This window comes from Nocardiopsis flavescens (assembly GCF_900141985.1).
Taxonomy (GTDB): Bacteria; Actinomycetota; Actinomycetes; order Streptosporangiales; family Streptosporangiaceae; genus Nocardiopsis; species Nocardiopsis flavescens.
The window spans coordinates 1-57,243 of record NZ_FQZK01000009.1; the positions used below are offsets into that span (position 1 = coordinate 1).

The window sequence follows — 57,243 nt, forward strand, 5'->3', positions numbered from 1 at the left end:
TGGATGGGTCGTCATGCGGCGCGGTGGGGTGTGGAGTTCCGGGAGCGGATGACCCGCGGGTACTTCACCCTGGACTACCTGCCCGAGCCCCTGCGTCTACAGGACGCCCCCGGCGTCCGCTACGTCCCCTTGCGCTACATCCCCTACAACGGCCGCGCCGTCGTCCCCGACTGGCTCCTCACCCCGCCCGAGCGCCCCCGCGTCTGCCTCACCCTGGGCACCTCCGCCACCGAGCGCCAGGGCGGCTACTCCGTCCCGGTCAAGGACATCCTGGAATCACTCGCGGACCTGGACGCGGAGATCGTGGCCACCCTCCCCGACGCCGAGCGCGCACACCTGGGAACCCTGCCCCCCAACGTCCGCCCGATCGGCTTCACCCCCCTGGAGCCCCTCGCCCGAACCTGCTCCGCCGTCATCAACCACGGCGGCGCCGGCACGGTGCTGACCATGCTCGACCACGGTGTCCCGCAGGTCATCGTGCCCCGCATGCAGTTCGACGAGAAGTTCATGGCGGCCGGCGTGGAGCGCGCGGGCGCGGCCCTGGTCCTGGGCGCCCGCTCCGCGGTGGGTGGGCGGGAGGTCCGGGAGGCCGTGATCCGCGTGCTCTCGGACCCGGCCCTGCGGCGCGGGGCGGCGGGGGCCCGCGACCTCATGCACGCCCTCCCCGCGCCCTCCGCGTTCGTGGACACGCTCGTGGAGGAGGTGCGGGCCGCCCGCCGGACGAAGGACTCCCCGCACCTTTCCGGAACACCCGGGCACACGCCTTGACCAGGTTCGAGGCCTCTTGCCCTCCGTGTCCGTACTGGTACGGTTGCCGCGCGTTCCCATGAAAATGCACGGTTTTTCTTTCGGAGAGCGAAGGTCGATGGAAGACGTATTCGTTGTCGAGGGAGTGAAGAAATCCTACGGCGATTCGACCGTGGTCGACGGCGTGGGATTCAGAATCAGGAAAGGAGAGATCTACGGGCTTCTCGGCCCCAATGGCGCGGGAAAGACGACGACGATCTCCATCGTCATGGGAATTCTCCAGGCGGATTCCGGGAAAGTCGAGATCTCCGGCATGCCGCACGGCCCCCGCGAGATGCGCACCAAGGCGCTGCTGGGGTTCGTCCCCCAGCAGAACGCCCTCTACGAGGACCTGACCGCCCGGGAGAACCTGCGGTTCTTCGCCCGCCTGTACGGGCTCTCCGGCTCTGTGGCCCGCGAGCGGATCGAGGAGGTCCTCACCGCCGTCGGCCTCGCCGACCGGGCCGACGACCTCGTGTCCTCCTACTCGGGCGGCATGGCCCGCAGGACCGCCATCGCGGCCGGGCTGCTCAACCGGCCCCAGGGCCTGGTCCTGGACGAGCCCACGGCCGGCGTGGACCCCCAGAGCCGCAACGCGATCCTCGAACACGTCCGGGCGCTGGCCGACTCCGGCGTCGCGGTCCTGTACTCCACCCACTACATGGAGGAGGCCGAGCGCATCTGCGACCGGGTGGGCATCCTCGACGACGGCCGCATCAGGGCCGAGGGGACCCGGCGGGAGCTGGTGGACACGCTCGGCGAGCGCGACCGCGTCGTCCTCGAACTCGACGGCGCGGCGGCCGACGCGGCGCGCGCCCTGGAGGAGCTGCCCGGGGTGCACACCGCGGTCGCCACGGAGAACGGCGTGGAGCTGGACTGCGACCGGGGCGCGGAGCTGGCCCCGAGGATCGTGCGCGCCCTCGCCGACCGCGGCCTGGAACTGCGCTCCCTCACGATCCACGAACCCGACCTGGAAGCGGTCTTCCTGCACATCACGGGCAAGGCGCTGAGGGGCTGACACGGACATGTTCGGCATCATCGCGACCATCGCCGCCAAAGACCTCAGACGCAGGCTCAAGGACGGCTCCCTCCTCCTCTTCGGCCTCGCCCTCCCGGTGGGCCTGGCCCTGCTGTTCTCCTCCCTCCTGGGGGACGGGGCGCAGGACGGGCGGGACATCCGCTACCTCGTCGTCGACTCCGACGGCGGAGAGCTCGCCGCGGTCTTCGTCGACGAGGTCCTCGCCCCCCTCGACGAGGACGGCGTCATCACCCTGGGCGAGGAGTCCGACGCGGACGCGGCCCGGGCGGCCGTGGACGAGCGGGAGTACGACGCCGCCTTCGTCGTCCCCGAGGGCTTCACCGCGGCCGTCATGGCCGGGGAGGACGCCTCGATCGGGGTCGTCGGCTCCGCCGACGCCGCCGTCCAGGTCCAGATCGCCCGGGAGATCGCCGAGTCCTTCGCGACCGAGGCGGACGCGGCGCGCGCGGCCGTCGCCTCGGCCCTGGACGCGGGCGCGGCGGCGACCCCCGAGGAGCTGTCCGAGCGCGTCCAGGACGCACCGGTCCCGGTCGCGCTCGCCGAGGTGCCCACGGAGACGTGGCGCCAGCTCGACACCGCGACCTACCACGCCGCGGGGATGGCGTACTTCTTCCTCTTCTTCGTGGTCATGTCGAGCGTCACCGCGCTGCTCGACGAGCGCAAGGGCGGCACGCTCGCCCGGTACCTCGCGGCCCCGGTCCGCCGGTCCTCGCTCCTGGCGGGCAGGGCGCTGAGCGCCACGGTCGTGGGCGTCGCCTCGCTCCTGGTGCTGGCGCTCATCTCCAGCCTGGTGCTGGGGGCGCAGTGGGGCCCGCTGCCCGGGGTCCTGGCCCTGACGCTGTCGGGGGTGCTGGCCGCCGTGGGCATCACCTCCGCCGTGGCCGCCTTCTCGACCTCTTCGGAGCAGGCAGGCAACCGGATCTCCGTGCTGGCCTTCGGCCTGGGCCTGCTCGGCGGCGGGCTCTTCCCCGTCGCCCAGCTGGGGGCCTTCTCCGCCGTCAGCCTCGTCACCCCGCACCACTGGTTCCTCACCGGCCTGGCCGAGCTCTCCGGGGGCTCCGGCGGGGCCGTGCCGACCTCGGTCCTCGTGCTGACGGGGATGGCGGTCGCCGCCGGTGCCCTGGCCTTCTCCCGCGCCGGAAGGATGCTCACCCCATGAAGTTCACAGCGATCGCGCTCCTCAACCTGACCCGGGTCTTCCGGGTCCGGTCGAACATCTTCTACGTGCTGCTGGTGCCGTTCGTCATGGTGCTCATGCTCGGCCTCATGTTCGGCGGCGGGCAGCAGCAGAGGCTGGGCGTCGTGGACGAGGGGGCCGGGGACCTGGGGCAGCGCCTGGTCGCGGCCCTGGACTCCGCCGACCACGTGAACCTCGTCCCGGTCCAGAGCCGGGACGAGATGCTCGCGGAGGTCGAGCGCGGGGAGATCCACGCCGGCATCGTCCTGCCCGGGGACTACGCCGACGCGGTCACCGGGAGCGGGGCCGACGTCGACTTCGTCGCCCGCGAGGGGGACGTGGCCGCCGCGGAGCTGGGCTCCGTCGTACGGGCGGCGGTCCGGGACGAGGCGGCGGTGCTGCGGGCCGCCGCCTTCACGGCCCAGGAGACGGGGGTCCCGTTCGAGGAGGCCCTGGACGGCCTGGACGGCGAGGTCGGCTCCGGCATCGCGGTCGAGGTCGAGACGGCCGGCGAGGCGCTCTTCCCCCCGGGGATCGGCGCGTTCGACCTGTCGGCGCCTCCGCTGCTGCTGCTGTACACCTTCCTGACCGCCATGACGACGGCGTCGGCGCTGGTCGCCACCCGGGAACGGGGGATCGCGCAGCGCATGTACGCCTCCCCGACCCCGACGCGCACCCTGGTGTTCGGCGAGGTGGCCGGGCGGCTGCTCATCGCCCTCGTCCAGGCGCTCGTCATCATGCTCGGGAGCGCGCTGGCCTTCGGCGTCGACTGGGGGGACCCCCTGGGCGCCGCCGCCGTGCTCCTGCTCTTCGTGGCCGTGGGCGGCGGCGCGGCTCTGCTGGTCGGCGGACTGGCCCGCACCGAGGGAGGCGCGGGGTCGCTGGCCCTCCTGCTCGGCCTGGGCCTGGGGGTCCTGGGCGGGACGGCCATCCCGCTGGACGGCTTCGGCGAGACCATGCGCATGTGGGCCCACGTCACGCCGCACGCGTGGGGGTACGACGCCTTCGCCGCGCTCGTCCGCCACGACGCGGGGATCGTCGACATCGCCCCGCAGCTGGGCGTCCTGGCGGCCTTCGCCGCCGTGCTCCTCACCGCGGGGACCCTGGCCCTGCGCCGGTCGATGGTGCGCTGAGGCGGGCGGGGCCGGGGGAGTCCCCCGGCCCCGCCGCCTTTACGACAGGCGCCGGAAGCGGAGCACCGCGGTCCAGGTGAAGAACGCCGCGGCGGCGAGCACCAGGAGCACCTCCGCGGACGCGTCCAGCCGGTGCCCGGACCAGTGGATGCCGGGGTTGAACAGGGCGTGGACCTCGGGCGCGGCCGACACGCGGTCGAAGACCGCCTGGCGCATGGGGTCCACCGCGTACGCGATCGGGTTGTACAGCGCCAGGCGCTCCAGCCACCCGGGCAGCACCCCGACGGGGAACAGCGCGCCGGAGAGCATCACCAGGGGCATCACCAGCAGCTGGGAGACGCCGAAGTAGGTCTGGGTGTTGGTGCTGCCCGCGGCGACCGTCACCGCGAACGCCGCCACCGCCAGGGCGCACACGAAGGACAGCAGCACCAGCTGCGCCATGAGGAGCGGGTGGTAGGGGATCCCCGCGAAGCCCGCCAGGGCGATCACGAACACGGCCTGCGCCGTGGCCAGGAGCGCGGTGGAGAGGATCTTCCCGAAGGCCAGCGCCGCCCGGCTCACGGGGGCCACCAGCATCTCCCGCAGGAACCCCGAGTCCCGGTCGGCCGTCACCGACGAGGCCGAGTACATGACCGCGATGACGATGGTCATGGTCACCACCCCGGGGAACATGGCGGTGTCCAGCCCCACGCCGTCGGGGAGGTCGGGCAGCAGGGACCCGAACCCCCCGCTGACGACGAAGAGCCACAGCAGGGACTGGAGGAACAGCGAGAAGGGCCGCCCCCACTCGTAGAGCGTGCGGATCATCTCGCGCCGCACCATCACCATCACCGTGCGCGCCGCGTGCACCGGCCCGCCGGTCACCGCCACGGGCCCGGCCGCCGTGCTCACCGCGCCCCCCGCCCCTCGGCCAGGGCGTCGAGGAAGCCCGCGGCCCGCTCCCAGTCCTCCCGGTCCACGGTGAGCACGGTGACGTCGCGCAGCACCCCGCCGTCCACGACGAACTCCCGCAGGCACCCCTCGTTCTGGACCCGGACCGGCACGTGCGCCAGGGCGCGCGGCTCCGGGTCCACCGTCCACACGTAGACCTTGCGGACGCGGAACATGGCGAAGGCGTAGTTCAGGGTGAGCGCGCCCGCCGCCGCGGCGTGGTCCTCCCCGGCTCCGGCGGCGAGGTGCGGCTCCGCGCGGACGTGGCCGCCGTTGAGGTCCATGGAGTGCAGTCCGCTGACGCCCACCACCGTGCCGTCCCCGGCGTCCCGGACCGTGAACTGGGCGCTGTGCCGCCCCGGCGCCGCGGGCACCAGCTGGGACAGCACCTCGGCCGAGGGGAGGCCCTCGGAGCCCAGGAGTTCGTGCATCCGCTCCGGGGACAGGAGCCGGGACACCCGCAGCACGGTCCCCGGGGTCTCCAGGCGCGGGTGCAGGACGCCCTGCTGCTTGTGGTCGGCGGGCCCGCTCCCGGAGCGGGGGTAGGCCGTCACGGCCGGTCCCCGGGGGCCCCGCACAGGAGCGCGGCGATGCTGCGGACGTCCCTGAGGTCCTTGGCGGTGATCCTCTCCACCGCCACCGAGCCCTCGAACTCCCGGTGCAGGAAGTTGAGCAGGACCGCTGAGTTGAGCGAGGTGAGCAGCCCCCAGTCGATCAGGGGGGAGGTCGGTTCGAGCTCTCCGCCCGGGTCGCCGTCCAGGAAGCGCTCGCGGATGAAGGCCATCAGCACCTCTTCCGTCTTCTCGCGGTCGGGACCTGCGTTCACGGGGCTTCTCCGTTCGTCATCTGCTCGGCCGCGGCGGTGAGCCCGGCCCGGTCGATCTTTCCGTTGGCGTTGCGGGGCAGCTCGTCCACGAAGCGGATGAGGTCGGGCACCATCCCCGGCGGCAGCCGCTCGACGAGGTGGCGCCGGACCGACAGCGCCCCCGCGCCACCCGGCGCGGGGACCAGGAAGGCCGTCAGCGCGGCCTCCAGGCCCGAGCCCGCGCAGACCACCGCCGCCCGGGCGACGCCGGGGTGGCTCTCCAGGACGGCCTCCACCTCGTGGGGCTCGATGCGGTGGCCGCGGACCTTGAGCATCGAGTCGCGGCGGCCGACGTAGTCCAGCAGCCCGTCGGGCAGGACCCGGACGAGGTCGCCGGTCCGGTGCGGCCCGTCGAGCGGGGGGTGCCCCCAGTAGCCGAGCATGAGAGTGGGCCCCGCGACGACCAGCTCGCCCACCTCGCCGGGCCCCGCGGCGGCGCCGTCGTCGCGCAGGACCTCCAGGAGGTCCCCGCACGCGGCGCGGCCGATCGGCGCGGGCCGGTCGCGCTCCAGGTCGGCCGCGCGCACCTCGTGGAACGCGCACACGTTCGTCTCGGTGGGCCCGTACAGGTTGAGCAGGCGGGCGCCGGTCCACGCGGCCAGCTCGCGCACGTACCGGACGGGGAAGGGCTCCCCCGCGAAGAGCACCGCCCGCAGCCGTTCGGGCGCCGGGTGCTCCGTCAGGCCCCCGCGGCGCACCATCGCGGTGAGGACCGAGGGCACGGAGTACCAGACGCTGATCCGCTCCCGCCGCAGCAGGTCGACGAGCGCGTGGGGGTCGTGCGCCCGGTCCTCCGCCACCAGGAACACCGACGCCCCCGCGCGGAAGGCCGCGTACAGGTCCAGGACGGACAGGTCGAAGCCGAACGAGGCGTGGTTGGCGAAGACGTCGTCGGGGCGGGCCCCCACCTCGGCGGCGGCCCAGCCGACGAACGCGAGCGCCGCGCCGTGGGACACCGTCACGCCCTTGGGGCGGCCCGTGGACCCCGACGTGTAGAGGATGTAGGCCGGGTCCCCGTCGCCGGCGGGCGCCGGGAGCGCGGTGCCGCGCACCGGCCCCCGGGCCAGGCCCAGCGGCAGGACGCCGGCCGGCGCGGGGAGCCCGGCCAGGGCCGGGACGCGCCCGTCCGAGGCCACCACCGCCGCCGCGGAGCAGTCCTCGGCCAGCGCGCGGACCCGGGCGGCCGGCGCGTCCCCGTGCACGGGGACGTAGACCGCCCCCGCGCGCAGGACGGCCTGGGTGGCCGCCACCAGGTCCGCCGACTTGGGGGCCCACAGCACGACCCGGTCGCCGCGCCCGACGCCCCGCGCCGCCAGCTCCTCCGCCAGAGCCCGGGACCTGCGGTCCAGCTCCGCGTACGTCACCGGGCCGTCGGCGTCGCGCACCGCTACGGCGTCCGGGGTGCTCCGCGCGGCCTCGCGCACCGCCGCGTCCAGGCTCACAGCCCGAGTCCCCGGGCGATGATCTCCCGCTGGATGTCCGAGGTCCCGGAGAACACCGGGCCGTGCAGGGCGTCCAGGAGGTCGCGCAGGGGCCCGCCGCCCTCCAGGAGCCCGGCGGCGCCGTACAGCCGCAGCGCCTGCACCGAGTTCTCCAGGGCCGCCTCGGTCACCGCGAGCTTGGCCGAGGACGCCCGCCACACGGCGTCGTCCTCCCCGCGGTCCAGTGCCGCGCACGCCCGGTGGAGCATGAGGCGGGCCGCCTCCGCCCGCTGGTGGAGGTCGACGACGCGGTGGGAGACGGCCTGGAATTCGGCGAGGGGGCGGCCGAACCGGTGCCGACGCCGGGCGTGCTCCGCGGCGTCCCGCACCTGCGCGTCCATCATGCCCAGGAGGACCGCCGGCAGGCAGGCCCGCTCCCAGGCCATGGCGTGCTGGAAGAGCGCGGCCCCCTGCCCCTCGAAGCCGATGCGCAGCGAGGCGGGGACCCGGCACCCGCGCAGCCCCACCGCCGCGGAGGGGCAGCCCTTGAGCCCGCTCTTGGGGTGGGCGGGGCCGACGGTCAGCCCGGGGGTGTCCGCGGGCACCGCGAAGGCGCTGGTCCGGAAGGGGCCGCCGTCGGGGTCGGTGACCGCGTAGACCACCACCACGTGCGCGATGGGCGCGTTGCTGACGAAGGACTTGTCCCCGTCGATCACGTAGGAGTCGCCGTCGCGCACCGCCGTCGTGGTGATCGCCCCGATGTCGGATCCGGACGCCTCCTCCGTCATGGCGTTGGCGAGGATCACGTCCCCGGAGGCGACGCCGGGCAGGAGCGAGGCGAGCGGCCCGGCGGCGCCGCCGAAGTCGCGGAGCGGGACGGCGCCCGCCAGGAGGTGCGCGGCCACCGCGAAGGCCGTGCCGGTGTCGCCGTACCCCGCGCTCAAGGCCTCCAGGCCGCGCGCGGTGTCCACCGCCCCGGCGCCGCGTCCGCCGTGGCGCTCGGGCAGGCACAGGCCGGCGACCCCCAGTCCGGCCAGCTCCTTCCAGGCGGCGCGGTCCAGGGGGGCGCGCCCGCCGGCCCCGGACCGGCGCAGCGCCCCGGCCCCGGCCCGGACCTCCTCCGCCCAGTCGGGGCCCGCCGCAGCGGTCGTCTTGTCTTCCACGGGTCCTCCTCGCCGGTTCAGCCCTGGTCGTCGGGGTCGAGGACCCGCACCACGGCGCAGGAGACCGTGACGCCCGAGCCGAGGCCGCCCAGGATCACGTGGTCACCGGGGCCGACCTCCTTGTTGTCCATCAGGTGGCGCAGCCCCAGGAAGGGGTCGCCGGCGCCGATGTGGCCGACCCGGCGCCCGTAGTCCCAGGTGGACGCCGACAGCGGCAGGTCCAGCACCGCCAGCCACCGGTGCTCCAGGTCCTCGGGGCCCAGGCTGGTGAACGCCGCCCGGGCGAGGTCGGCGCGGGTGACCCCGGCCTCGGCCATGGTCCGGCTCACGACCTTCAGCATCTTTTTGTGGACGTCCATCCACAGGTCCGTGCCGGCGCCGGTCTCCTCCAGGTGGCGGGTGAAGGCGGCCTCCCGCGCGGCGAAGTCCACCACGCCGTGGTCCGTGGTCGCCTCCGGGGGGAAGGCGGGAGCGCCGAACCGGTGCGTCTCCTCCAGCTCCGGCACCACCATGGAGTTCACCGACAGCACCTCGACCGCGCCGTGGCCGGGGGCCAGGACCAGGGCGCAGGCGCCGTCCCCCATGAAGGAGCTGTTCGACGTCCACCGGTTCATGTGCGGCGTGCCGAAGTTGTCCGAGCTGACGACGAGGGCGCCCCCCGGGGCCGGGCGGACCGCCAGGTGCGCGGCGGCCAGCTCCAGGCCCGCGAACAGGGCGTTGCACCCCTGCCGGATCTCCAGGGCGAGGGCGTCGCCGGTGCCGAGGTGGTGCTGGAGGTGGGACTGCGGGAACCAGCCCTCCGGTCCCTGGTGCCAGGTGTCGGCGTACAGCACCAGGGACAGCTCGGCGGGGTCCATCGACGCCCGCGCGAGGGCCTCGCGCGAGGCGCGCAGCGCCATCTCCGGGGCGGAGAGCGCCCCGGCCACGGCGGCCCCCGTCATGTCGAGCCTGCCGGGCGCCTCGGGCGGGCACAGCCCCTCGGCGACGGCGGAGGCCGCGGGGACGGCGTCGGGGACGAACGCTCCGAGTCCCCGCAGGTAAAGGTCGGTGGTCCGCATGGGTCGGCCTTCCGGATCGGTGGGTGCGTGTCAGGGCGAGGAGGCGGTCCAGGTGCGCCGTGCGAGTTCGTAGGAGGCGACCAGGGGCTGCCAGGTCCGGGGGATCGGGCGCACCACGAAGGTCATGTAGCCGAGCGTCCCGCGGTAGCCGTTCAGCCAGGCGTGGCGGTACTCGCTGACGGCGAGCAGGACCCGGGGCGTCTCGGCGCCCGCGCCCGCCCCGTCGCCGTCCAGCGCCCAGCGGGTCAGGCCGTCCACGCAGGCCCAGACGAAGTCGTCCCACTCCTGCTCGGTGCTCTTGTGCCCGTACACGGGCGCCCACCCGGCGTGGGCGATCGAGTCGATCGTCTCCTCCAGGCTGCCGTGGTCCTCGCGGGAGGCGTCCAGGACGCGCAGGCACTCCTCGTCGGGCTCGCGCTCCCAGATGCCCTGGCCGATGATCATCCGGCCCTGCGGGGACAGCAGCGGCCGCAGCTTCTCCAGCATCGGCTCCAGGCCGCCGAAGGCCTCGGGCAGGCCCGCGCAGACGATGAGGTCGAACCGCTCGTCGGGCAGGTCGCGGACCGCGTCCCCCACGCGCAGGTCGACCCGGTCGGATAAGCCCCGCTGCTCGGCCTCCGCGCGGGCCCGCTCGATGAACGACGCCTCCATGTCGATGCCCACGCAGGTGGCGTCGGGGCGGAACTCCAGGATCTTGAAGATCCAGCCGCCCAGGCCGCAGCCGACGTCGAGGACCCGCGGCGCGTCGGCCACGGCGGCGCGCCCGAGGATGCGCCGGACCGATTCGTCGTACAGCGGGTTCAGGACCGGGTGGATGTCGTGGGCCCGGTTCCAGACGGACTCGTTGCTCGTGATCCGTTCCTGCCAGGTGGTGGTCTCCTGCGGCATGGTCTCTCCGGTGGTTCGGCCGCCGCCTCAGGCGTCGGCGGGGGTGCTGAAGGGGTGGGGGACGGCGTCGGCCAGCACGGCCCGGGCCGCGCGGACCTCGGGCGCCAGGGGGCGGTCCTGCTCCAGCGGGGGGCAGGCGCGGGCGAGGTCCTCCCACGGGCCGCCGCCGGGCACGGGCAGGTCCAGCAGCGCGGTGTACTGCGCGGTCCCGACCGCCAGGGAGGCCACCGCGAGCCAGCCCAGCTCCGCGGCGTCGGCGACGGAGTTGGCCCCGTTGAGGGCCATGGGCACGTGGTCCTGGTTGCCGTTGTTGGTGGGCAGCGCGGTCAGCGAGGACGGGTACACCAGCTGCCGGATCCGGGACACGAACGACGTGGCGCTGATCTGCACCCCGGCCAGGCCGCTCCCGGCCCCCGGCACGGGGGTGAGCATGGGGTTGGCGCCGCCGTTGGTGACCGGGGAGACCAGCAGTGCCAGCTGGCGCTCCGCGAGGAAGGCGACCTGCTGGAGGCACAGCCCGATCTGGTCCGAGGCCAGGCCCACCGGCATGGCGTGGAAGTTCCCGCCGTGCAGGATCTCGCCGTCCACACAGACCGGGTTGTCGGTGCAGCCCTGCGCCTCGCGGGCGAGGATCGTGCCGCACGCCTCCAGCTGGTCCAGGACCGCGCCCAGCACCTGCGGCGCGCACCGCAGGCTGTAGGGCTCCTGGAGCGGGCGCGAGGCGTCCCGCTCGAACCCCTCGGGGATCTCCCGCCGGATCCACTCCGCCGCGACGCGCTGGCCGTGCTGGCCGCGGGCCCGCCCGATCCCGTCGTGGAAGGCCTCGGGGTTCGCGCCCAGGACCACGGTGTTGCGCCCGGTGAGCATCGCCGTCGCCCGGACGAGCCGGGACACCTCGTGGTGGTTGGCCAGGCTCTGGGCGAGGCCGGCGCTGGTGCCGTTGACGAAGGCGAGCGCCTCCCGCCCCGACCACCGGACGGGGGAGGCCCCGAGGTCGGCCAGGACCTTCTCGGCCGGCCGCACCCGCCAGGCGCCCTCCTCCCGGGCCCACGCCTCGCCGCGGCCGGCGAAGGCCAGGGCCGCGTGGGCCAGGGGCTGGAGGTCGCCGCTGGCGCTCACCGTCCCCTCCCGGGGGATCACCGGGGTGAAGCCGCGGTTCCAGAGGTCGGCCAGGACCCGCCAGAAGTCCGGGTCGACCGAGGAGTGGCCCTGCCGCATGCCGGACAGGCGCAGCCACACGACCAGCCGCGACACCTCGGGGGACAGGGGCGCGCCCTGGCCCGACCCCAGGTGCGAGATCAGGCCCGCGCCCTGGTCGAAGCGGGAGTCCGACGCCCGGTAGGTCACCAGGGGGCCGAAGCCGTGGGTGACCCCGTAGACGGGCTCGCCGCGGTCGAGCTTGCCGTCCAGGATCTCCCGGCTCGCGCGCATCCTCTCGGCGTCGCCGGGGCCCAGGGACAGGGCGGCGTCCCAGGCCGCCTCCCGGAGGATCTCCTCGGGCAGGGGGGGCGCGCCGTCCGCGGTCGCGCCGGTCGGGTGGGTGGATCGGGTCACGTGGGCACTCCAAGGGCGAGGGGGTTCAGTGCAGGGTCCGGAGTTTGCCGGTATCCGAGCGGTCGATGTGCTCCGCCGAGCGCACGGCCCGCGGCTGCACGGGGAGGCGGGCCAGGGCCGCGCCCAGCTCCGCCCCAGCGGGGGGGCCGCCGGGACCCGGGACGATCACCAGTTCGAAGTGCTCGCCCACGAGGTCGTCGCGCACGGGAACGCAGGCCAGGTCCGCGCAGGCGATCCCCTCACGCAGGGTCTCCTCCAGGAAGTCGAGATTCCACCGGCGTCCGTTCACGTTCACCAGCCGCTCGCGGCGGCCGGAGAAACGGAAGCTCCGCGGTCCGGTGCGCCGCACGTGGTCGTCCATCCGGCACCGCGCGGGAGGGGCCTGCCCGTGGGGGAACGCCAGGCGCGGGCCGCGCACGCACAGCGGCTCCTCCGCGTCGGCCCCCGGTGCCCCGTCCGCGAACTCCACGTCCTCGAACAGGGTCCAGTCGGGTGTCCCGGAGGAGGCCCTGCGCACGGCCACACCGCCGGACTCCGTGGAGCCGAAGATCTCCGTGAGCGAGATCTTCGCGCCCGCGGGCCCGGTGAGGAGGGCCTGCGCCGACGAGGGGAGCATCGCCGTGCTGTGCAGCAGGGTGAGGCGCTCCGCCGCCTCCACCCAGGCGGCCCGCCGCGCCAGCATCCGGAAGGTCCAGGGGATGGCCATCACCGCCCACCGGCGGCGGGACCCGGCATCGGGCAGGGCGCCGTACCTGGGCAGGTACACGACGGGCAGGCCCAGGCGCGCGGGGACCAGGACCCCGGCGAGCATGCCGTACAGGTGCCGGGGCGGGGCGAAGGTCAGGACCGCCCCTGGCTCCTCGCCGCGGACGAGGTCGGCCAGCAGCCCGGCCTCCGCCCAGAGCTGTTCCCAGGTCCGGCACCAGGGACGGCCGACCCCGGTGGCCGACCCCGAGCTGTGGAACTCCGTCGTCGGCCCCAGGGCCTCGGCGAGCACCGGCCCGGGGTCCCCGACGGCGCTCCAGTCCAGGGACCAGGGCGCGTCGGTGAGCGCGTCGGAGCGCAGCAGCTCGGCCGAGAGCCGACGGGGGTCGATCTCCTCAGGGGCCACGGTGTCCTCCTCGTGCGTGTGGCGGCGGGTGCGCGGGTGGTCCGGATTGTCCCGCTGGCGAGACAGCCCGGGCGGCGGGTCACCGCTCCGCGGAGGTCCCCAGCAGGTCGCGGTGGGCGGGCGCGCGCAGCGGCTCCCACCAGGAGCGGTTCTCGGTGTACCAGCGGATCGTGCTCTCGATCCCCTCCTCGAAGGGCACCGAGGGGCGGTAGCCCAGCTCCCGGCGGATGCGGGAGTCGTCCAGGGAGTAGCGGCGGTCGTGCCCCTGGCGGTCCTCGACGAAGCGCACCAGCGACTCGTCCAGGCCGAGCTGGGAGACGAGGGTGCCCGCCATCCGCACGTTGCTGAGCTCGGTGTCCCCGCCGATGTTGTAGGTGGCGCCCGGGCTCCCGCGCTCGGCCACCAGGGCGATCCCGCGGCAGTGGTCGTCCACGTGGACCCACTCGCGGACGTGCCGGCCGTCCCCGTAGAGCGGCACGGTGAGGCCGTCCAGGAGGCGGGTGATGAACAGCGGCACCAGCTTCTCGGGGAACTGGTAGGGGCCGTAGTTGTTGGAGCACCGGGTGATGCACGTGTCCAGGCCGAAGGTGCGGTGGTACGCCCGGGCGAAGTGGTCGGAGGCCGCCTTGGAGGCGGCGTAGGGGGAGTTGGGCGCCAGCGGCCGGTCCTCCGCCGCCGACCCCTCCGAGAGGGAGCCGTAGACCTCGTCGGTGGACACCAGCACGACCTTGTCGACCCCGGCCTCCAGGGCCGCGTCGAGCACCGTGTGCGTGCCCAGGACGTTGCTCCTGACGAAGTCGCCGCCGTCCGCGATCGAGCGGTCCACGTGGGTCTCGGCGGCGAAGTGCACGATCAGCGAGACCCCGCGGACCATTTCCGCCACGGTCTCCCGGTCGCACACGTCGCCCTGCGCGAAACGCAGCCGCGGGTCGTCCAGAACGGGGGAGAGGCTCGACAGGTTTCCGGCGTAGGTCAGCTTGTCCAGGACCACGACTTCATCGCAGCCGAGACCGGGATAACCCCCCGACAGCGTTTGTCGGACGAAGTGGGACCCGATGAAACCCGCACCACCGGTTACTAGCATTCGCATGGGTTCGACCTTCGCTAGGAGTTGTCCCAGGCCTCTGAGACGTTCATGACGTACTGACCGTAAGAGGAATTCCTCATTTTCAGTCCGAGGTTGTAGCAGGCCTCGGGACCGATGAACCCCATGCGCAGCGCGACCTCTTCGAGGCATGCCACGCGGATGCACTCCTGGAGTTCCAGGTGGCGGACGTACTCAGAGGTCGCGAGAAGCGATTCCGGCGTCCCCGTGTCCGCCCACGCAATTCCCTGCGCGAGGGTGACGATGGACGCCCGCTTCTCTTCGAGGTAGGCGGCGTTCAGGTCCGTGATCTCCAGCTCGCCCCGCTCCGAGGCGGCCAGCTCCGCGGCCATCTCCGGGGCGTGCTCGTCGTAGAGGTACAGCCCGGTCACGGCCAGGTCCGAGGCCGGGGACGCGGGCTTCTCCTCCAGGGAGCGGAGCACGCCCGCGGCGTCCACCTCCGCGATCCCGTACCGCTGCGGGTCGGGGACCCGGCGTCCGAACAGGACGCAGCCGTCGAGCCGGTCGCGCGCCTGGGACAGGTGCTCCGGCAGGCCGGTGCCGTGGAAGACGTTGTCGCCCAGGATGAGCGCCGAGGGGCCGCCGGCGAGGTGCTCCCGGCCGATGATCAGCGCCTCGGCGATCCCGCGCGGGCGGTCCTGCGGGAGGTAGGCCAGTTCCAGGCCGAGGTCGGAGCCGTCGCCCAGGAGTTCGGCGAACAGCGGAAGGGAGGCCGGTGTGGAGATGACGAGGATCTCGCGGATGCCCGCCTGCATGAGGGTGGCGAGCGGATAGTAGATCATCGGCTTGTCGTAGACCGGGAGCAGCTGCTTCGAGATCGACCTCGTGATCGGCAGAAGACGGCTCCCCAGTCCTCCCGCCAGGATTATCCCTTTCAAGTTGCCCTCCCGGGGCGAACAGAAGCACCCGGTGCCCCGCGAACTCTTCCCATGAATCAGGACCGACCTTTCCATGGTTATGCGTCGCGGTACGCCGAATCCTTCTCCGGTTGTTTCCGGAGGAAGTTCTCCCCCGACTCGAAAACGGTTTCTCGTAGTGACGGGAGGAACTCATCCATATCGTGCGCCCCCCGCGTGCGGTCATCATGGCCTGGCGAGGTGAAGAGGTATCATCTACGATCCCTTTTCGTCACCGCACCCCTCCCGACTGCAGAGGAAAAACGGAGCCATGCGCGTTCTCATCACCACACATGCCGATTCGGTCGGCTTCTCGAGCATGGTGCCGCTGGCCTGGGCCCTGCGCAATGCCGGCCACGAGGTGAGGGTCGCCACCCAGCCCGCGCTCACCGAGGAGGTGGTCATGTCGGGTCTGACCGCGGTCCCCGTCGGCGAGGACCACCGGTTCCCCAAGCTGGAGGAGTGGTCCTCCGAGCACGAGGACGAGGACGACCCCCTGCTCGACCTCCTCACCTCCCGTCCGGAGGACGTGGAGTGGGAGCTGTTCTCGGAGGTCTACACGGACTCCGTGAACTGGTGGTGGAAGGTGGTGAATGATCCGTGGGTGGCGGAGCTGGTGGGTTTTTGCCGGTGGTGGGGTCCGGACCTGGTGTTGTGGGAGCCGGTGTCGTTCGCGGGGGGTGTGGCCGCGGAGGTGGTGGGCGCGGTGCACGGGCGGGTGTTGTGGGGGATGGACCTGTTGGGGCGGATGCGGTCGCGGTTCGTGGACGCTCTGGCGGCGCGGGGCGGGGGGCGGGACCCGCTGGCGGAGTGGTTGGGGGACCGGGCGGGGCGTGCGGGCGGGGTGTTCTCCGAGCGGATGGTGCGGGGGCATTTCACGGTGGATCCGCTGCCGGAGGTGTTGGGGCTGGGTGCGGTGGCGGGGGTGGAGCGGGTGCCGGTGCGGTACGTGCCCTACAACGGGCCGGCGGTGGTGCCGGAGTGGGTGCCCGGTGGCGGGGTGCGGGTGTGCGTGTCGTTGGGGACGTCGGTGGTGGAGCGCCTGGGGGGGTATTCCTCGGGTGTGGGGGGTGTGCTGGAGGGGGTGGCGGCTGCTGCGGGCGGGGGTGGTGTGGTGGCTGCTCTGCCGGGTTACGGGGGTGCGGTGCCGGCGGGGGTGCGGTCGGTGTCGTTCGTGCCGTTGCACGTGGTGGTGCCGGGGTGCGGGGTGTTGGTGGATCACGGGGGGCCGGGGACGTTGCTGACGGGGATGGCGCACGCCGTCCCCCAAGTCCTCCTCCCGCACCCGCACATGTTCGACGCCCCGCTGCTCGCCGCCCGGTACGAGGCGACCGGAGCCGGGCTGGCCGTGCCCGCCGACCGCGTCTCGGCGGGTTCGGTGCGGGAGGCGGTGGAGCGGGTGCTGTCGGAGGGGTCGTTCGCGGGCGGGGCGGCGTGGCTGCGGGACCGGATGGAGGAGATGCCCTCGCCGGCGGCGTTCGCCGCCGGGGTGGAGGACCTCGTCGACCGCCACCGGTCCGCGGGCGCGCCTCAGCCCGCGTGATCGGACACCAGGGACCCGATGTCCCGGGCGACCTCGCCCGGTGAGGGGGCGGCCTCCATCCCCTCCCGCAGGCGCAGCCCGGCCCCGGTGTAGGAGGGGTCGCGGAGCAGCAGGTCGACCGCGTCCCGCACCGCCTCGCCGGTGACCTCCCCCGGCGCCAGGTGCAGGCCCGCCCCCTGCGCGGCGAACCGCTCGGCGAGGGGCCCGGAGTCGTACATCCGCGCGTGCGGGACCACGAGCTGGGGCACCCCCGCCGTCAGGGCGGTGAGGAACGTGCCGCTGCCCCCCTGGTCGACGAAGGCGGAGCAGGTCCGGGCGAGGGGCTCCAGCGGGGTGAAGCCGACCGGGCGCACGTTGGGGGGCAGGGCCCCCAGCCGCCCGCGCTCGGCGGCGGGCAGGGTGGCCACGATCTCCGCGTCCAGGTCCCCCAGCGCGGTGAGCACCTCGCGCAGCGGCAGGGTGAACCCCCCGTACCGCTCGGTGGCGGAGGTGCCCAGGGTGAGGCAGACGCGGGGGCGTTCGGGCGGGGTGAGGAGCCAGTCGGGGACGACGGCGCGGCCGTTGTAGGGGATGTAGCGCAAGGGGACGTAGCGGACACCGGGGGCGTCCTGTAGACGCAGGGGCTCGGGCAGGTAGTCCAGGGTGAAGTACCCGCGGGTCATCCGCTCCCGGAACTCCACACCCCACCGCGCCGCGTGCCCGTCCAGCCACTCCGCCAGCGGATCGCGCCGCGCCGCGGGGGGCCACGCCGCCATGGCGCGCAGGTAGGCGTCCCGCGACCGGCCCAGGAAGTCCAGGCTCCACAGGATGCGCGCGTGCACGGCCCCCACCGCCTCGGCGGCGACCGGGGCCGCCAGCGCCGTGGGCTCCCAGAGGACGAGGTCGGGGCGCCACCGGCGGTACAGCGCCACCGAGGACGCGAACATCGGCTCGTTGACGACCCGCAGCCACCAGGTCACCAGCCGGGCGTACCCCCGGAGCGTCTCCCCCGGGTCGCCGCCGAAGTCGCACGCCGTGAGGTCCAGCTCCGCGCCGTCGCTGCCCCGGCGGTCCAGCATGCGGCCCAGGCGGAAGTCCGGGCCCACGACCGCGCCGGGGAGCCCCGAGGCGGCGACCGCCCCCATCAGGGCGGGCTGCCCCGCCACCAGGACCTCGTGGCCCGCCGCCCGCAGGGCCCACGCCAGCGGCACCATGCCCAGGAAGTGGGTGCGCTCGCCCTGGGCCGCTATGAGGATGCGCATCGTCGGGCCTTTCCGTGCGGTCCGGGCCTACCGGACGAGGGACGGCGGCCTGCCCTGCGCGGACTCCTCGGCGTCGCGCAGCGAGGCCCCCGTGTGGTGGATGAACACGTCGTCCAGGCTGGGCCGGGTCACGCTCACCGAGGTGATGACCGGTCCGGGCCCGGTGAACAGGCGGGGCACGAAGGCCGCGCCGTCGGCGACCGCGAAGACCACCTCCGCGCCGCGCAGCTCGGCCTTCACCGAGAACCGCTCCTCCAGCAGCCCGACCAGGGCCCCGGGGTCGTCGGTCCCCACGCGCACCATGTCGCGGCCCACCGCGGCCTTGAGCTCGCCGGGGGGCGCCAGGGCCACCACGGCCCCGGCGTCCATGATGGCGATCCGGTCGCAGTTCTCGGCCTCGTCGAGGTAGTGCGTGGTCATGAAGACGGTCAGCCCCTCCTCCTCGTGAAGGGTCCGCACGTGCTCCCAGACGGCCTGCCGCGTCTGCGGGTCCAGGCCGATCGTCGGCTCGTCCAGGAAGAGCACGCGGGGGGAGTGCAGCAGCCCCCGGGCGATCTCCAGGCGCCGACGCATGCCGCCGGAGTAGGTGAAGACCCGGGAGCCCCGGCGGTCCCAGAGCCCGACGACCTCCAGGACGCGGCGGATGCGCTCCCGGGCGTGGGTGCGCGCCAGCCCGTAGAGGTCGGCGTGGAACCGCAGGTTCTGCTCCGCCGTGAGGTAGAGGTCCAGGGTGGACTCCTGGAAGACCAGGCCGATGTTGCGGCGCACCAGGTGCGGCGAGCGCACCACGTCGTGGCCCGCCACCGCCGCCGTGCCCGTGCTGGGGGCCAGCATCGAGCACAGCATGGTGATCATGGTCGACTTCCCGGCCCCGTTGGGGCCCAGGAGCCCGAACACCTCGCCCGCCGCGATGTCGAGGTCCGTCGGCCGCACGGCCTCGAAGTCCCCGTAGCTGCGGCCCAGGCCCCGGGTGGAGACCACCGGGGCGCCGGCGCCCCCGTCGCTCACCGGGCGGCCTCCGGCTCGGTCCTGCGCCAGAACACCCCGGAGCGGTCGATCCGCGTGATCGGCTCCGTGATGCCGTGCCGCTTGCGGAAGTGCTGGACCGCCAGGCGGCAGGGGGCCAGGGCCCCGTAGTCGTCGATGATCACGAAGCCGCCCACCGAGAGCCGGGGGTAGAGGTGCGTCAGCGCGTCCATGGTCGACTCGTAGAGGTCGCCGTCCACCCGCAGCACGGCCAGCGACTCCACCGGGGCGGTCGGCAGGGTGTCGCGGAACCAGCCCTGGAGGAAGCGGACCCGGTCGTCGAGCAGCCCGTAGCGGCGGAAGTTCTCCTCCACCTGCTCCCGGGAGACGCCCAGCAGGTCGTTCCACAGGTGCACGGACCCGCCGCGGTCGGCGGGGTAGCGCTCGGGGTCGGCCTCGGGGAGACCCTCGAAGGAGTCCGCCACCCACACCGTGCGGTCCCGCACGCCGTGCGCCTCCAGCACGGCCCGCATGAGGATGGTCGCCCCGCCGCGCCAGACGCCCGCCTCCAGCAGGTCGCCGGGCACGCCGTCGGCGATCACCCGCTCCGTGCACTCCTGGAGGTTGTCCAGGCGCTGGCGGCCGATCATCGTGTGCGCCGCGGAGGGGATGTCCAGCCCCTCGGTGCGGCTGCCCTCGTCGAAGGGGCGCACCTCGCGGCGGTCGACCTCGATGGTCCCCGACCAGTCGCCGAACCACACGCGCGGGTCCTGGTAGATGGTGTTGGACAGACTGCGCTTCATGAGGTCCAGATAGAGCCGGACCGGCTCCGCCACGTCGTTCATCGGTGCGTGCCCTTCCCCGCGGAGGCGGCGGCGACCAGGCGGTTCACGAACGGAGCCACCTGCGTCTCCCACATCTCCCGCTGGATCGAGTAGTAGTAGAAGTCCCAGTACCGGCCGCGGAAGAACCCGTGGTCCCGCAGGGTCAGTTCGCGCGGCAGGGATACCAGTTCCGTGTCGAACCGGTCGGTGCTCGCGTCGGTCGTGATGAAGTAGACCTTGCGCACCGCGTCCCACCGGGCGAACGCGAAGTTGATGAGCAGGGTCATGGACTCGGCGCCGACACCGAACGCGAGATTCTCCCGCTCGGTGTAAATGGCGGCATTCATATGCCCCGCCGGCTCGGGGCCCCGCAGGGAACAGCAGCCCACGATCTCGCCGTCGGTCTTCTGCTGGACGAGGAAGGCCGTCACATTCGTTCCCAGCAGGGAGGAGATGCGTTCCTCCTGCGCCTCCACGGTGAAAACGAGCTCCAGGCCCGAGCGCAGGAGATGTCCGTGCAACTGGTCCGAGTTCGACTCGGTAACGGGTATGAGCCGGACGTTCCGGCTCTCCAAGTGTGTAATGAGCACCTGTGCACCTCGCTGGTGGTTCTCGGCCGCGGCCGGACGGTTCTGCCGGTCCTTTCCCGACGGGGGTTCCAGGCGGGCCGCGGGGCCCGTCCGCCGACGGCGTGACTGTTCTACCAGATCCGATCCCCTTCGCACTGTCTCGCTGGCGGGACAATGCGGCCGTTCCCGAGGAGGCCCGCCGGTCGTCGGAGCACGGACCGTTGACGGTGGCACATGCGTGATCTAGTGTGGCGCGCACCCTGGCCGAATAACTAATTCGCCAGGGTGCGACGATGTTAGGAGAGGAGGGGTGATGGCCGATTTCGAGGACGTTCTCGTCGAGACCGAGACGGGTGACGAGGGTGCGCAGCCCATCAATATCATCTGTTAGTGTGACGGAATTCCAAGGTTGCCGCCCCGTCCCGTTGTCAGGAGGAAAGATAATGGCCGATTTCGAGGATGTCCTCGTTGAGGCGGAAGCCGACGACGACGGCGCGCAGCTCATTGATATCTTTTGTTAGTGTGACGGAATTCGAGGGCTGCCGTTCCGGTCGTTTCGGCTGCTCTTGTCCGGGCGGCGGACGGTGGTAGAAAACGGGCCGCGGGCCCGTCCTTGCCGGACCCGTGGCCCGGTTTCGTGAACGCCTTGCGGAAGGGTGACGGAAAAGCTTTCGGGAACATCGACTGAATCGGGAGAGACCCATGTCCCACGCCGACCGCGGGGATGCTTACAAGCCGTCCAGGTTCAATGTCGTCACTCGGGCGGAGGCCGGCGGGCTCGTCATCTACAACTCGATGCGCGGCAGCATCTTCCGGATCACCCCTCCGACCGACGACCGCGTCCACGACCTCCTGCACAACCGCAACGCCGTCCTGCGGCGCGACGAGGACCAGGGGGAGCTGTTCGACGCCCTCCTGGACCGCGGCTTCCTGGTCGACGCCGACCACGACGAACTCGCGGCGGCGGAGGAGGTCAGCGCCCGGCGCAAGAACCGCACCGACGTCCTCGACCTCATCATCATGCCCACCGAGGCGTGCAACTTCCGCTGCCACTACTGCTACGAGGACTTCGCCCTGGGGCGGATGCTCACCAGCGTCCGCGAGGGCGTGCGCAACCTCGTCCGCGAGCGCCACGCCGCCACCCCGCTGCGCCGCCTCACCGTCTCCTGGTTCGGCGGCGAGCCCCTGGTCGCCTTCGAGGTCATCGAGGAGCTGAGCGCCTTCTTCCTCTCCTTCTGCGAGGAGAACGGCGTCGAGTACTCCGCCGCGGTCACCACCAACGGCTACCTCCTCACGGAGGACGTGGCCCGCCGCTGCCTGGACCTCGGTATCACCCGGTACCAGATCACACTCGACGGCCCCCGGGACGCGCACGACGCCAGCCGGTACCTCATCGGCGGCGGCCGGACCTACGACACCATCCTCGCGAACCTCGACGGGATGGCCGCCCTCTCCGACGACTTCCACGTCACGCTGCGGACCAACTTCACCTCGGAGAACGACGCGCGCGTCCCCGAGCTGATCGACGAGCTGGCCCGGCACTTCTCCGGCGACGCGCGGTTCGACGCGATCTACCGCCCGGTGGGGGAGTGGGGAGGCCCCCAGGACGCCGAGACGGGGGCCCACTCCGGCAAGGAGGCCGAGCTGCGCAAGCTGGAGCTGTGCTCCCACGCGGCCGACCACGGGCTGAGCCACGGGGACGACCGCATGCTCCGCCCCCACGGGTCGGTCTGCTACGCGGCCTCCCCCTGGTCCTTCGTCATCAGGCCCAACGGCGTGGTGAACAAGTGCACGGTGGCGCTGCGCGACGAGCGCAACGCGGTGGGCCTGCTGCGGGAGGACGGCGACCTCGGCCTCAACGCCGAGCGCATGGGCCTGTGGGTCGACACCGACGACACCAGCGACTCCGGGTGCCAGACGTGCTTCTTCCGCCCCGCCTGCCAGGGGGCCGCGTGCCCACTGGTCCGGCTGGAGGAGGAGCGGCGCCCCTGCCCACCGCACAAGGTGTGGATCGGGCCCACCATCGAGACCTACGCGGCCATGGCCCGCCGTACGGCCCGGTCCAAGGCGGCCGCAGGATGAACGGGTCGCTCGCCCGCGGCCCCGCCGTGGACATCGACGCCCTCTGGTTCGCCTGGGCCGGGGCCGACGGGATCCTGCGCACCGCGCGGTTCGACACCGCCGAACCGCTCATCCGCCGGACCGGGGCGGCGTGCGACGCCGTCGTCCCCGGCCACGGCCCCGGGCGCTTCCTCGTCGTGCGCGAGGGGACCGTGCGCCCCTGGACCGCCGCCACCGGCGACGAGTGGCCCCCGGTCGACCTCCCTGAAGGCGTCCACCGGCTCATGGAGGTGCCGGGCGGACCCGGCGCGGACACGCCCCACCTGCTCGCCGCGGTCCCCGGCGCCCTGCTGCGCCACGGCTCCGGGGGCTGGCACGTCCTGGAGGAACCGGACGCGCCGGTCATCGCCCTGGCCTGGCAGTTCCGCCGGCACCGGGCGCTGGCCTTCACCGCGTCGGGCGCCGTGCACGGGTACGACCCCGCCACGGGCCTGCTGGAGCCGTCCTCCCCTCCCTCGGCGGACCGCTACCGGCTCGCCCTCTACGACGAGATCCTGGGCGGGGTGTGGGCGCTGCCCGAGGAGCGGCCCGACCGCGCGCACTTCCTGCGGGTCGAGCCCGGTCCGCCCGAGCGCGTCTACGACGTCGCCCTCCCGGCCGCCGCCGTCGGCCTGGGCGTCTCCCACAGCGGTGAGTGGCTCATCGTGCGGGCGCGCGGCGAGGCGCCCTCCGCCTGGCTCTACAACGTCAACGGCGCCCGCTCCTTCCCGGCGCCTCCCGCCATGGCCGTCTCGGCGTGGCCGGGGGCCTTCACCTTCGACAACCACCTCGTGGCCGTGCGCGACGACGAGGTGCAGATCGTGGAGATCCCCGCACGGGCCGACGTCCGCGCGCCGGGAACGGCCCTGGACATCGAGGTCTTCTGGGAGGCGAGGCCCCGCATGCACCGCGCCAGCAGGGTGAGCGGTCCCTGAGGGACCGCTCGCGGCCCGGCGCGCCGGTTCCGGGGACAGCCCCGGACCCGCGCCGGAATCTCCAAGCGCGCCCTGCCCACCCGCGCTCCCCCGGGTTCCCGGGAGGAGTCGAACCGAGAAAGGAAGGAGGGAGAATGGACGCTTTCGAAGAGATCCTCATCGAGTCCGAGGCCTCCGGCGACAGCTACGACGCCGCGGACGTGAACTTCGGCTGCTGATGATCGGCGCCCGAAGGTCGGGGCCGTGGTCCTCTCGCGAGGGCCACGGCCCCCTCTCCTTCCCGGGTCAGAACCTGGGGGCCATCGCCGGGGCCCGCAGCGTCCCCAGGAACGGGTGCCACGGGTGGGACGGGTCGTTCTCCACCACGGCCAGGACGTCCCGCATCGCCTGGAGCACCCGCGGCTCCTCACCGTCGTAGACGTCGCCCTGGAGCATCTTCAGGACGTCGGTCCGGTACCGCGGGTCCTGCACGAACACCGTGAAGAGCACGTTGAGGCGGTAGTAGATGCTGATGAACTCGTACCAGTAGGAGACGGCGCGGCGCAGGGTGTCCTCGTACGCCTGGAAGGCCGCCGCGGGGAACCCGCCACCGGCCTTGTGCGCGGCCAGGATGTCCCGGCACGCCAGGCGCGCGCTGTTGAGGGCCACGCTCACGCCGCTGGAGAAGATCGGGTCGACGAAACGGGCCGCGTCGCCGATGAGGACGTACCTGTCGCCGCAGATCCTCTCCATGGCGTAGCTGTAGTCGGCCTCCGCGGTGAACGGCCGGACGCGCTCCGCCTTGCGCAGGGCGGCCTCCAGCTTCGGGTGGCTGGAGACGAAGTCCCAGAAGAAGTCCTCGCGTTCCGCCCCCGCCTCCCGGAAGCGGGCCTTCTGCGTCACCACCCCGATGCTGGTGACGGTCTCGGTGATGGGGATCTGCCACACCCACGTGTCCTTGATGGGCAGGAAGTGCACGAAGATGTGGTCCGCCCGCTCGGGGGAGCTGGTCAGCGACTCGCGGTCGAGCCCCTCGAACCACGTGTGCACGGCGTACTGGTCGAACACCGGGTCGAAGACCTTCATCTTGAGCTGCCGGCCCAGCACGCCCTGGCGGCCCGAGGCGTCCACGACCACGCGGCAGGTGAGGTCGACCTCCGACCTCCCCAGCCGTGCGGTGACGGTGACCAGCTCCGGGTCGTCCAGGTCCACGCGCAGCACCCTGACCCCGGAGAACACCTTGGCGCCCCGCGCCTCGGCGTTCTTCATGAGGATCAGGTCGAACCGCCCGCGGTCGACGTGGTACGTGTAGTCGCGCTCCACCCCGACCTGGTCGCGCTCGACGAACTGCACGTCCGCCGTCCACGCGTGGCTGAGCTCGGAGAACTCGCTCGGCGGGAGGTCGCGTGTCTCCGCCGTGGTCCAGGAGGCCCCGTACTTGCGGGGGAACCCGGCGGCGTCCACCTCCTCCAGGGCTCCGGTCTCGTGGAGCACCGGGGTGGTCGCGGGCACCAGGGACTCCCCCACGTGCGGGCGCGGGAACACGGCGCCCTCGATGAGGGCCACCGACATCCCGCCCATGGCGAGGTAGGCCGCGGCCGTCGATCCGGCCGGCCCGCCCCCGATGACGATCGCGTCGAAATCAGTGTTCATCCGTATCCTTCGGTGTCGTTGAAGCTCCAGCGGTCCGGAGCGGTCCGGTTCCGCGGGCCGGGGCCGGCGGTGCGCCGGCGGGGACGGGGCGGTCCGCGGCGGCGGGCGGCGGCTCCCCGCGGCGGCGGACGTGGCGGTCCAGGGCGTCCAGCAGCGGGCCGGTGAGGACGGTCGTCACGACCGCCATCACCGTCAGCGCCGCGAAGACGGGGGCCGTGATGATCCCGGCCGTGAACCCGATGTTGAGGACGATGAGCTCGGTCAGGCCGCGGGTGTTGAGCAGGATCCCCACCCGCAGGGAGGAGACCGGGGTGCGCCCGCCCAGGCGCGCGCCCAGGTAGCCGCCGCCGACCTTCCCCGCGACCGCGGCCAGGGTGGCCACGACGACGAGGTCCCAGGCCGTGGTGCCGGTCGCCGCCTCGGCCAGGGTGATCCCGGAGACCACGAAGAACAGCGGCACCCCGACGAGCCCCGCGCGCCCGACCGCGGCGACCGGCCGCAGCCACGGCCCCGCCGGGATCGCCAGGGCGACGAGCGCCGCCCCCAGCGGGAGGGTCAGCCCCCCGTGCTCGGCGCCCATGCCTGCGGCCGCCGCCGCTGCGGCCACCAGGACCGCGGCGGTCCGGGGGGAGCGGCGGCACAGCCCGGAGACGGCGTCCGCCGACAGCAGGCGCCGCAGGACGGAGGCCGCGACCGGGCCGAGCACGAGGACGGCCGCGGCGGCCCCGAACCCGACCGTGTCGGCGCCGTGCAGGACCAGCGCCACGGCCAGGAGGGTCCAGCCGACGGCGTCCACGATGATCGCCGCGGTCATCGACAGCCTCCCCTCGGGGGTGGCCGCCTCCCCGCGGTCGGTCAGGATGCGGGCCAGGACCGGGACCGCGGTGATGCTGAAGGCCACGACCAGGTAGAGGGCCAGGGCGGCCGTGGAGGCGTCGCCGCGGGCACCGCCCCCAGGGGAGGCGGACAGCCAGGCCAGGACGAGCAGGCCGGTGGCCGCCGGGGGGACCAGCGCGCCGGCCACGACCCAGCCGGCCGACCGCGCCCCCTGGCCGGTCCCGGCCGAGCGCAGTTCGTGCACCAGGCCGACCAGGAACAGAGCCAGCCCGACCTGGGCCAGGACGTGCAGCCGGTCGAGGGCGTCGTCCGGCACCACGCGGGCGAAGGCGTCACCGCCCAGCACCTGGAGCAGCAGGGGGGCCAGGAGGAGGCCGGCGGCCACCTCGCCGATGACCGCGGGTTGACGCAGTAAGGAGACGAGGCGGCCGCAGCCGCGGGCGATGGTGAAAGCGACGATGCCGAGCGCCAGTGCGTGGAGCACCGTCAGCGCTTCCTGGGGCACACTCATGTTGGATGCGACACCTTCCCGAAGAGAGCCGATGACACGGCCGGAGCGGGGAGGTGCGGTCGCCGGGCACCGCGGGCGTATCGGCGATCAGATTAGGGACGGGCGCCCGTTTTGGGGAGGTTCGGTGGCTTCCGTGCAGGTCAGAGGTGCGTTCCGGGCGGTCTCCGGGGGTGGTCGGCCCGCCCGGTCGCGGCCGGGGCGCCGGAGGGGGTCCCGGTGCCGTTCCTGATCGCCACCGCGCCCGGCCGGGCCGACCGCCCCAACGAGGACTTCGCCGCGGTGTCCGCACACTGCGCGGTGCTGCTGGACGGGGTGACGGGACCGCCCGACGGGGGCGGCGGCTGCTCCCACGGGGTCGCCCGGCACGTCCGGTGGCTGGGCGGCCTGCTGCTGGCGGGCCTGGACGCGGGGCGGCCCCCGCGCGCGGCGCTGGCCGAGGCGATCGCGGGGGCCGCGGCCCTGCACGCGGACACCTGCGACCTCGCCGACCGGCGCACCCCGTCCGCCACGGTCGTCGCGGTCCGCGCGACCCCCGGCCCGGGACGGGGAGCGCCCTCCGGCGCGGACGGCGGGGCCGGGCGGCTGGAGTACCTGGTGCTGTCGGACTCGGTGCTGCTGGTCGCCGACCCCGGACCCCTGCCGGACGCGGCGGACCCGCGGGGCTGTGCCCTGCGGGCCGCGGACGGCGTCGGCGTGGTGGCCGACACCCGGCTGGACGCCCTGCGGGCCGACCTGCTCCGCCGCGGTGCGCCGGCGGGGGCTCTGGAAGCGCTGCGCGGTGTTCCGGGCGGCTTCTGGACGGCGGGCTCCGACCCGCGGGCCGCCGAGGAGGCGCTCACCGGGACGGTCCGCCTCGACCGGTTCGCGCTCATGACCGACGGCGCGACCCGCGCGGTGGAGGTCTTCGGCGACCTGAATTGGGGACAGGCCCTCTCCCTGGTTTCGGACAAAGGGCCGGGGGCACTGATCGACCGGGTGCGCGCCCTGGAGGACGCCGACCCCCGGGGGAGCGGGTACCCCCGCGGCAAGGTCCGCGACGACGCGACGGTCGTGTCCTGGGCGCCGGAGAACCTTGTGCACTAGGAGATCGTGCGCCAGGCGGAGTCGGGGTCGGGCCGCCGCCCGGGTGCCGTGCGGCCTCTCCGGTGCCCCATTTTCGGACTGTCCTAATTTGGGTATTGGGATATCTTCCCGTGGGGCCCCGGGGGGTGGAGAGCGGTGCCACCAGGTGAGAAGTGCGTCATGTTCATTGGTCGCCGGTGACGTTTTCTCTGTGCAATCAGATGACATTCGACTGATTTGTCGAGGAAAATTCTCGGAACCCCGGGGCGGCTCCCGCGCGTCACACCACCGTGTGGCGCAGGACGCCGGGATGCCCGCGCCACAGGCGCTTTCGCCTGTCGTGTTCATCCGGTAGATTTCCTGGTAACCGAACAGTCGGGGTTACTCCACAACGTCCTCACGCGGCTTCGGTGTTCTCTCCGTACCCCCTGTTCACTTGTGCACCTTCACATGCCCAGTGCCTGGAAGAAGCGATTGACGATCCCCCTCGCAACGAGAAAAGGAGACGGTGTGACCCCCACGGGCGTCCTTGAACCGACCGGCCCGAACCGCGCTCTGGACGGCACCGTGTGGCTGGACCGCCTCCTCTCCACCCCGGTCGCCGCCCCCGTCGAGCGGTCCCGCCCCGTGCGGGACATCGACGGCTACGAGCACCGTCCCAACCCGGTGCACGCCCGCACCGCGGCCGAGTTCCTGCTGACCATGCGCCGCTACCTGGTGTGGGCGGGCGACTGGTCCTACCGGGAGCTGGAGTACCTGTGCGGCGGCGCCGTCAAGCACACCACCTTCCGCCAGGTCCTCGAAGGGGACCGGCTGCCCGGGTACGTGTTCCTGATGGCCTTCGTCACCGCGTGCGCGGGTGAGGACGCGGCCGAGCGCAGCCGCTGGTTCACCGCCTGGCACCGCATCCGGCGCTCCGCCGGGCGCTGACCCGCGCGCTGACCCGCGCCCCACCGCCGCGCCGACCCCGGGACGGGTCCCCGCTTCTGCTGCGCGGCGCCGCGCGTGCCGAGCCCCGTCCGGCCCCTGCCTTTCGCCCCACCGCCGTGCCGTCCCCGGGACGGGCCCCGCTTTCGCGGCGCGGTGCCGCGCACGGGCCCGAGGGGCGTGTGACCGGCCGCCTCCCCCGTGCCGGGCTTCCCCATCCGCGCCCCGGCGGGCGCCCTCCCCGCCCCACCGCCGTTCCGGCCCCTCCCGCTACCGTGGGCGTGTGCCCACCGCCGCGGATCCGCCCACCCTCCGTCCCTACCAGCGCGAGGCGCTGGAGGAGGTCGCCGCACGCTGGGACGCCGGGCACCGGCGCACCTGGATCGTCCTGCCGCCCGGCGCGGGCAAGACCCTCGTCGGCCTGGAGGCCGCCCGCCGGCTCGGCCGCCGCACCGTCGTCCTCGTGCCCAACACCGCCATCCAGGGCCAGTGGATCCGCGCCTGGGACTCCCTGCGCCCGGAGGGCGACGACCGCACCGCCGGGACCGACCGCGACCTCTCCCACCACACGACCGTCCTCACGTACCAGACCCTGGCGGTGTTCGACCCCGACGCCGAGACCGACGAGGAGGGCGGCGGCCGCGGCCCGGTCCGCGACCGGCTGCACCCCAACGGCCGCGCCCTCGTCGGGGCCCTGCACGACGCCGGCCCCCTCACCGTCCTGCTCGACGAGTGCCACCACCTGCTCCAGGTATGGGGGCGCCTGCTCGCCGAGGTCCTCGACGACCTCCCCGACGCCCGCGTCGTCGGGCTGACCGGAACCCCGGCCACCGACCTCACCGCCGCCGAGCGCGCCCTGGTGGACCGCCTCTTCGGCGCACCCGTCACCGGGGCCTCCATCCCCGCCCTGGTCCGCGACGGGTACCTCGCCCCGTTCGCCGAGCTGGCCTACCTCACCGAGCCCACGCCCACCGAACTCGCCTACCTCAAGGACCAGGGCGAGCGCTTCTCCCGGATGTGCGGCGAACTCCTCACCCCGGGCTTCGCCACCACCGACCTGCTGCCCTGGATCGACGCCCGGTTCGTCCACCGGGACACCGCCGAGGGCGGCCGCCTGCCCTGGTCGCGGGTCGCCGCGGCCGAGCCCGCCCTCTCCGACGCCGTGCTGCGCCTGCACCACGCCGGCCTGTGCGCCCTCCCCGAGGGGGCCCGCCCCTCCGAGGAGCACCGCCGCCCGCCCACCGCGGCCGACTGGATCGCCCTCGTCGACGACTACGCCAAGCGCTGCCTGCCCCCGGACACCGGCTCCGAGCGCGACCGCGAGGCCCGCGAGCGCCTGCGCGCCGCCCTGCCCGCCATCGGGCACCACCTCACCCGCAACGGCGTCCGGCGCGGCGTCTCCCCGGTCGACCGGGTGCTGGCCCGCAGCGACTCCAAGGCACACGCCACCGCGGAGATCCTCGCCGCCGAGCACACGGCCCTGGGGGAGCGGCTGCGCGCCCTCGTCCTGTGCGACCACGAGCGCGCCTCCTCCCGGCCGCCCGCCGCCCTGCGCGGCATCCTCGACGCCGACGCCGGGTCGGCCCGCCTCCAGCTCGCCACCCTGGCCGGGGACCCCCGCACCGGCCCCCTCGACCCGGTGCTGCTCACCGGCCGCACCGTGGCCATGGCGCCGGGCACCGCCGTGCTCTTCCTGGAGCACGTCCGCGCCGAGCTCCCCGGGACCGACCTCGCCGCCGTCGACCGCCCGGACGGGCTGTGCGACATCGAGGGCCCGTGGTCGCCGCGCGTCCGGGTGGCCGCGGTCACCCGGTTCTTCGAGGCCGGCGGATCGCGCGCGCTGGTCGGCACCCGCGCCCTGCTGGGCGAGGGCTGGGACGCGCGCGGCGTGAACACCGTCGTCGACCTCACCACCGCCACCACCCCCACCGCCGTCGTGCAGAGCCGCGGCCGGGCGCTGCGCCTGGACCCGGCCTGGCCGGACAAGACCGCGCATACCTGGACGGTCGTGTGCGTCTCCGGGGACCACCCGCGCGGGGACGCCGACTGGGACCGGTTCGTCCGCAAGCACCAGGGCTACCTGGGGGCGGACGCCGACGGCGAGGTGATGAGCGGCGTCGCCCACATCGACCCCTCCCTCTCCCCGTACGCGCCGCCCGACGACCCCGACGGCCTCAACCGGCGCATGCTCGCCCGCGTCGGGCGCCGCGACCTCACCCGCGGGCGCTGGCGCGTCGGCGAACCCTACGAGGACTCCCTGCTGCCCACCCTGCGGGTCCGCCGCCCGCACACCGCCGGGCCCCGGGGAGAGGACCTCGCCCTGCCCCACCCGCCCCGGCTGCTGCCCGCCCCGCGGGGCGTGTCCGGCCACGGGCCGCCGCCGCGCCGGATCCCGGCCGCCGCCGTCGTCGCGGCGGTCCTCGCCGTCCTCCTCGCCGCCGCGGCGCTCCTGTCCCCGTGGACCCTGCCCGCCGCCGTGGCCGCCGCGGCCCTGGTGCCGGTCGCGGTCCGCGTCCGCGGCGCCGCCCGCCTGCGCCACGCCCGGTCCGTCCTCGCCGGGGCGGACGCGCCGGACGACGTCCTGCGCCACGCCTGCGCGGTCGCCGACGCCCTGCGCGGGATCGGGCGCTCCGAGACCGGGGCCCGCGGGGTGCGGGTCCACGTCGACACCGACGGCGTCTACCGGTTCACGCTCCCCGACGCCGCCGACGACTTCGCCGCCGCCCTGGAGGAACTGGTCGGCCCCGTCGTCGGCGAGCCCTCCCACCTCGTGCCCCGGCCGCTGCCGCCCGCGGTCACGGACGAGAACGCCTGCGCACTCCTCGCCGGGGCGCCCCCCGAGAACCCCGTCGTGTACCACGTGGTCCCGTCCCTGTTCGGCCGCGGCCGGGCCCGCCTCAGGGCGTTCACCCGGGCCTGGGGCCGCTGGATCGCCCCGACCGAACCGGTCCCCACCGCCACCGGCACCGGTCCCGCCCTGCTGGCCGCCCACTACGGGGCCCACCCCCTGGAGGACACCTCCACCGCGCGCCGTCTCACCTGGTCCTGACCCCGGTGCTTCACCCGGGCGACACCGGCGGTTCGGGCGCGCCTGGTTGGCTTCCGCGGGGCGCGTCCGCGCCCGTCCCCCGGAAGGAACCACCATGCGCAAGACCACGGCGGTGGCGGCGGCCCTGGCCGTCGCCCTCACCGGTGCGGCGGCCCACGCCGACGAACGCGCCGACGGCCCCGCCCTCGCCCCGCTCGGCACCTACTCCACCGGCGCCTTCGACCAGGCGGCGGCCGAGATCGTCGCCCACGACCCGCGCCACCAGCGCCTGTTCGTGGTCAACGCCCAGGCCGCCGCCGTCGAGGTCCTCGACGTCTCCGACCCCGCCGCCCCGGCCAAGCTCTTCGACCTGGTCGTCCCCGGCACCCCGGCGGCCGACGGGTCGGTCGTCGAGGCGGGCGCGGTCGCCAACTCCGTCGCGGTCCACGGCGACACGGTCGCCGTCGCCGTGGAGGCCGCCGACCGCACCGACCCGGGCTGGGTGGTCTTCTTCGACACCCGCGGCAACGCCCTCAACGCGGTGCGCGTGGGCTCCCTGCCCGACATGGCGACCTTCACCCCGGACGGGCGCCTCCTCCTGGTCGCCAACGAGGGCGAGCCCGACGACGACCACACGGTCGACCCCGAGGGCTCCGTCAGCGTCATCAAGGTGAACCGCCGGCCCGCCGCGCTCACCCAGCGGGACGTGCGCACCGCCGACTTCCGCGCCTGGGACGGCGACCGCGAGCTGCCCGGGGGCGTCCGGGTCTTCGGCCCGGACCTGTCCACCGGCGAGCCGGGCACCCCGGGGCGGGTCGCCCGCAACCTGGAGCCCGAGTACATCGTCGCCGACACGGCCCACAGCGCCCACGTGGTCCTCCAGGAGGCCAACGCGTTCGCCGTCCTGGACCTGCGCACCGCCGAGGTCACCGACATCGTCCCGTTCGGGGTCAAGGACCACCTGGAGCCGGGCAACGAGCTGGACCCCTCCGACCGCGACGGGGGCATCGACCTGCGCAACGTCCCGGTGTACGGGATGTACCAGCCCGACGGCTTCGACACCTACCGCCACCGGGGCCGCACCCTGCTGGTCACCGCCAACGAGGGCGACGTCCGGGACTGGGACGGCTACTCGGAGGACGCCCGGGTCAAGGACCTGGAACTCTGCGAGGACTCCCCGCGGCTGCGACCCTACCTGGACACCCACGGCCTCACCGCCGCCGACCTCCAGCGCGACGAGAACCTCGGGCGCCTGACGGTCTCCTCGGCCACCGGCCTCACCGGCGACGGCTGCCACGACGAGCTGTACTCCTTCGGCGGGCGCTCCTTCTCGATCTTCACCGCCGACGGCGACCTGGTCTTCGACTCCGGCTCCGAGTTCGAGCGCGTCATCGCCGAGGAGAACCCGGAGTTCTTCAACTCCAATCACACCGAGAACGGCTTCGAGAACCGCAGCGACGACAAGGGCCCCGAGCCGGAGGGCGTCACCCTGGGCGAGGTCGACGGCCGCGTCTACGCCTTCATCGGCCTGGAGCGGGTCGGCGGGGTCATGGTCTACGACGTCACCGACCCCGAGGACGCCGCGTTCGTCGACTACGTGAACCACCGCGACTTCTCGTCGGAGCCGGGCACCCCCGGGGCCCTCGACCTGGGCCCGGAGGGCCTGACGTTCATCGCGGCCGAGGACTCCCCGGTGCCGGGCACGCCGGTCCTCGTCGTCGCCAACGAGGTCTCCGGCACCACCACCCTGTTCCGCGTCGACCTCTGACCGCGCCGGGTGCGGGCCGACCGGTCCGCACCCGGCGCGGCACCCTGCCGTCCCAGGTCGGCGGGGGTGCGGGGCCGGGCGCGGCCCGGCCCGCGGGACACGCCCCGGACCGGTCGGGAATCGAGAAGCGCGCCGGGCGCCCGCGGCCTATCGTGAACGCCATGGACCTGACGATTCACACCAGCTTCCTCCCGCACGACGACCCCGACGCGTCGCTGGCCTTCTACCGCGACGTGCTCGGCTTCGAGGTCCGCAGCGACGTCGGACAGGGCAGGATGCGCTGGATCACCGTCGGCCCCGCCGGGCAGCCCGACACGTCGATCCTCCTGGCGCCTCCGGCGGCCGACCCGGGGATCGGGGAGGAGGAGCGCCGCACCATCGCCGGGATGATGGCCAAGGGGACCTACGGCTGGATCCTGCTGGCCACCCGGGACCTCGACGGCGTCTTCGACGCGGTGCAGGCCCGGGACGCCGAGGTCGTCCAGGAGCCGACCGAGCAGCCGTACGGCATCCGCGACTGCGCCTTCCGCGACCCCGCGGGCAACCTGGTGCGCGTCCAGGAGATCGCCTGAGCCGGACGGCCGGCGGAGAGGAGACCCCCGTGTGCCGACCCTCCTGGGCGGACGCCCGCGCCGAGGCCCGGCGCTTGGAGGACCTCGCGCTGATGCGCAGGGTCCGCGACCGGATCGACCGGGAGTACGCCCTTCCACTGAACGTCGAGGCGCTCGCCCGCGGCGTGCACATGTCGGCGGGGCACCTCGGCCGCTGCTTCCGGCAGGCCTACGGAGAGTCCCCGTACTCGTACCTGATGACGCGCCGCATCGAGCGGGCCGCGGCGCTGCTGCGCCGCGGCGACCTCAGCGTCACCGAGGTCTGCTTCACCGTCGGCTGTTCTTCCCTGGGCACCTTCAGCACCCGGTTCGCCGAGCTGTTCGGGATGCCTCCCAGCGCCTACCGCGGTGCCGCCGCAGATGACGCGCGGGGCCTGCCGCAGTGCGTGGCCAAGCAGGTCACACGGCCGGTCCGCCGCCGGACGGCGCCCGCCGGTCCGCCGGCCGGCTGAGGCCCGGTGCCCGTCGCCGCCGGGGGAGGGCGCCCCGGCGGGCCGCGGTGCCCACCGCCGCCGGCGGGCGCGGAGACCCGGAACGGCCGCCCGAGCCGCCTCCCGCCCGAGCCGCCGCCGGCGTCCCACCGCGTGGTGTGGCTTCTCCGCCCCTGCCCTGGTGGATACGCGTCGGCGGCGCCCTCCGGGGCGGCGCGCCGCCGCATGCGGCGACCCTTGCGCCCCGGTCGACGGCCCACCGGCGCGCGGCGGCCACCCGGCTCCAGCCGACCACCGCGACGACCCGCACGAACACGGGCGCGGGAAAGTCCCACCGCTCCAGGGGAGGCGACCCCGCCGCACGGCGGGTGCGGCGCCCCGGGCCCGCCCCGGAGCGCCCGCCGCCTCCCGGGGGCCGGCGGGCGCTCGCCGGGCGCGGTCAGTCCCGGGTGAACACCTCGGTCCCGCCCTGCCACACCTGGCGCACCGTCGACGGCAGCGCGGCCAGTCCTGCCGCGTCCGTCAGCTCGCCGTCGAGCACGACCGCGTCGGCGGCGTGGCCCGGTGCGAGCCGGCCGACCCGCACCCCGCGGATCAGCTCGCCGGCCACCGACGTGCTCGCCCGCAGCACGTCTTCCAGGCCCATCCCCAGGTCGGCCAGCAGCGCCAGCTCCGCGAGGTTGGATCCGTGGGGGCCCACTCCCGAGTCGGTGCCCATGGCGACCTTCACCCCGGCGGCGATCGCCTCGGCCACCGACTCCTGGTGCGTGTCCACCACCCGGCGGGCCTTGTCGACCACGGCCGCGGGGAGCCCCGAACCCGGCTCCTGGGCCCGCTCGATGACCGCTCTCGGCGCGGCCAGGGTGGGCACGAGGTAGGCGTCCCGGTCCAGGAACAGCCCGATCGCCTCCTCGTCCAGGTAGATCCCGTGCTCGATCGAGCGCACCCCGGCCCGCAGCGCCCGCTTGATCCCCTCGCCGCCCTGGGCGTGCGCCATGACGTAGGCGCCCTGGGCCTCGGCCTCCTCGACGATCACGCGGATCTCGTCCGCCGTGAACTGGGAGTGCCGCGGGTCGTCGGCGGGGGAGAGCACGCCCCCGGTGGAGCAGATCTTGATCTGGTCGGCGCCCGCGCTCAGGGTCGTGCGCACGGTCTTGCGCACCTCCTCGACGCCGTCGGCGACCCCGGAGGGGCGCCCGGGGTGCGGGGCCAGCATCGGGCTGGTCACCCCGGACGCCAGCCGCATGTCGCCGTGCCCGCCCGTCTGGCTCATGATCGCGACCGCGATCCGCAGCCGCGGCCCCGGGACGACCCCGGTCTCGACGGCCACCTTGGCGCCCAGGTCGGTGCCGCCCGCGTCGCGCACCGTCGTCACCCCCGCTTCGAGGGTGCGCCGCAGGTACGCCGCCGAGTTGTAGAACTGGAGCGAGAACGGCTCGGTGAAGGTGTTGAGCGACCCCGCGTTCTGCATCGTCATGTGCACGTGGAGGTCGATGAAGCCGGGGACGAGGGTCTTCCCGGAGGCGTCGACCGTGCGCGCGCCCGGGTGCCCGGCGGCCAGGTCGTGGCCGACCTCCAGCACGGTGTCCCCGGCGAATGCGACGTCCGCCCGGGGGAGGAAGGCCTCGCCGTCGAAGACGCGGGCTCCGGAGATGATGACGGTGGCTGGTGTGGACATGTCTCTCCCTGCGCTCCCGTCGCGTCCGAGGGGTACGCGCGCCCGCGTGCGACGGGGGTCACACGGGCGGCGGTGTCCCACGTTCTCGCACCGCCCCGTCCGGGCGGCGGGCAGGGGTGCTCCAAGGGGCCGGGGCGCGGCCCGCGGGGGGCGTGAAACGCCGTCCGGTGGCCGCCGGCCGTTCTCGCGCTGCTTCTCCGGTCCGGGTGGGGCCTGTCCGGGGGCCGGGGGTGCCGTCCGGTGGCCGTTTCCGCTCTGCCGGTACGGCTGGCGCGGGGGCCGCCGGCCGTTCTCGCGCCGATCCTCCGCCCGGGGGTACGGCCGCCGGGCGCGGGCCCGGCGGCCGCTCGCGTCAGGGCCGGACCGCGGCCGCGACGATCTCCTCCACCTGGCCGACGATCGCGGCCCGCTCCTCCTCGAACGCCGGGTCCGTGACCTCCCCGTCCTGGCCCAGGGACAGCACCGGCGTGTGGATGTGGCCGGCGGGGACGTCCCGTCCGGTGGCGTCCCGCAGCAGGGTGTTGCGGTAGGCGATCTCGTTGGACAGGTAGTCGCCCCCGCCGCCCGCCCGCGCCTGCGACCCCGGGGTGGGACCGTCGGGCCGCACGACCTCCTCGGTCCCGCCCTCGGGGATCTCCGTGACGGCGGTGTTGTCGAACACCGGGAACGGCGCCCCGTCGGTCTCCCCGACGATCGCGGCATGGTCCATCGAGGAGTCGGACCACTGCGGCTGCGGGGTGACCGTGGGCACGCCCTCGGGAACGGGGACCGTCTCCTCCTCGCCGACCCCCTCGTTGTCCGGAGCGCCGCCGCGCCACGCCCCGTTGTGCGCCTCCAGGTCGAACCGTTCCGGCCTGCCCTGGCTGACGGTGATGACCGCGTCGGCGGGCCGCTCACCCGTGTAGTGCGGCACCAGCGCCTCCTCCACCATCCCGTCGCCGAAGTCGCGCCAGCGCACGGGGAAGAGCATCGCCTCCACCACCGCGACGCCGTCGGCCGTCTCGATCACCGCCCCGTCCAGGGCGAGCGCCGCCGCCCCGGAGGGGTTGGCCTGGCGGATGTCCGCGTCCAGGCCGAACGGGTCGAAACCGGTCACGACGATACGGAGCGCGCCCTCCTCGGCGTCGGAGAAGTCCGCGTCGTGGTGCCCGCGCGAGCGGCGGTCCAGGTCGGCCACGAGCGCGGCGCGCTCCTCCCCGTCCAGCGCGAAGTCCGGCTCCCACCGGTGCAGCGCCGACGCCATGCCGAGCCGCGCCCAGTAGAGCGGCCGGTCGTCCCCGGCGCTCAGGCCGCCCTCCGCCGCACCCTCTCCGCGGACCCGGTCCACCGCCGCCCGCCAGAGCGCGCTCCCGTGGCGCTCGACGACGGCGGCGGCCCGGTCGGCGTCTCCGGCGCCGCACAGGTCGCGGGTGAAGCGGTCCACGGACGCGGCGAACCCGGACCGGTCGAGGATCTCCCGGGGGACCTCCCCGGTGACGCGCGCCTCTTCGACGGTGGCGCCGTCCTGCCCCAGGCAGCCGCCGCCCCCGGCGGGCTCGGCCTGGGCGGGGTTCGCCGGGGCGAGGAGGACGGGCAGCAGCAGGATGGCCGCCGCCGCGGCCCGGGGGGTCTTGCGCGGGGCGTGCGCGCCCGCTCCGGCTCTGGGGGCTGGTCGATTCAAGGAAGTGTTCCTTTCTCCGCACGGAGGAAAACGGGTGAGGCGGCCGGTCGGCCCCGCGGGTGCCCCGCCTCCGGCGGAGCGCCGCGCGCGGGTGGGCGCGGCGGTTCCGGCGATGGGGCGGTGGGCGGGGTCCGGTGACGCCGCGTGGGCCGCCGATGACGGCCACGGTCCGCACTCTTCCCGTGACACACGAGGGCAAACCGGGCTGCCGTCCCCCATGTCCCACCGGTGAAAGCCGGACACACCGTTCACGCGACCCCGCGGCCCTCCCGCGGTGTCGCCGCCGTTGTGCGGCGGATATCGGTAAACGTTGTTTAAATCGGTTGTGGGGGAGCAACACACAGGAAGACCGAAGCCGCCGCGCCGGTGCCCGCGCTCCGCCCGGCGGCCGGGGTCCGACCAAGGAACACGGGATGAGGGGGATACTCGCCATGACGAGTGCATTTCGAGCGGGGACGGTGCGGGTCGCGGCCCTGGGAGCGGTGACGCTTCCCGCGCTGCTGCTCGCGTCCGGACCCGCGGTCGCCGAGGACGCCGGCTCCGGTGCGGGGGCGATGAGCGTCCGCGACTGCACGGCGGTGGACTTCGAGGTGGCCGAGACCGCGCGCGAGGGGGCCGCCGGGACGGTCCACATCGAGTTCGAGCTGGTCAAGCAGCCGCCGCTCGACCCGCAGGACGATGTGGCGTGCACCATGTACCCCTCCCTCGCGAACATGTACTGGGGGGACTCCGAGGGGAACCCCATCGGGGCCGAGGCCGCGATCGAGGGGGAGGGCGGCAGCGTTTTCGCCCTGTACCCGGGCGACGCGGCCACGCTGACGGTGTCCCGCCCCAACCCGGAGGTCTTCGACCCCGAGGAGTGCGAGCCCACCGAGGTCGCCGGGGCCCACCTGTTCTTCCAGAACGACGAGGGCGCCGAGTACGTGCCCACGGACGGCCGGGACCGCGTCTGCGCGAACCCGGACCTGGGCGCGTCCACGGTCTCCGAGATCACCCCCGCCTGACGGCACGGGGCCGCCCGGACCGGGCGGCCCCGCCCGCGTCGGCGCCCTCCCCGTCGTCTTCGGATCGGGCCGAAAGGCCCCCGCCCGCCCGCGTCGGCGTCCGGAGGCCGGGCGGTACGGCTCGGTGCGGCTCCGGCCGGGAACCGCTCATCCGCTTCCCCGGGCCCGCCGCCGAGGGTGCCGACCTCGCGGCTCGCCGGTCGGCGTCCGGCGTCAGGCCAGGTCACGGGCCTACTCTGGCGGGGTGACCGACCTGCCGAAGAGCTGTGACGCCGTCGTGGTGGGAGCGGGGGCGGCCGGCCTGGTCGCCGCCGCCGACCTCGCCGCCGCGGGCCTGGACGTGACCCTGGTGGAGGCGGAGGAGAGCGTGGGAGGGCGCGTCCGCAGCACCGTCCGCGACGGCTACGTGCTCGACCGCGGCTTCCAGGTCCTCAACACCGCCTATCCGGCCGTCCGCCGCCGCCTGGACCTCGACGCCCTGCGGCTGCGGGCCTTCCCCAAGGGCATGGCCGTGCGCACCGACCGCGGCCTGCTCCGGCTCCGGGCGTCGCCGGCCGGGGCGCTCTCGGCCCTCTCCCTGCTCTCCGGGACCCTGGTGCGGCCCTCGGACCTCTTCCGCCTGCTCGGCATCGCGGCCGGGAACGCGCTCGAACCCGCCTCCCGGCTCAAGGCGCGCCCCGAGACGGACACCCTCACCGCGCTGCGCCGGCGCGGCTTGGGCAGAAGGGCGGTGGACACCCTGGTCCGGCCCTTCCTGAGCGGTGTCTTCCTCGACCCCTCCCTGGGGACGTCCAGCCGGGCCGACGACCTCGTCTGGCGCAGCTTCGCGCGGGGGCGGCTGACCGTCCCCGGGGCGGGGATCCAGGCCGTCCCGGACCAGCTGGCCGCACGCGCGGCGGGCGCCCGGATCCTGACCGGCGTCCCCGTGCGGAGCGTGGCCCCCGGGGAGGTGCGCACGGAGGCCGGAACCGTGCGGTGCCGCGCCGTCGTCGTCGCTGTCGGACCGGGCGCCGTCCACCGGCTGCTGCCGGCGCTGCCCGCGCCGGTGCTCAATCCGGCCACCACCTACTACCACTCGCGTCCCGCCGCACCCGGCGACGACGCGCTCCTGCACGTGGACGGGCGCTCCTCGCCGGGCCCGCTCTCCAGCGTCATGGTGCTCACCGCCACCGCGCCGTCCTACGCCCCGCCCGGCCGCGCGCTGATCGCCTCCTCCGCCGTCGGCGACCGGCGGCCCTCCGCGGCCGACGCGGGCGCCGAGGCCGCGCGGATCCTGGGCACCCGCTCCGGGGACTGGGAGCACCTGGAGACGGTCCACATCCCGGACGCCCTGCCCGCGGCCCCGCCGCCGCTGGGCGACCTGCGCAGACCGGTCGCCCTGGGCGACGGCCTCTACGTGGCCGGCGACCACCGGGACACGCCCTCGCTCCAGGGGGCGCTGGTCAGCGGCGAGCGGGCCGCCGCGGCGGTCCTGGCCGACCTGGCCGGGGCCTGAGCGGGGCCCGCGGGGGAAGTGCCACCAGCGCACCCGGAGCGACGGGGCGCGAAACGAAGGGAGCCGACCATGCCGGTGTCCGAACCGGGACGATCCCTGGTCGTGCGCGTGGGCCGGGAGGAGCTGGTCGTCCGGCGCCGCTACGAGGCGCTGAGCATCGCGAACGACACGCTCATCGCGCTGTGGTTCATCGCGGGCAGCATCATGTTCTTCTCGTCGGCCTGGACGACCGCGGGCACGTGGTGCTTCCTGGCCGGCAGCGTCGAACTGCTGGTCCGGCCGCTCATCCGGCTCACGCGGCTGGTCCACGTGCGGCGCATCCGCTCGGCCGGCGGCTCCGCGACGGCCGCGCAGGAGTCCTCCATGGACTTCTGACCCCGGCCGGCCGGGGTCCGCGGCCGGAACGGGACACCGCCGGGGCGTCCCGGCCCGGCCGCCGACCGCGAGCCCTCGCGCCCGCGCCGGACCCCTACCGAAGAGTGCCCGGCGGCGGGGCGCCGTCCGTCGGCGCCCCGCCCCTTCCACACCTGCGCGCCGACGAGGGCGGCGCGGGCGGCCGGGAGCCCCTCCGGGGCCCGCGTCCGCCGGGTGACCCCCTTCGCCCCCTCCTCCGCCACCCCCTCCGGGACGGCGGGGGAGCGCGGCCGGACACCGCCCCCGGGGGCGGCGGTACCCGCGTGGCCCGTCGATACCGGCTCCGCGCGGGGTGAGAACGAGGACGACGCGAATCTCCCGCGCCGGTTCGCAGCAAATCGCCCGCGCGGCCTTGCGGATTTACATAAATAAGGCCGGAGGAGGAGTTTTCCCGTACCATGACCGACCTTTCCCGGACGGGTGGTCCGGGGAGTCAACTCCGGCCGATCCGGTGCGCGTTGCTGGCGCCGACACCCGGACCCCGGTGTTATCTTCGGTGCGCAGAGTGGTCGCCCGCCATGTCCTGGAATTCTGGAATTCCAGGAAACCTGCTCGGGATCGCCTTTTCGGGGATCGCGAAGGAAACGATTGGCCTGCCATGTCGCCAGTGGGTTATGTCTCCCGGATCGTCCGTGGTCTGGAGTCCATCGGTACCAAGGAAGCGGTGGTCCTCGACGGCCACCGCGTTTCGGGGGAACAGGTGCTCCGGCGTTGCTCGGCGCTGGCCGGAGCGCTGGCCGACCAGGGGCTGGGGCGGGGGTCCTCGGTCGCCTACCTGCACGGGAACAGCATCGAGTCGGTGGCCGTCCGCCTCGCGGTGCAGGCGCTCGGCGCCTGCTACGTCGGACTCCGGCCTTTCTTCGCCACCGGAGAGAAACTGAAGTTCCTGGTGGAGGGGCGCCCGACGCTTTTCCTGTTCGATCCGGACCAGAGCGACGAAGCCGCACTCCTGTGCTCCCGGTCCGGGATATCACGGGCGTTCTCCGTCGGTGCCTCCGACTTCGGCGAGAACCTGCTGGCGCTGGCGGACGGGCGGCCGGACGCGCCACTCGATTGCGCCGACCGGGGCGACGACGTCTCCATGGTGACCTTCACCAGCGGAAGCACGGGAGAGCCGAAGGGGATCACGCATACCTTCGCCTCTTCGTCCGGATTCTTCGATAACGCGCTTCATATGTACGGACCCGGCCCCTGGCGCTTCCTCGTCGCCATCCCCCTTTCGGACCTGGGCGGGGAGATCGTGCAGTGGACCCTGGCCGGCGGCGGCACCGCCGTCCTGATGGACGACTTCCGCGCCGACGAGGCGGTACGGATCCTCGGGCGGGAGCGCATCACCCACTTCTTCGGATCGCCCTCCATGGTGCACGCGCTCGTCCACGAGCCCGGCCTGCGGAACACGCGGCTGCCGGATCTTCGACTGGTCGCCTACGGAGGCGCCGTCTCCTCCCCGTCCCGGACGGCGGACGCGGTGGCCGGGCTCGGCCCTGTCCTGATGCACAACTACGGCATGCAGGAGGCCGGGTTCATCAGTTTCCTCAGCCGGTCCGACCACATCCGGGCAGGACGCTACCTGCTGAACTCCGTGGGCCGTCCGCTACCGGGTGTCGAGATCGCCGTGCGCGACGCCGAGGGCGGCGAACTGCCGGCGGGGGAGATCGGGGAGGTGTGCGTGCGCTCGGCCACGATCATGGCCGGTTACCGGCACCGCCCCGACCTGACCGCCCAGGTGCTCCGGGAGGGCTGGTTCCGCACCGGGGACCTGGGACGTATCGACGACGAGGGCTACCTCTACCTCGTCGGCCGCATCAAGGACATCATCATCGTGGACGCCTACAACGTCTATCCGCAACAGGTGGAGCAGGTGCTCTCCGCCCACCCCGGCGTCGCCCAGGCCGCCGTCGTGGGGGTGCCCGACCCCGACACGGGGGAGAGCGTCTACGCGGCGGTCGTCCCCTCCTCCGAGATCCCGGCGGGGCGGACCGCGGAGTTCACGGCCGGGCTCGCGGCCGCCGTGCGCGACACCCTCGGCTCCGTCCACGAGCCGGCCCGCATCGACCTCCTCGCGAGCCTGCCCCTCACCCCCCGCGGAAAACCCGACAGGGAAGCGCTGCGGGGCCGGGCGGCCGAAACCGCCGCGTCCCCCCGCACCTGAGAAGTACGGCGTCCGAACGACCACAGGGGAGTACCAGCATGCGCCAGCTAGAGATCGAATGGGTCCAGCCGCGGATCACCGTCACCGCCGACCTCACCGACGACAACCCGGACCTGGTCGACATGGTCTGGAACAGGCTGGTCCCCTACAACAGCCTGCAGAACCACGCGCTGGTCTCCGGCGACCACCTCTACCACCTCCTGCCCGACCCGGAACCGATCCACAGGGCCGCCGAGTACAAGATGCGGGACCGCACCGAGGCGCCGGACGGCACCGTCTTCCTCTCCCAGCTGCAGCACATCGGCATCAAGTACGGACCGCTCACCGAGTACCTGCCCGCCGCGCCGATCGGCCACGTCGTTCCCGACGACGTCGACGCCCTGCGCAGCGCCGGCCGCTACTGCTGGGACGCGGCCTACCGGACCAAGGAGGTCGTCGAGGTCCGGGTACGGCGCAAGGGCGACCGGGTGGACGACTACCCGCTCCCCCGGCCTCCCCGCGTCGGCGACCCCGACGTGCAGCGCCTCATCGACGAGATGCACGACGCCACCCGGCGCTCGTGGACGGACCCGCCCGAGGAGCTCGTCGACATGCACGCGGGCCGGATCGGCAGCCGGGCCGGGAGCAGGGACCAGTACTTCTCCACGCTGGTCTTCCTCAACGGCGAGGTGCGGCCGCTGGGGTACAACGCGCTCAACGGACTCGTCCGCCTCGTGCGGACCACCGACCTCCCGCTGGAGACCCTCCGGGAGATCACGCCCGGCTTCATCCGCACACCGGCGGAGTTCCTGGGCTACACCGGACTGCACGCCCTGGAGGACTTCACCGGGCGAAGCGTCAAGGCACTCGGCGCGCTGGAGGACCGGGAGGAGTACTTCGCGCTGATCAGCACCCTGGCCCTGTACACGAACATGCTCAACACCTGGAACCTCCACCTGTTCCCGTGGGACCACGGAAAGGAGTACCCCTACCCCCGGGGGTGACCCGTCGATCCGCGGGCCGCCGGAGCGGCCCGGCCGCGCATGGCACAGGAAAGGGGAGGGCGTGTCCCGCCGAGTGTTCGAGGCCGTCCGCGAGGAGCTGCGGCGGAGGATGCCCTCCCCGTCCGGGACGGGCGGGGAGGAGCTGGCCCGCCGGATCGGGGTCGCCTTCGACGCGTTCCCGCCGCGCACCGATCCCGACGACCCCTGGCTGGGCGGCCCCCCGGGGGATTACGCGTGGCTGGCCGAATACGAGGACCTGCCCGACGGGCCCCGGGACGCCGACCGGGTGCTCGGAGCCGCGGCGCGCGCCCTGCACGGCCAGCTGCGCTGGCACTCCCCGTCGACCCTGTTCAACATGACCCCGCAGCCGCTGCTGGACACCGCGGCGGTCACCGCGGTCACCGGCCTCTACAGCCCCAACGCGCTGTGGGACTTCTGCAGCGCCGGGGTGATCGAGGTCGAGCGGCAGCTCGTCCGGCAGTTCGCCCGCCGCGCGGGCTGGCCGGACACGGCGGGCGGCGTGTTCTCCTTCGGCGGCAAGGCCGGGCTGCTCTACGCCGTCAGGATGGGGTTGAACCGGTGCCTCCCGGGCTCCTCCCGCACCGGACTGCCCCCGGGGCCCGCGCCGGCGGTCGTCACCACCGCCCACAACCACGACAGCCTCGAATCCGTCTGCGCGCTGCTCGGCCTCGGTACCGACGCCTGCGTGCGCGTACCCGTCCCTCCCGGGACGAGGGCCGAGCCCGACGCGATCGCCGGCGCGGTCGACGCCCTGCTGGCCCAGGGCCGGCCCGTCGCCTGCGTCGTGCTCTCCGGCGGCAACATCCTGCACAACGACATCGACCCGGTCCGGCCCGTCACCGCCGCGCTCGACCGGGTCCGCGCGAGGCACGCACTGCCCTACCGGCCCCTGGTGCACTTCGACACGGTGGTCACCTGGCCCTGGCTCTTCTTCACCGACTACGACTTCGCGGGCGACCCCCTCGGCCTCGGGGCGGAGCTGGCCGGCCGCGTCCGGGCCACGACCGACCTGGTCTCCCAGGTGCGGGAGGCCGACTCGATGACCATCGACTTCCACAAGACCGGGCTGGCCCCCTACTCCTCCAGCCTCTTCCTCACCCGCGACGCCGCCGAACTGCACCACTGGGTGGAGGGCGGGCGGGGCGAGACCGTCCACCGGCCGCACGGCGAGAACGCGCTGCTGCACACCATCGAGCACTCGCGCGGCGCCGCACCCGTCCTGGCGGCGTGGGTGGCGGTGCAGAGCGTGGGGGTGGACGGCTTCCGCGTCTACCTGGCGAACCTGCTCATGGCCAACCGGGCGTTCATGGACCTGTTGCCGAGCCGCGGCTTCGAGCTGCTCACACCCTTCTCCGACGGAGTCGCCTCGGTGTACCGGCCGGTGCCGCCCGACGGCCCGGCGGACTTCGCCGGCCTCCTGGACGCCGAACCCCCCGTGCTCGAAGCGGCCAACAACTACACACACGCCCTGTTCAGGCTGCTCGCCGGCTACGAGGGCAACCCCTACTCCAGGGTCGTCCTCGGCCACCTTCCGGCCTACGGCAGGGGCAGGGGAGGTGAACCGGTCGCCGCACTGCGGCTGGTCCCCGGCTCGGTCTTCCTCGACGAGGCGGCCTGTTCGCGGATCGCCGAGCGCATGGAACAGGTGAAGAAGGCGCTCGACGTCGCGGTCCTGTTCGGCCCCGAGGAGCTGAACGGGACACCCGTGTACCACGTTCCCGAGTGACGGGCCCGGAGCCCGCCAGGCCGGACGGGACGCCGACCTGCTCGGACGCTCTGCGGTGTGCCCTCCCGTCGTTCGGCCGGGCCGTCGGTCCCACCGCCGCGGACGACCGGGGAGGCTCCGGCCTCCGCGACAAGAGCTCCGGACGGGCCGCGTAGACCTGGTCAAAGGTCCGCGCCCGCTGCTCGCGGAGCTGGTGGGCGGTGCCGAAGCGCACCGACGCCGGGGCGCGGCAGCCGATCCCCGAACGACGGTGCCCGTGGTTGCAGTAGGCCGTGGGACCCTCCGGGCACCCGCGGGCGTGGGCCGGTGGCCCGGCCCCGACACGGCGTGACGTGGATACCGTGTCGGATCGGCAGGGCTCCGCCGTCTGCACCCTGCCCGGGGGAAGGCGTTTCCGGCTGCTCGGACCGTGGCGCCGTGCTGGGCGTACACCTATACTTGAATCAGATACAAGGTAGATGATTCAGAGCGGCGGGGTGGTGTGCATGGCAGTGGCGGACATCGGAGCGCGGATCGAGCGCGCCCGGCAGGCGGCGAGCATGAGTCAGCGGGCTCTCGCTGACGCCACGGGCATCTCTCAGTCCACTCTGTCTCGGATCATCTCCGGGGACCGGGTGGCGAAGATGCCCGAGATCGTGGCGATCGCTTGGGAGACCGGACACACGGTCGCCCAGCTCACCGGGATCGGGGTGGTGTCCGAGCGTGTGCAGTGCGCGGCCCGCGCCACCAACGACTCCGACATGGCCGGCATGCGCCAGGCGCTGTTGGACTTCCTGGAACTGGACGCCTACCTGGACGACCAGGCCATTCCCGCCACGATCTGAAACCGGACAGACCAAACGTGAGTGCAGAAGCCGAAGGCCGTGCCACCGCCGAACGGTTCCGGGAGGAGCAGAACCTCGGTGTGCAGCCCCTGGGTGACCTCGTGGCGATCATCGAGCAGGCCACAGGCATCGACGTGGCCGTACTCGAAGCGGACCAGGACCAGCACGGCCTGATGATGCGGGATCCCCGGCGCGACGCCGTGTTCATCGGTGTCGCGCGCACCCGTAATCCGATGCGGCAACGCAGCACACTCGCCCATGAACTCGGCCATGTCCTGTTCACCGACGTCACGGGTGGCTCGGCGGGCGCTTGGAGCCACCGTTCCCCCGAAGAGATCCGAGCCGACGCGTTCGCCCGACACCTGCTCGTTCCGGTCGAGGGCCTGCGTGAATTCCTCGGTGGCCGGGGACCACTCACCCAGTCCGACCTCTCCGAGGTCGTCCAGCGGTTCCTGGTCTCACCCAAGATCGCCGTGATCGCACTGTGCCGGGCGGGGCACATCGATGAAGCCACCAAGCAGGAGTGGCTTCCCCTCACGACGCCGCGATTGGCCACGCGGTTCGGCTGGAGTGACCAGTACCGCGCTCTCCAGGACGAATCGGCTCGGCGCAGGGCACCGCAACGGCTGCTCGCGAGAGCGATCAGTGCCTATGCCGAAGGCGTGCTGTCGGTGCAGGCCATCGCCACGCTTCGCGGTATCACCCGGCAGGAAGCCGAAGCGGAACTGCGGGAAGCGGGGGTGGTGCCGCGCGAGCGACCGGTCGCGTGGGCCGACCCCGACGAGCTGCCCGACGTCGATGTCGACCTCGCGGCTTTGGACGAGGCCCTCGCCGAGCCCGGTCACGGCTCCCGGCCCGTGGATGTGACAGCGAGAGAGAACGGATGAGTCACCGGCCGATCATCGACGCCGGCCCCGGTCTGAACTTTCTCTCGATCAACCAGGAGCGCCTTCTCATCGGGGTTCTGGGCAAGCTCAGTGCTCCGGAGACCGTGCAGCGCGAGGTCTTCGACAAAGCACGGCAGGATGAGCGTTTCCGTGCGGCCGCGGGCATCTGGCGGAAGCTGGCCCCCAACTGGATGCAGATCCTGTCCGACGACCAGACCCCCGAACTCGCGGCGGTGGTCCAACGCATCACCCGTCAGCCCATGGCCGAACGACTGAAGCGCCCCAAGGACCTGGGTGAGGTCATGGTCATCGCGCACGCGGTCGTCATCGCCGAGGCCGGCGGTCGGGTGACCGTGCTGATCGATGACGGGGAAGGCGCGCGAACAGCCACCTCGGAGATCAACCGCCTCGAACGGCTCCGCCGCAGCGGACGCCCGGTGGGGACGTTCACCCTGGTGGGCACGCTGTCCGTTCTGGAGCGCGCGGTGCAGAAGAAACAAGTCTCAGACAAGGCGGACATGCGTCATCTCTACCGGCGGTTGCGTGAATTGGATGACGGACTGCCACCGATCGAGACGACCCGGTTGCTGTCACCCGACCTCTGGCGCTGACTTCCCGCACATCCGCTGCCTCCCGGGATCAGGGCCCGGCCGGAGGGCGCCGAGTCGAACGAGGTGTCGACCTGGTCGGAGTCATCGACGGCGACGAAGAACGGGGCGAGCGTTGCGGGGCGAAGGGTTTCGAGGGTTTCCGACCATCACGCGCCCCGCACATCAGGACACCGAGAACCGTTAGCGACCGGGCGCACCCTGGTCTGGGGGCGCCCCTGGGGAACCCGGGCGGCTGAAAACCTCACCGCGTATCCGCCACAGCCGTCCGTAGGAGGTCGGAACCGCCCGGCGGCCGGGCGCCCTGCCCCGACACAAAAGAGAAAGCCGGTCCCGTGTGGTGTCCGGGTCCGGCTTTCTCTCCACTGTCTCATGGTGGCGCACTCGGGAGGATTCGAACCCCCAACCTTCTGATCCGTAGTCAGATGCTCTATCCATTGAGCTACGAGTGCAGGTTGTTCAGTTGTCGTCGCCCGGCGGATCTCGTCCTCCCTGGCGACGTCTCCGACTCTATCACGGTGCAGAAGTGGCTTCGCGCCATTTATGCGTGTGACCCCCGTCATCGGGACGCGGTGCCGAACCGGGTCCGCGGCCGGACGCGATAGGTCGTGTATGGACACCGAGACCGCCTCCGGACAGGACGGCTCCCCCGAGCAGGCGGTTCCCCTGTGGGCACTGTTCGTCCTGTCCGCGACGGGCGGCCTGATCGTCGGTATCGCCGCCATGGTCGCCCGGGGGCTGCTGCCCGGCTCCGTGGCGTGGATCGGCGACTCCGGGGCGGCCTGGGCGGTCGCCGCGTTCGTCGCCGGGGCGGCTGCGGCCGGTGCGCGTCCGTGGGCGTGCGCCGTGGCCGGGCTGCTCGCCCCGTGGGGCGCGGTCCTGGGCTACCACGGGTTCACCCCGCTGCTGTGGCTCGACGGGCAGGACCTGCGGGCCCTGCTGGTGTGGACGGTGTGCGCAGCGGTGGCCGGGCCGCTGCTCGGGCTGGCCGGGCACGTGTGGCGCGCCCGGCGGGGGCGGTGGCGGACGGGCGCCGCGGCGCTGCTCGGGGCGGTCCTGGCCGCCGGGGGCGCCTTCGAACTCATCGGCTGAGAGCCGAGTCCCGCACATGCCGGGTACGGCCCGGCCCCGGGTACCGCGGGGTCGGGCCGCCCCGCCCCGCGCCGCCCGGGGCCGTGGCCGGGTCGCCGGGTCAGGCCGAGGCCTCGGCCACCGACGCCTCCCACGCGGTGAGCGCGGCGTCCACCTGGTCGCCGTCGACGACGAGCGGCGGGATCATCCGCACCACGTTCCCCGCCGGGCCGCAGGTCAGCAGGAGCAGTCCGTGGCGGACCGCCGCCTGCTGGGCGCGCAGCGCCGCGGCGGCGTCGGGACGGCCGCCGGAGGTGAACTCGCTGGCGAGCATCAGCCCGCGGCCGCGCACGTCCCCGATCAGCGGCGAGGCCTGGGCCACCTTCTCCAGTCCCTGGCGCAGCCGCTCGCCCATGCGGGCGGCGTTGTCCACCAGGCCCTCCTCCTCGATGACGTCCAGGGTGGCCAGCGCCGCCGCGCACGAGACGGCGTTGCCGCCGTAGGTCCCGCCCTGGGAGCCGGGCCACGCCTTGGCCATGAGCGCCTCGGGGGCGGCGATGGCGGACAGCGGGAACCCGCTGGCCAGGCCCTTGGCCGTGATGACGATGTCGGGGACGATCCCGGACGGCTCGTGCCCCCAGAACGTCCCGGTGCGCCCGAACCCCGTCTGCACCTCGTCGGCCACCAGCAGGAAACCGTGCGCGTCGGCGCGCTCGCGCAGCCCCTGGAGGAAGGCGTCGGGGGCGGGCACGTACCCGCCCTCGCCCAGGACCGGCTCGATGAACACCGCGGCGGTGTCCAGCGGGGAGGTCACCGTGATGAGCAGCTCGTCGAACTCGCGCAGCGCGTACGCGACCGCGTCCTCCTCCGACATCCCCAGCCGGTAGGCGTACGGGAAGGGGGCGACGACCACCCCGGGGACCAGCGGACCGATGCCCGCCCTGATCTTGGTCCCGGACGTGGTGAGGGACGCCGCGCCCATGGTCCGGCCGTGGAACGAACCCTGGAACACGATCGCGTTCTGCCGGCCGGTGGCCTGCCGGGCCAGCCGCAGCGCGGCCTCCACCGCCTCGCTGCCGGAGTTGACGTAGAACAGCCGGTCGAGCCCGGCGGGCAGCACCCCGCCCAGGCGCTCGGTGAGCCGCAGCAGCGGCCGGTGCATCACCGTGGTGTACTGCCCGTGGATGAGCGTGGCCACCTGCTCCTGCGCGGCGGCCACCACCCGGGGGTGGCAGTGGCCGGTGCTGGTGACGCCGATGCCGGCGGTGAAGTCGAGATAGCGGCGGCCGTCCTCGTCGTAGATGTGAGCGCCCTCGCCTCGCGCCGCGACCACGGGGGTGGCCTGCTTGAGGACCGGGGAGAGCTCCGCCATGCGATGCCTCGATTCGTTGTCGCGCATGTCCGTAGGATTGTTGACAATCGACACGGCTATGGAAACATCCGGTCCGTGGCGGTGTCCAGGGGGCGCACGCCGGGCAGGTCTGACCCAACGGTTCCGGGCCCGCACACGACCGCGGGACCCGGACGACGTACGACCGGGAGCGTTGAACATGTCGGATCGGGAAGCACGGGTCGTCGACCAGGTGGAGAAGCGCCTGTTCGTCGGCGGCGAGTGGCGCGACGCGGCCTCGGGCGCGGTGTTCGAGGTGGAGGACCCCTCCACCGGCGGGGTGCTCTGCACCGTCGCCGACGCGGGCGGGGAGGACGCGCTGGCCGCCCTGGAGGCCGCCCACCGGGCCCAGCCGTCGTGGGCGCGCACCGCGCCCCGCGAGCGCGGGGAGATCCTGCGCCGCGCCTACGAGCTGCTCATGGAGCGCCAGGAGGACCTGGCCGTCCTCATGACCCTGGAGATGGGCAAGCCGCTGGCGGAGGCGCGCGGCGAGATCGCCTACGGCGCGGAGTTCCTGCGCTGGTTCTCCGAGGAGGCGGTGCGCATCGAGGGCGGGTTCGCCACCTCGCCCGACGGCAAGTCCAGGTTCCTGATCATGCGCCAGGCGGTGGGGCCGTGCATGCTCATCACGCCGTGGAACTTCCCCATGGCCATGGGCACCCGCAAGATCGGCCCGGCCATCGCCGCGGGCTGCACGATGGTCCTCAAGCCCGCCCACCAGACGCCGCTGTCCGCGCTGGCCCTGGCCGGGATCCTGGCGGAGGCGGGGCTGCCCGAGGGCGTGCTGTCGGTCGTCCCCACCACCGACCCGGGGGCGGTCACCGAGCCGCTGCTCTCCGACGGGCGCATCCGCAAGCTGTCCTTCACCGGCTCCACGGCCGTCGGCCGCCGCCTCCTGGAGCAGAGCGCGGGCCAGGTCCTGCGCACCTCCATGGAACTGGGCGGCAACGCGCCGTTCCTGGTGTTCGACGACGCCGACCTGGACGCGGCGGTGGACGGCGCGATGCTCGCCAAGATGCGCAACATCGGCGAGGCGTGCACGGCGGCCAACCGCATCTACGCCCAGTCGGGGATCGCCGAGGAGTTCTCCCGGCGGCTGAGCGAGCGCATGGGCGCCCTGCGCCTGGGGCGCGGTCTGGACGACGGCGTGGACGTGGGGCCGCTCATCGACGACAAGGCGCGCCAGAAGGTGCAGCACCTGGTGGACGACGCGGTCGGACGCGGCGCGACCGTCCTGGTGGGCGGCGGGCCGGGCGAGGGCCCCGGCCACTTCTACCGGCCGACGGTACTGGCGAACGTGCCGTTCGCCAGCGAGCTGTCCACCACGGAGATCTTCGGCCCGGTCGCCCCGGTGCTCACCTTCGAGACCGAGGAGGAGGCGGTCACGGCCGCCAACGACACCGAGTTCGGCCTGGTCGGCTACCTCTACACCCGCGACCTCAACCGGGCCCTGCGGGTGAGCGAGAACCTGGAGACCGGCATGGTCGGCCTCAACCAGGGGGTGGTCTCCAACCCGGCGGCTCCGTTCGGCGGCGTCAAGCAGTCCGGCCTGGGCCGCGAGGGCGGCCGTGTGGGCATCGAGGAGTTCCTGGAGACCAAGTACGTCGGCATCGGCGGCCTCGTCTGACCATCGGGGGTCTTCGCGTCCGGAGAAGTCGTACAACATGTTGTACGACTTCTTCTACGCTCGAAGCATGGACGCGAAGATCCCCGCCGTGCTCGGCGTCGCCGAGGCCCGGACCCGCCTTCCGGAACTTCTCGCAGAACTGGTCGAGGACCCCGAACACGACCCGATCCTGGTCGGCGCCTACCGCAGACCCCAGGGCGTGCTCATCTCCCCGGCCGAGTACGAGCGCCTCATGGCCCTGGACGCCGCTGCCCGGCGCGACACGGAGGCCGTCGTGGAGGGGCCGTAGGGTCCTGTGCCCGCCCGGATGCCCTAGGGGGCGGGCGGCTGTGCGCCGCCGTTGATGCGGGCGACGGCGTCGGTCATGTGCGCCTCGATGAGGGCGAGCAGCCGTTCCTCGGCGCCGTCGGCGATCGCGTCGAGGATGCGGCGGTGCTCCTCCAGCAGCTCGGCGGGCTCGGGGTAGACCTTCTGCATCACGGTGAGGCACATCCGCGTCTCCACCAGCAGGGTCTGCGCCATCCGCTCCAGCCGCCCGTTGCCGGAGCAGCTCACCAGGGTCCGGTGGAACTCCTGGTCGGCGTCGCTCATGGCGCCCCGGTCGCCGCCGGCGGCGGCGACGGCCAGGTGCTGCACCACCGGGGTGAGCCGCGCTACGGCCTCCCCCCGGTTGCCGCGCATGACCAGCGCGCAGGCGGTGCGCTCCACGGCCAGCCGGGCGACGTAGATGTCGCGGACGTCGTCCGGGGTCAGCTCGCGCACGAACAGCCCGCGGTGGCGCTCGCTGCGCAGCAGCCCCTCCTGGACGAGCCGCTGCATGGCCTCGCGCAGCGGCCCGCGGCTCACGCCGAGCCGCCCCGCCAGGTCGGCCTCGCCCAGCTGGTCCCCCGGGGCCAGCGAGCCGTACATGATCGCCGAGCGCAGCTGTTCGGCGATCAGCTCGGCGGTGGATCTGCGGGGGACGGGGGTGAGGTGGCCGTGGACGGGCATGGGCGGTCTTCTCTCGGTGCTCGGGTCTTCTCCTGCGGCGCGGACGGGGCGTCCCTCAGTCCGGCAGCAGGCTGGTGACGGCGGCGGATCCGGCGCGGAACAGCATTCCCGGCCCGGTCGCCCGTGGCTCGGTGCGCCCCGCCAGCCGCAGCCCCTCCCAGACGCTCACCTGGTTGGCGGTGAGCACGGTCTTGCCGAGCAGCGCCTCCAGGGGTTCGATCAGGTGGGCGCTGTGCAGTGCCGTGTCGGGCACGAGCACGGCCTCGGCGCGCGGGTGGTCGTTGGAGATGACGAAGTCCAGCACCTCGTCGGGGTCGAGGTAGGCCACCTCCGCGGCGGTCGCGATGCCGTGGCTGGCCACGGACACCACGGAGACCCCGGCCTCGGACAGGAACTCCACGAACCGCTGGGAGATCTCGTCGGGGTAGGTGGCGGCGATCGCCACCCGGGGCAGCCGCAGCCGGATGAGCGCGTGCACGAACGCGCACGAGGTGCTGGAGGCCGGCCCGCCGGTGGCCTGCCGGACCCGCTCCACCTGCCTCCGGGTCCCCTCCCAGCCGTACACGAAGCCGCCGCCGGTGCACGCCCACACGGTCGCCTCCACGTCCATGGCGGCGATCTCCTGCGCGCCCTTGACGAGGGAGGCCTCCCCGCCCGCCTCCAGCAGCCTCTCCAGCACGTGCAGGTCGTCGCTCAGCGGCGTGTGCACGAGGGGCAGCTCCACGTCCCCGCCGAGGAGGTCCTCGAAGGCCTTGTAGTCGTCCTCGGCGCTGGAGCCGGGGTACAGGAATCCGACGCGGGTCATGGGCTCTCCTCACGTGGCCGCGGCCACGGGTCGCGCGGCGGCGGTGCCGGTCCGGGCCGGCCGCACGGCCGTTCCGCGTCGGGGCCGGCGCACGGCACCCGGCGGAGCGCTGATTGTCGACAATCTTACGATCAAGGGTTCTCCGTCACAAGGCGGGGCGGGTGGTGGGCGCGGAAGGGGGCCGAAGGCCCGGGCCATCCCCGCGGCACCCGGGGTTGTCGATTGTTGACAATCCCGGGCCCGCTTTCTAGCGTGGCCGGTGCGGGGCCCGCCGCGGGCCCGCACCGCGTGCTTCCCTACCGCCGACCGGAGAGCGCAAGGCCGTGAACAGTGCCGCCCCGTCCCCGCCCGACCGCCCCAGGCTGCTGATCCTGCACGGAGACGACCTGCCGCCGGGCCGGGAGCGGATCGAGGGGCACCCGGGCCTGGGCGGGGTCGCCTACACGACCGCCGACGGCCTGTCGGCCGCGCTCCCCGGCACGGACATCCTCTTCGTCTGGGACCTGTTCTCGGAGGCGCTGGAGGCCTCCTGGCCCGAGGCCGACGCGCTGACCTGGGTCCACGCGGCCACGGCCGGGGTGGACAACCTCATGTTCCCCGCCCTGGCCGGGTCCGGCGTCACGGTCACCAACTCGCGGGGGATCTTCGACCAGCCCATCGCCGAGTACGTCCTGGGTCTGGTCGTCGCGTACGCCAAGGACTTCCACCGCACCTGGGAGTACCAGCGCGAGCGCCGCTGGGAGCACCGCGAGACCGCTCGGGTGGCGGGCAGCCGCGCCCTCATCGTCGGCACCGGGCCCATCGCCCGCGCCACCGCCCGCCTGCTCACCGCGGTGGGGGTGCGGGTCCGGGCGTCGGGCAGCCGCGCCCGCACCGGCGACCCCGACTTCGGCGACGTGGTGCTCTCCAGCACCGCCGAGACCGGTCCGGGGGGCGAGCCCACCCTGTTCGGCGAGATCCCGGCGGCCGACCACGTGATCATCGCGGCACCGCTCACCGACGCCACCCGCGGCCTGGTCGACCGCGCCTTCCTGGACCTGATGAAGCCGACCGCCCACCTCATCAACGTCGCGCGCGGCCCCATCGTCGACCAGCCGGCCCTGGTCGAGGCCCTGGACTCCGGGGGCATCGCCGGGGCCGCGCTGGACGTGTTCGAGCGCGAACCCCTCAAGGCCATCAACCCGCTGTGGGGGCTGCCCGGCTCGGTGGTCTCCCCGCACATGGCCGGGGACGTGGTCGGCTGGCGGGAGGAGCTGGTCGACCTGTTCCTGGACGAACTCTCCCGCCACCTCGACGGGCGCGAACCGCGCAACGTCGTCGACAAGTGCCGCGGCTACGTGCCCGGCTGATCCCGACCGGGAGGCCGAAGTGACGATCCGTTCCGACTCGACCGCCGCGGGCGCCGCGGCGCCCGCCACCGCGGACGGCGCGCCCGCCGGCCCGGTGGCCGACCCGTCCGCCGCGTCCGCCGAGGCCCTGCTGGCGTCCTACGCCTGCGGGGACTCCTCCCCGGAGGAGGCGGTCGAGGCGGCTTTGGAGCGCATCGACCGCACCGAACCCGTCCTGAACGCCTTCTGCCTGGTCCTGGCCGAGGAGGCCCGGGCCGACGCCCGCGCCTCCGCCCGGCGCTGGGAGCGCGGGGAGCCGCGGGGCCCGCTCGACGGGGTGCCCGTGGCCGTCAAGGACGTCCACCTGCTGCGCGGCCATCCGACGCTCAAGGGCTCCCTCGCCACGCCGCGCGGCGGACCCTGGGAGGAGGACTCCCCGGCGGTGGCCCGGCTCCGCGAGGCGGGCGCGGTGTTCGTCGGCAAGACCACCACCCCCGAGCTGGCCTGGAAGGCCGTCACCGACTCACCGCTCACCGGCGTCACCCGCAACCCGTGGGACCCGGCGGCCACCCCGGGCGGGTCCAGCGGCGGCGCGGCCGCCGCGGTCGCCGCCGGGTCGGTGCCGATGGCCACCGGAACGGACGGCGGCGGCTCCATCCGCATCCCGGCGGCCTTCAGCGGGATCGTCGGCCTCAAGCCCACCTGGGGCCTGGTGCCGCACTACCCGGCCAGCCCCTTCGGCTCGCTGGCCCACACCGGGCCGATGACCCGCACCGTCGGCGACACCGCGCTCATGCTGGAGGTCATGGCGGGACCGGACCACCGGGACTGGGCGGCGCTGGCCCCGCCCGGGCCGGGGCTCGCCGACGTGCGCCTGCGCACCGATCCCGAGGACCTGGTGCGCGGCCTGCGCATCGCGCTCGCCCCGACCCTGGGCGGGCTCGCCGTGGACCCGGAGGTGGCGGCGGCCGTCGCCGCGGCGGCCGAGGCCCTGGCCGGCCTCGGCGCCCACGTGGAGGAGGCCGACCCCGGCCTGCCCGACGCCCGGCCGGAGTTCCACGTGCTGTGGTTCTCGGGCGCGACCAAGGCCACCGAGCGGGTCACCGGTGCCGACCGGGACCTGTTCGACCCGGGGCTGGCGGAGATCGTCGAGGAGGGGGCGTCCTTCTCGGCGCAGGACTACCTGACGGCGATGGCGCTGCGCATGGACATGGGCGCCCGGATGGGCCGCTTCCACACCGGGTACGACCTGCTGCTCACCCCGGCGGCGCCGTTCGGCGCGTTCGGGGCGGGGCGGGAGTGCCCGCCGGGGCTGGAGGGGGAGCGCTGGACGGTGTGGGCGGGGTTCAGCCACCCGTTCAACATGACCCAGCAGCCCGCGGCCAGTGTGCCCTGCGGGTTCACGTCCGCCGGCCTGCCCGTCGGGCTCCAGGTGGTGGGCCCGCGCCACGGGGACGCCCGGGTGCTGGCCGCCTGCCGCGCCCTGGAGCTGGCGCGGCCGTGGGCGGGCGCGCGCCCCTGAGCCCCGCCCGCGGCCCTGCCAGGCCAAATATCAGAGTTTTCGCCCTTAATTTGGGTGATATGTGCCCATGCAGGACCTTTGTCGGCCGAGTTCTGTGTCATATGGCCCCCGCGCGCTCTCCCGCACGTACTACCGTCTATCCCGGAGACGTGTCCGGGGCGCGGTGACGCAGGGATGGCACAAGGGATGAGGATGAGCGGGATGTCGGGCGGTGGAGCCGAGGGTGCCGGCAGGCCCATCAGGGTCTTCCTGGTGGACGACCACGAGGTGGTCCGGCGCGGCGTGGCCGCCCTCCTGGAGACCGAGGACGACATGACCGTCGTCGGCGAGGCGGGCACCGCGGAGCAGGCGCTGGCCCGCATCCCGGTCGTGGTCCCCGACGTCGCCGTGCTGGACGTGCGCCTGCCCGGCGGGTCCGGCGTCCAGGTGTGCCGGGAGATCCGCTCCGACCACCCCGAGATCGCCTGCCTCATGCTCACCTCGTTCGCCGACGAGGACGCCCTGTACGACGCCGTCATGGCGGGCGCCGCCGGGTACGTGCTCAAGCAGATCCACGGCGCCGACCTCGTGGGCGCCGTGCGCACCGTCGCCTCCGGCGGCTCCCTGCTGGACTCCGGCAGCACCGGCGCCATGATGGAGCGCCTGCGCGGGGCCCAGGCCGAGCCCGACCCGCTGGCCGAGCTCACCCCGCAGGAGCGCCAGATCCTCGACCTCATCGGCGAGGGCATGACCAACCGCCAGATCGGCGAGCGCCTCTACCTGGCGGAGAAGACCGTCAAGAACTACGTGTCGGCGCTGCTGTCCAAGCTCGACCTCAAGCGCCGTACCCAGGCCGCGGTCCTGGTCGCCGAACTCCGCGGACGCCGCTACTAGCTCCCGCCGGGGAGCCCGGCCCGTGCCCCGGCCGGCCCCCGCCGTGCCCGGCGGCCACCCCGTCTCCCGCCGTC

Annotated in this window: 50 protein-coding genes and 1 tRNA gene; 28 read left to right on the top strand and 23 right to left on the bottom strand. The window is 73.8% G+C overall.

The genetic code is table 11. The features are described 5' to 3' along the window. The 4 genes from BUE45_RS15695 to BUE45_RS15710 all read left to right on the top strand — a co-directional run. A partial coding sequence (locus BUE45_RS15695; protein ID WP_143173374.1) for a nucleotide disphospho-sugar-binding domain-containing protein occupies window positions 1–768 on the top strand: 768 nt, incomplete at its 5' end. A 97-nt stretch (window positions 769–865) separates the two neighbouring features. Then, window positions 866–1,804: an ABC transporter ATP-binding protein gene (locus tag BUE45_RS15700; RefSeq protein ID WP_073380083.1), complete on the top strand. Its 939-nt coding sequence runs from the start codon at window positions 866–868 to the stop codon at window positions 1,802–1,804. Between the two features lie 7 nt (window positions 1,805–1,811). Further along, entirely contained in the window at window positions 1,812–2,984 is a 1,173-nt protein-coding gene (locus tag BUE45_RS15705) for an ABC transporter permease (protein WP_073380084.1), read from the top strand. Beyond that, window positions 2,981–4,135: an ABC transporter permease gene (locus tag BUE45_RS15710; RefSeq protein WP_073380085.1), complete on the top strand. Its 1,155-nt coding sequence runs from the start codon at window positions 2,981–2,983 to the stop codon at window positions 4,133–4,135. The genes BUE45_RS15705 and BUE45_RS15710 overlap by 4 nt, the downstream gene beginning before the upstream one ends. Window positions 4,136–4,174: 39 nt before the next feature. On the opposite strand, the gene BUE45_RS15715 is transcribed toward BUE45_RS15710, so the two are convergent. The 11 genes from BUE45_RS15715 to rfbA form a co-directional block, all read right to left on the bottom strand. Further along, complete coding sequence (locus BUE45_RS15715) at window positions 4,175–5,026, bottom strand: ABC transporter permease (protein WP_073380086.1); 852 nt, start codon at window positions 5,024–5,026, stop codon at window positions 4,175–4,177. Further along, window positions 5,023–5,619 carry a GNAT family N-acetyltransferase gene (locus tag BUE45_RS15720; protein ID WP_143173375.1) on the bottom strand — a complete coding sequence of 199 codons (597 nt, stop codon included), beginning with the start codon at window positions 5,617–5,619 and terminating at the stop codon, window positions 5,023–5,025. Before BUE45_RS15720 ends, BUE45_RS15715 begins: the two co-directional genes overlap by 4 nt. Then, complete coding sequence (locus BUE45_RS15725) at window positions 5,616–5,891, bottom strand: hypothetical protein (RefSeq protein ID WP_073380088.1); 276 nt, start codon at window positions 5,889–5,891, stop codon at window positions 5,616–5,618. Before BUE45_RS15725 ends, BUE45_RS15720 begins: the two co-directional genes overlap by 4 nt. Next, on the bottom strand, window positions 5,888–7,372 hold the full coding sequence (locus BUE45_RS15730) for an amino acid adenylation domain-containing protein (RefSeq protein ID WP_073380089.1): 1,485 nt from the start codon (window positions 7,370–7,372) through the stop codon (window positions 5,888–5,890). Before BUE45_RS15730 ends, BUE45_RS15725 begins: the two co-directional genes overlap by 4 nt. Next, window positions 7,369–8,514, bottom strand: a complete 1,146-nt coding sequence (locus BUE45_RS15735; RefSeq protein WP_073380090.1) for an acyl-CoA dehydrogenase family protein — start codon at window positions 8,512–8,514, stop codon at window positions 7,369–7,371. Before BUE45_RS15735 ends, BUE45_RS15730 begins: the two co-directional genes overlap by 4 nt. Window positions 8,515–8,531: 17 nt before the next feature. Next, a complete protein-coding gene (locus BUE45_RS15740) occupies window positions 8,532–9,572 on the bottom strand; it encodes a ketoacyl-ACP synthase III family protein (RefSeq protein WP_073380091.1) in 1,041 nt (346 codons plus the stop codon). Window positions 9,573–9,602: 30 nt separating this feature from the next. After that, window positions 9,603–10,460, bottom strand: a complete 858-nt coding sequence (locus BUE45_RS15745) for an SAM-dependent methyltransferase (RefSeq protein WP_073380092.1) — start codon at window positions 10,458–10,460, stop codon at window positions 9,603–9,605. 27 nt (window positions 10,461–10,487) lie between these two features. Then, a complete protein-coding gene (locus BUE45_RS15750) occupies window positions 10,488–12,014 on the bottom strand; it encodes an aromatic amino acid ammonia-lyase (protein WP_245833263.1) in 1,527 nt (508 codons plus the stop codon). Window positions 12,015–12,039: 25 nt separating this feature from the next. Then, a complete protein-coding gene (locus BUE45_RS15755) occupies window positions 12,040–13,125 on the bottom strand; it encodes a class I adenylate-forming enzyme family protein (RefSeq protein WP_073380093.1) in 1,086 nt (361 codons plus the stop codon). 79 nt (window positions 13,126–13,204) lie between these two features. Further along, window positions 13,205–14,215: a dTDP-glucose 4,6-dehydratase gene (gene rfbB / locus BUE45_RS15760; RefSeq protein ID WP_073380094.1), complete on the bottom strand. Its 1,011-nt coding sequence runs from the start codon at window positions 14,213–14,215 to the stop codon at window positions 13,205–13,207. A gap of 14 nt (window positions 14,216–14,229) precedes the next feature. Continuing rightward, window positions 14,230–15,108 carry a glucose-1-phosphate thymidylyltransferase RfbA gene (gene rfbA / locus BUE45_RS15765; protein WP_073380269.1) on the bottom strand — a complete coding sequence of 293 codons (879 nt, stop codon included), beginning with the start codon at window positions 15,106–15,108 and terminating at the stop codon, window positions 14,230–14,232. A 289-nt stretch (window positions 15,109–15,397) separates the two neighbouring features. Here rfbA and BUE45_RS15770 point away from each other — a divergent pair, with 289 nt between their 5' ends. After that, entirely contained in the window at window positions 15,398–16,669 is a 1,272-nt protein-coding gene (locus BUE45_RS15770; protein ID WP_073380095.1) for a nucleotide disphospho-sugar-binding domain-containing protein, read from the top strand. On the opposite strand, the gene BUE45_RS33850 is transcribed toward BUE45_RS15770, so the two are convergent. The 4 genes from BUE45_RS33850 to BUE45_RS15790 are packed head-to-tail and all read right to left on the bottom strand — an operon-like array spanning window position 16,657 to window position 20,221. Beyond that, window positions 16,657–17,910, bottom strand: coding sequence for a nucleotide disphospho-sugar-binding domain-containing protein (locus BUE45_RS33850; RefSeq protein ID WP_073380096.1), 1,254 nt, complete (start codon window positions 17,908–17,910; stop codon window positions 16,657–16,659). The two genes, BUE45_RS15770 and BUE45_RS33850, sit on opposite strands and share 13 nt — an antisense overlap. A gap of 27 nt (window positions 17,911–17,937) precedes the next feature. Continuing rightward, entirely contained in the window at window positions 17,938–18,918 is a 981-nt protein-coding gene (locus BUE45_RS15780; protein ID WP_073380097.1) for an ATP-binding cassette domain-containing protein, read from the bottom strand. Beyond that, window positions 18,915–19,721 carry a TylF/MycF family methyltransferase gene (locus tag BUE45_RS15785; protein WP_073380098.1) on the bottom strand — a complete coding sequence of 269 codons (807 nt, stop codon included), beginning with the start codon at window positions 19,719–19,721 and terminating at the stop codon, window positions 18,915–18,917. The genes BUE45_RS15780 and BUE45_RS15785 overlap by 4 nt, the downstream gene beginning before the upstream one ends. Further along, window positions 19,718–20,221, bottom strand: coding sequence for a GNAT family N-acetyltransferase (locus BUE45_RS15790; protein WP_143173376.1), 504 nt, complete (start codon window positions 20,219–20,221; stop codon window positions 19,718–19,720). The genes BUE45_RS15785 and BUE45_RS15790 overlap by 4 nt, the downstream gene beginning before the upstream one ends. A 750-nt stretch (window positions 20,222–20,971) precedes the next feature. Here BUE45_RS15790 and BUE45_RS15795 point away from each other — a divergent pair. Next, complete coding sequence (locus tag BUE45_RS15795; RefSeq protein WP_073380100.1) at window positions 20,972–22,351, top strand: radical SAM/SPASM domain-containing protein; 1,380 nt, start codon at window positions 20,972–20,974, stop codon at window positions 22,349–22,351. Continuing rightward, the gene (locus tag BUE45_RS15800) at window positions 22,348–23,304 is read left to right on the top strand and encodes a hypothetical protein (protein ID WP_073380101.1); all 957 of its coding nucleotides are present in this window, start codon (window positions 22,348–22,350) and stop codon (window positions 23,302–23,304) included. The genes BUE45_RS15795 and BUE45_RS15800 overlap by 4 nt, the downstream gene beginning before the upstream one ends. Window positions 23,305–23,589: 285 nt before the next feature. Here BUE45_RS15800 and BUE45_RS15805 read toward each other — a convergent pair whose 3' ends face one another. Together BUE45_RS15805 and BUE45_RS15810 are read right to left on the bottom strand one after the other, a co-directional pair. Further along, window positions 23,590–24,936 (bottom strand): NAD(P)/FAD-dependent oxidoreductase, encoded by a 1,347-nt coding sequence (locus BUE45_RS15805; RefSeq protein WP_073380102.1) that lies wholly within the window; start codon window positions 24,934–24,936, stop codon window positions 23,590–23,592. Then, the gene (locus BUE45_RS15810) at window positions 24,926–26,284 is read right to left on the bottom strand and encodes a cation:proton antiporter (RefSeq protein ID WP_084737368.1); all 1,359 of its coding nucleotides are present in this window, start codon (window positions 26,282–26,284) and stop codon (window positions 24,926–24,928) included. The genes BUE45_RS15805 and BUE45_RS15810 overlap by 11 nt, the downstream gene beginning before the upstream one ends. 216 nt (window positions 26,285–26,500) lie before the next feature. Here BUE45_RS15810 and BUE45_RS15815 point away from each other — a divergent pair, with 216 nt between their 5' ends. From BUE45_RS15815 to BUE45_RS15840, 6 genes are all read left to right on the top strand, one after another. Next, window positions 26,501–27,367 (top strand): hypothetical protein, encoded by an 867-nt coding sequence (locus tag BUE45_RS15815; RefSeq protein WP_073380104.1) that lies wholly within the window; start codon window positions 26,501–26,503, stop codon window positions 27,365–27,367. Between the two features lie 489 nt (window positions 27,368–27,856). Continuing rightward, window positions 27,857–28,276 (top strand): hypothetical protein, encoded by a 420-nt coding sequence (locus BUE45_RS15820; RefSeq protein ID WP_073380105.1) that lies wholly within the window; start codon window positions 27,857–27,859, stop codon window positions 28,274–28,276. 280 nt (window positions 28,277–28,556) lie between these two features. Beyond that, on the top strand, window positions 28,557–31,322 hold the full coding sequence (locus BUE45_RS15825) for a DEAD/DEAH box helicase family protein (protein WP_073380106.1): 2,766 nt from the start codon (window positions 28,557–28,559) through the stop codon (window positions 31,320–31,322). 94 nt (window positions 31,323–31,416) lie between these two features. Continuing rightward, entirely contained in the window at window positions 31,417–33,069 is a 1,653-nt protein-coding gene (locus tag BUE45_RS15830) for a choice-of-anchor I family protein (RefSeq protein WP_073380107.1), read from the top strand. A 161-nt stretch (window positions 33,070–33,230) separates the two neighbouring features. Beyond that, a complete protein-coding gene (locus BUE45_RS15835; protein ID WP_073380108.1) occupies window positions 33,231–33,641 on the top strand; it encodes a VOC family protein in 411 nt (136 codons plus the stop codon). Between the two features lie 92 nt (window positions 33,642–33,733). Then, entirely contained in the window at window positions 33,734–34,132 is a 399-nt protein-coding gene (locus BUE45_RS15840) for a helix-turn-helix transcriptional regulator (RefSeq protein ID WP_084737393.1), read from the top strand. Window positions 34,133–34,550: 418 nt separating this feature from the next. Here the strand turns inward: BUE45_RS15840 and BUE45_RS15845 are convergent, their stop codons facing one another. Together BUE45_RS15845 and BUE45_RS15850 are read right to left on the bottom strand one after the other, a co-directional pair. Continuing rightward, complete coding sequence (locus BUE45_RS15845) at window positions 34,551–35,789, bottom strand: metal-dependent hydrolase family protein (protein ID WP_073380110.1); 1,239 nt, start codon at window positions 35,787–35,789, stop codon at window positions 34,551–34,553. Window positions 35,790–36,141: 352 nt separating this feature from the next. Next, complete coding sequence (locus tag BUE45_RS15850) at window positions 36,142–37,449, bottom strand: pyroglutamyl peptidase (protein ID WP_073380111.1); 1,308 nt, start codon at window positions 37,447–37,449, stop codon at window positions 36,142–36,144. 431 nt (window positions 37,450–37,880) lie between these two features. Here BUE45_RS15850 and BUE45_RS15855 point away from each other — a divergent pair, with 431 nt between their 5' ends. From BUE45_RS15855 to BUE45_RS15895, 9 genes are all read left to right on the top strand, one after another. After that, window positions 37,881–38,453, top strand: a complete 573-nt coding sequence (locus tag BUE45_RS15855) for a hypothetical protein (RefSeq protein WP_073380112.1) — start codon at window positions 37,881–37,883, stop codon at window positions 38,451–38,453. A 244-nt stretch (window positions 38,454–38,697) separates the two neighbouring features. Continuing rightward, window positions 38,698–39,948, top strand: a complete 1,251-nt coding sequence (locus BUE45_RS15860) for an FAD-dependent oxidoreductase (protein ID WP_084737371.1) — start codon at window positions 38,698–38,700, stop codon at window positions 39,946–39,948. A 69-nt stretch (window positions 39,949–40,017) separates the two neighbouring features. Further along, complete coding sequence (locus tag BUE45_RS15865; RefSeq protein WP_178378552.1) at window positions 40,018–40,323, top strand: YrhK family protein; 306 nt, start codon at window positions 40,018–40,020, stop codon at window positions 40,321–40,323. A 646-nt stretch (window positions 40,324–40,969) separates the two neighbouring features. Continuing rightward, the gene (locus BUE45_RS15870; protein ID WP_178378553.1) at window positions 40,970–42,514 is read left to right on the top strand and encodes an AMP-binding protein; all 1,545 of its coding nucleotides are present in this window, start codon (window positions 40,970–40,972) and stop codon (window positions 42,512–42,514) included. 38 nt (window positions 42,515–42,552) lie between these two features. Continuing rightward, window positions 42,553–43,497, top strand: coding sequence for a cucumopine synthase-related protein (locus tag BUE45_RS15875; protein WP_073380114.1), 945 nt, complete (start codon window positions 42,553–42,555; stop codon window positions 43,495–43,497). 61 nt (window positions 43,498–43,558) lie between these two features. Continuing rightward, complete coding sequence (locus tag BUE45_RS15880; protein WP_143173377.1) at window positions 43,559–45,244, top strand: pyridoxal phosphate-dependent decarboxylase family protein; 1,686 nt, start codon at window positions 43,559–43,561, stop codon at window positions 45,242–45,244. Between the two features lie 485 nt (window positions 45,245–45,729). Next, the gene (locus tag BUE45_RS33855; protein ID WP_073380272.1) at window positions 45,730–46,068 is read left to right on the top strand and encodes a helix-turn-helix domain-containing protein; all 339 of its coding nucleotides are present in this window, start codon (window positions 45,730–45,732) and stop codon (window positions 46,066–46,068) included. A 17-nt stretch (window positions 46,069–46,085) separates the two neighbouring features. Then, a complete protein-coding gene (locus BUE45_RS15890; protein ID WP_073380116.1) occupies window positions 46,086–46,955 on the top strand; it encodes an ImmA/IrrE family metallo-endopeptidase in 870 nt (289 codons plus the stop codon). Then, on the top strand, window positions 46,952–47,566 hold the full coding sequence (locus tag BUE45_RS15895; RefSeq protein WP_073380117.1) for a PIN domain-containing protein: 615 nt from the start codon (window positions 46,952–46,954) through the stop codon (window positions 47,564–47,566). The genes BUE45_RS15890 and BUE45_RS15895 overlap by 4 nt, the downstream gene beginning before the upstream one ends. Before the next feature lie 373 nt (window positions 47,567–47,939). Here the strand turns inward: BUE45_RS15895 and BUE45_RS15900 are convergent. Then, window positions 47,940–48,015 (bottom strand) — tRNA-Arg (locus BUE45_RS15900). 160 nt (window positions 48,016–48,175) lie between these two features. On the opposite strand from BUE45_RS15900, the gene BUE45_RS15905 reads away from it, so the two are divergent. After that, on the top strand, window positions 48,176–48,655 hold the full coding sequence (locus BUE45_RS15905; protein WP_073380118.1) for a DUF6518 family protein: 480 nt from the start codon (window positions 48,176–48,178) through the stop codon (window positions 48,653–48,655). A 100-nt stretch (window positions 48,656–48,755) separates the two neighbouring features. On the opposite strand, the gene BUE45_RS15910 is transcribed toward BUE45_RS15905, so the two are convergent. Further along, window positions 48,756–50,006: an aspartate aminotransferase family protein gene (locus BUE45_RS15910; RefSeq protein ID WP_073380119.1), complete on the bottom strand. Its 1,251-nt coding sequence runs from the start codon at window positions 50,004–50,006 to the stop codon at window positions 48,756–48,758. 178 nt (window positions 50,007–50,184) lie between these two features. On the opposite strand from BUE45_RS15910, the gene BUE45_RS15915 reads away from it, so the two are divergent. Both BUE45_RS15915 and BUE45_RS15920 read left to right on the top strand, forming a co-directional pair. Continuing rightward, a complete protein-coding gene (locus tag BUE45_RS15915) occupies window positions 50,185–51,651 on the top strand; it encodes an NAD-dependent succinate-semialdehyde dehydrogenase (protein WP_073380120.1) in 1,467 nt (488 codons plus the stop codon). A 67-nt stretch (window positions 51,652–51,718) separates the two neighbouring features. Next, window positions 51,719–51,940, top strand: a complete 222-nt coding sequence (locus BUE45_RS15920; protein WP_178378554.1) for a type II toxin-antitoxin system Phd/YefM family antitoxin — start codon at window positions 51,719–51,721, stop codon at window positions 51,938–51,940. Between the two features lie 23 nt (window positions 51,941–51,963). Here the strand turns inward: BUE45_RS15920 and BUE45_RS15925 are convergent, their stop codons facing one another. After that, the gene (locus BUE45_RS15925; protein WP_073380122.1) at window positions 51,964–52,641 is read right to left on the bottom strand and encodes a GntR family transcriptional regulator; all 678 of its coding nucleotides are present in this window, start codon (window positions 52,639–52,641) and stop codon (window positions 51,964–51,966) included. A gap of 55 nt (window positions 52,642–52,696) precedes the next feature. Then, window positions 52,697–53,446 carry a maleate cis-trans isomerase family protein gene (locus tag BUE45_RS15930; protein ID WP_073380123.1) on the bottom strand — a complete coding sequence of 250 codons (750 nt, stop codon included), beginning with the start codon at window positions 53,444–53,446 and terminating at the stop codon, window positions 52,697–52,699. Window positions 53,447–53,769: 323 nt separating this feature from the next. On the opposite strand from BUE45_RS15930, the gene BUE45_RS15935 reads away from it, so the two are divergent. From BUE45_RS15935 to BUE45_RS15945, 3 genes are all read left to right on the top strand, one after another. Further along, the gene (locus BUE45_RS15935; protein WP_073380124.1) at window positions 53,770–54,795 is read left to right on the top strand and encodes a D-2-hydroxyacid dehydrogenase; all 1,026 of its coding nucleotides are present in this window, start codon (window positions 53,770–53,772) and stop codon (window positions 54,793–54,795) included. A gap of 19 nt (window positions 54,796–54,814) precedes the next feature. Then, entirely contained in the window at window positions 54,815–56,296 is a 1,482-nt protein-coding gene (locus BUE45_RS15940) for an amidase (RefSeq protein WP_073380125.1), read from the top strand. 201 nt (window positions 56,297–56,497) lie between these two features. After that, window positions 56,498–57,169 carry a response regulator gene (locus tag BUE45_RS15945; protein WP_073380126.1) on the top strand — a complete coding sequence of 224 codons (672 nt, stop codon included), beginning with the start codon at window positions 56,498–56,500 and terminating at the stop codon, window positions 57,167–57,169. Window positions 57,170–57,243: the final 74 nt, after the last annotated feature.

Excerpts from the sequence above, each read along its gene's own strand:
- BUE45_RS15830 (WP_073380107.1), top strand. The coding sequence starts at position 31,417 with ATGCGCAAGACCACGGCGGTGGCGGCGGCCCTGGCCGTCGCCCTCACC.
- rfbB (WP_073380094.1), bottom strand. The coding sequence starts at position 14,215 with ATGCGAATGCTAGTAACCGGTGGTGCGGGTTTCATCGGGTCCCACTTC.
- BUE45_RS33855 (WP_073380272.1), top strand. The coding sequence starts at position 45,730 with ATGGCAGTGGCGGACATCGGAGCGCGGATCGAGCGCGCCCGGCAGGCG.
- BUE45_RS15895 (WP_073380117.1), top strand. The coding sequence starts at position 46,952 with ATGAGTCACCGGCCGATCATCGACGCCGGCCCCGGTCTGAACTTTCTC.
- BUE45_RS15795 (WP_073380100.1), top strand. The coding sequence starts at position 20,972 with ATGTCCCACGCCGACCGCGGGGATGCTTACAAGCCGTCCAGGTTCAAT.
- BUE45_RS15910 (WP_073380119.1), bottom strand. The coding sequence starts at position 50,006 with ATGGCGGAGCTCTCCCCGGTCCTCAAGCAGGCCACCCCCGTGGTCGCG.
- BUE45_RS15840 (WP_084737393.1), top strand. The coding sequence starts at position 33,734 with ATGCGCAGGGTCCGCGACCGGATCGACCGGGAGTACGCCCTTCCACTG.
- BUE45_RS15855 (WP_073380112.1), top strand. The coding sequence starts at position 37,881 with ATGACGAGTGCATTTCGAGCGGGGACGGTGCGGGTCGCGGCCCTGGGA.
- BUE45_RS15700 (WP_073380083.1), top strand. The coding sequence starts at position 866 with ATGGAAGACGTATTCGTTGTCGAGGGAGTGAAGAAATCCTACGGCGAT.
- BUE45_RS15920 (WP_178378554.1), top strand. The coding sequence starts at position 51,719 with ATGGACGCGAAGATCCCCGCCGTGCTCGGCGTCGCCGAGGCCCGGACC.
- BUE45_RS15925 (WP_073380122.1), bottom strand. The coding sequence starts at position 52,641 with ATGCCCGTCCACGGCCACCTCACCCCCGTCCCCCGCAGATCCACCGCC.
- BUE45_RS15945 (WP_073380126.1), top strand. The coding sequence starts at position 56,498 with ATGTCGGGCGGTGGAGCCGAGGGTGCCGGCAGGCCCATCAGGGTCTTC.
- BUE45_RS15770 (WP_073380095.1), top strand. The coding sequence starts at position 15,398 with ATGCGCGTTCTCATCACCACACATGCCGATTCGGTCGGCTTCTCGAGC.
- BUE45_RS15805 (WP_073380102.1), bottom strand. The coding sequence starts at position 24,936 with ATGAACACTGATTTCGACGCGATCGTCATCGGGGGCGGGCCGGCCGGA.
- BUE45_RS15785 (WP_073380098.1), bottom strand. The coding sequence starts at position 19,721 with ATGAACGACGTGGCGGAGCCGGTCCGGCTCTATCTGGACCTCATGAAG.
- BUE45_RS15865 (WP_178378552.1), top strand. The coding sequence starts at position 40,018 with ATGCCGGTGTCCGAACCGGGACGATCCCTGGTCGTGCGCGTGGGCCGG.
- BUE45_RS15810 (WP_084737368.1), bottom strand. The coding sequence starts at position 26,284 with ATGAGTGTGCCCCAGGAAGCGCTGACGGTGCTCCACGCACTGGCGCTC.
- BUE45_RS15745 (WP_073380092.1), bottom strand. The coding sequence starts at position 10,460 with ATGCCGCAGGAGACCACCACCTGGCAGGAACGGATCACGAGCAACGAG.
- BUE45_RS15905 (WP_073380118.1), top strand. The coding sequence starts at position 48,176 with ATGGACACCGAGACCGCCTCCGGACAGGACGGCTCCCCCGAGCAGGCG.
- BUE45_RS15705 (WP_073380084.1), top strand. The coding sequence starts at position 1,812 with ATGTTCGGCATCATCGCGACCATCGCCGCCAAAGACCTCAGACGCAGG.
- BUE45_RS15915 (WP_073380120.1), top strand. The coding sequence starts at position 50,185 with ATGTCGGATCGGGAAGCACGGGTCGTCGACCAGGTGGAGAAGCGCCTG.
- BUE45_RS15740 (WP_073380091.1), bottom strand. The coding sequence starts at position 9,572 with ATGCGGACCACCGACCTTTACCTGCGGGGACTCGGAGCGTTCGTCCCC.
- BUE45_RS15800 (WP_073380101.1), top strand. The coding sequence starts at position 22,348 with ATGAACGGGTCGCTCGCCCGCGGCCCCGCCGTGGACATCGACGCCCTC.
- BUE45_RS33850 (WP_073380096.1), bottom strand. The coding sequence starts at position 17,910 with ATGCGCATCCTCATAGCGGCCCAGGGCGAGCGCACCCACTTCCTGGGC.
- BUE45_RS15845 (WP_073380110.1), bottom strand. The coding sequence starts at position 35,789 with ATGTCCACACCAGCCACCGTCATCATCTCCGGAGCCCGCGTCTTCGAC.
- BUE45_RS15875 (WP_073380114.1), top strand. The coding sequence starts at position 42,553 with ATGCGCCAGCTAGAGATCGAATGGGTCCAGCCGCGGATCACCGTCACC.
- BUE45_RS15930 (WP_073380123.1), bottom strand. The coding sequence starts at position 53,446 with ATGACCCGCGTCGGATTCCTGTACCCCGGCTCCAGCGCCGAGGACGAC.
- BUE45_RS15710 (WP_073380085.1), top strand. The coding sequence starts at position 2,981 with ATGAAGTTCACAGCGATCGCGCTCCTCAACCTGACCCGGGTCTTCCGG.
- BUE45_RS15835 (WP_073380108.1), top strand. The coding sequence starts at position 33,231 with ATGGACCTGACGATTCACACCAGCTTCCTCCCGCACGACGACCCCGAC.